The following is a 57,671-nucleotide window of genomic DNA, read 5'->3' on the forward strand; positions in this document are numbered from 1 at the left end:
CGAGTACGCCCAGTACGCGGGTCAGGCTCCGCCTTGCGATGCACCGCATCCGACGCCGCGGCCTGATCCGCGAAGATCCGAACGACACGACCTAGGCCGTGTCCGCCTGAGGGAGCCGGGGCGGCACCGGCGGGCGGACCGGGGCAGGGGCGGCGGCACGTAGACTGGTGGGCTGTTGTCCCACCGCCGGGCCGCGCCCCGCGGCGGGGCGGCCGTCCCACCGCACTCTCACCCCTTCAGGAGCCGAGCCCGCCATGCACCGTGAATCCAAGGCGTCGCTGGTCGGCGAGGAGTACGAGGTCGAGGTCGGTCCGGTGGCCCACGGCGGCCACTGCATCGCCCGTACCGAGGAGGGCCAGGTCCTCTTCGTCCGGCACGCCCTGCCCGGTGAGCGGGTGGTCGTCCGGGTCACCGAGGGCGAGACCGGCGCGCGCTTCCTGCGCGCCGACGCGGTGCGGGTGCTGGACGCCTCCAAGGACCGCGTCGAAGCGCCCTGCCCGTTCTCCGGACCGGGCCGCTGCGGCGGCTGTGACTGGCAGCACGCGGCCCCCGGCGCCCAGCGCCGGCTCAAGGCCGAGGTGATCACCGAGCAGCTGCGCCGGCTGGCCGGGCTCACCCCCGAGGAGGCGGGCTGGGACGGCACCGTCGAGCCCGCGCCGGGCGACAAGGTGTCCCGCGGCGAGGTCCCGGCCTGGCGCACCCGCGTGCAGTACGCCGTGGACGAGCAGGGGCGGCCCGGGCTGCGCCGCCACCGCTCGCATGAGGTGGAGCCGGTCGACCACTGTCTGATCGCCGCCCCCGGCGTCACCGAACTCGGCGTCGAGAAGCGCGAATGGCCGCAGATCGAGACGGTGGAGGCGATCGCCGCCACCGGCTCCTCCGACCGTCAGGTGGTGCTCACCCCGCGGCCCGGCGGCAGGCTGCCGATCGTCGAACTGGACCGTCCGGTCTCGGTGTTGCGGGCCGCCGAGTCCCGCGGCCGGGACCGGGTCCGGCTGGTGCACCGCGTCCACGGCCGTCCCTTCGTCCGCGAGCGGGCCGCGGGCCGCACCTGGCGGGTCGGTGAGGGCGGCTTCTGGCAGGTCCATCCCAAGGCGGCCGATCTGCTGGTCGAGGCCGTGATGCAGGGCCTGATGCCGCGCAAGGGACATACCGCGCTCGATCTGTACTGCGGAGTCGGGCTGTTCGCGGGCGCGCTGGCCGAGCGGGTGGGGGAGAGCGGTGCGGTGCTCGGCATCGAGTCCTCCAAGCGCGCGGTCGAGGACGCCCGCCACAACCTCCAGGACTTCGACCGCGTCCGGATCGAGCACGGCAAGGTCGAGCAGGTGCTGCCCCGCACCGGTATCACCGAGGCCGACCTGATCGTCCTCGACCCGCCCCGCTCGGGCGCGGGCAAGGAGACCGTGACCCGGCTCGCGGGCATGGGCGCGCGCCGCATCGCCTACGTCGCCTGCGATCCGGCGGCCCTCGCCCGCGATCTGACGTACTTCGCCGAGTCGGGCTATGTGCCGCGCCGGATGCGGGCGTTCGACATCTTCCCGGTCACCCACCATGTGGAGTGCGTGATGATCCTTGAGCCGCGCCGCGAGGACGGCTGACCCCCGCCTCCCGCCGCGGGGGATGTACGACCGCCGTGATCGCCGTCGGCCGAAGGATGTAGCGCGCTTTCCCTCCTGCGCAGGAGCTCGCGCCAGGAACCGCCGGTGAGGATGGGGGGCCTGGACGCGGCAGCTCGTACGGAGCGGCGCGCCAGGCGATCACGGGGGTGAACAGATGGCGGAATCCCGTCGGGGTAGGCCCGGCGTCTCACGGGCCGGGGCGCTGGGCCGGGCGCTGACCGGTGGGCTGATCATGGCGACGGCGCTGGGCGTCGGTAACGGGCTGGGCCCGGCGATCGCCGACGCCGTGGGGGCCTCGGGGTACGGGGCGCGGCTGGTACCGGCGGCGCTCGTCACGGCCCTCGCCCTTCCGCTGGTGGCCCTGGTGCACGGGGGGCGGTCGTGGCGGCGGCTCGGGTTCGGCGGGCCAGGGGCGAGCGCGGGCGCCTTCCTGGCCGGGGTGGGGATGACCGCCGCGGCGGCGGCACTCGTCCTGGGCGCGGCGACCGCCGGGGGCCTGCTGCGCTGGTCGGATCCGGATCCCGGCACGCTCGCCGGGTTCCTCGTCTCGAACGCGGTGGTCGCCATTCTGCTGGAGGCCCTGCCGGAGGAGACGACGCTGCGCGGCTACACCTGGACCTCACTGCGCGGGCGGTTCGGCGGTACGGTCACCGCGCTGGCCACCACGGCGGTGTTCCTGCTGGTCCCGGGGGCGTCGACGGTGGTAGCCGCCGCGGCCGCGCGGCTGGCCGGGCGGGACCCGGAGCCGATGGGTGTCGCGCCGGACGGACAGAACCCGGTCGACTACCTGATCCTGATCGTGGTGTTCGGGCTGACCCTGGTCGCGGCCAGGACGGCCCTGGCGCGGGCCCCGCTGTGGACCTCCATCGGCGTCCATCTGACCTTTCTGACCGTCAACCGGATCGCCCTGGAGGGCGGAAAGCGCCACGCGGGCTGGTACGTCGAGCACGGCAAGGGGGCCGCGGGCCTGCTGGTGCCGGTGTATCTGCTGGTCGTCGCGGTCGGGTTCGCGCTGTGGGGACGGGGCGTACGGCGACGGCGCCGTCGGGAGGGACCGGCGCACACGGCCTCGGCGCGCGGCTCGTGGGAGGTCGGAGCGGTGCGCTGAGGGCCGGGGTGTCAGCCGGAGCCGGACGGCTCCGGCTGCGCCCAGTCGGCGCGGACGTGGTGCAGATGTGCCCGGAGCAGCGACTCCAGGCGGGTCGTGTCCCGCGCGGCGACGGCGGCGAGGATGGCGCGGTGCTCCCCGGCCGCGCCGCCGAGGGATCCGCGCGCGGCGAGCGCCTCCAAGCCGTAGAGCCGGGTCCGGTCGCGCAGCGCGGCGACCGTGTCGACAAGGCGACCATTGCCGCCGAGCGCCAGCAGTTCGAGGTGGAACTGCCGGTCGGCGTCGAGGAGCCGGGGGACGTCCCGCGCCCCGGCGGCGGCCTCGATGTCCTCCGCGATCGACTCCAGGCGGCGCAGATCCTCCGGTCCGGCCCGGGCGGCGGCCTTCAGGGTGCCGGGGATCTCCAGGAACAGCCGCATCTCGTGGATCTCGTCGAGGTCGTGCTCGCTCATCGGGACGACGCGGTAGCCGCGATTGCGGACCGGCTCCAGCAGCCCCTGGTTGACCAGCGTCAGCATGGCCTCGCGCACCGGGCTGCTGGAAACACCGAGCCGGGTGGCCAGGGCGGCCGCCGAACAGATGTCGCCGGGGCGGATCTCACCGGAGACGAGCGCTTGGCGGACCATCGCGAGGATCTGGTCGCGCAGGCTGGTGCGGCGCAGCGGTGCGGATTCCGGCTCGGTCACCTTGCTGCCGCTCCTCTCCTACCCGCTGATCTGCCGTTATTCCATGGGCCCTTGACGTCGGGGCGAGGGCGGTTGCATCGTACCCGGCACTGGTAGCCGGTAACCGGTTACCAGTGAGTAGCCGGATATCCGACCCGTCAGCCGTCTCACGCCCCAAGGACGCCATGCTGCACTTCACCGCGGAGAACACCATCCGTGCGCTGCCGTTCGACGCGCTGGTCCCCGCGCTGCGGGACGGCTTCGCCCGTGGCGCCCGCACCCCGCCCCGGCACCACCACACCCTGGACGAGGCGAGCGACGCCACGCTGCTCCTCATGCCGTCGTGGACCCAAGGGACCTGGCCCGAGGGCGACTTCGTGGGCGTCAAACTGGTCAATGTCTTCCCCGGCAACGCCGACCGGGGACGTCCGGCGCTCTCCTCGGCGTACCTCCTCGCCAGCGCCGCCACCGGTGAGCACCTCGCGCTGATCGACGGCAACGAGCTGACCCGGCGCCGTACGGTGGCCACGTCCGCGCTCGCCGCCTCGTACCTCGCCCGCCCGGACAGCGCGACCCTCCTGGTCATCGGCGCGGGTCATATCGCCGGCCTCGTGGCGGCCGCGTACCGCAGTGTGCTCGACATCCGGACCGTGCTCATCCACGACCGCACCCCCGCGCACGCCGAGCGCCTGGCCGGGAGTCTGCGCGCGGAAGGGATGGACGCGCGGGTGGCGCCGGACCGGGCCGAGGCGGTGGCCTCGGCCGATGTCATCAGCTGCGCGACCCTGGCCACCGAACCGCTGGTGCGCGGCGAGTGGCTGCGGCCCGGCACCCACCTCGATCTGATCGGCAGCTTCCGGCCCACCATGCGGGAGGCGGACGACACCTGTGTACGGCGCGGCTCCGTCTACGTCGACACCCCGGTCGCGCTGGCGGAATCCGGCGATCTGACCCAGCCGATCGCCTCCGGTGCGCTCGACCCGGACGATGTGGTGGGCACGCTGCCGCGGCTGTGCCTCGAGGAGGTGCCCGGCCGCCGCGACCGCGAGGAGATCACCGTGTTCAAGACCGTCGGCAGCGGGCTCGCCGATCTCGCGGCGGCGGCCCTCGTCTACCGCGGCCACGGTGGGGCGACGAGCGGATGAGTCGCCGCTACACCTCGTGCAGGGCGGTCCGCGCCGCGTCGACGAACTCCGTGAGGGCCTCCCAGAACGGCCGGTAGGCGCGGTCGAAGTCGTCCGCCGCCTCCGCGTCGCCTGCGCGCATCGCGCGCAGCGCCCGGTGGAACGGACCGGTCGCCTTCTGTAGCGCGTTCGCCGCGGTGGCCGCCGCGGCCGGGCCCTCCAGGTCCACCACGCGCACGCAGCGGCGCAGTTTGCCGTACTGGTCGCGCTCGCGCTCGGCCAGTTCGTCCAGGACCTCCGGGCGGCGCCGGGCCTCACCGGTACGGTCGGCCGCGGACACCTCCCAGTACAACTCGCAGATGGCATGGGCCTGCTCGATGAGGTCGAGATAGGCCGTGCGCCGGGTGTCGCGCAGCCGCTCCGCCCGCTGGGCGAGCACCGCGGTGTCCGCCTGTATCCGGGCCGCGCGGGTGTTGCCGCGGCTGGTGACCCAGCTGGCCACGACGGCGGTGCCACCGGTGAGGGCGGCGATCCAGAAGGTGTTGTCAGCCACGGCCGTCCCGCGCCGTGCCGCCGGTGAGCAGGGCGTCGAACCCGCCGTCGCGCGCGAGCCGTTCGAGACCGTCGAGGGCGGCGCGGGCCCGCTCGGCCGCGGCCGGGTCGCGCTCGGCGAGCCCGCTCTCCAGGAACTCGTCCTCGTCCAGCCGCAGGACGGACGTCCGGTCCGCAGAGACCCACAAATCCAGGTCGAGGTCGGTGACGACCAGGGCCTCCGCCTCGACGACGATGGGCCGGGTGATGTCGCAGTACCAGCCCTTGAGCGCGCCGGAGACCGAGCGGACCTCCTTGACCGCGTACCAGCGGTCGCGCCAGTAGTGCTCGGTGAAGACGTCGCCGTGCTCGAAGCGGACGAACCCGAAGTCACGGACGGCCGCACCGGCCCAGGGGGCCCGCACGGTCACCCGGGCGCCGTCGTCGGCGACCACGGTCGCGGGGTAACGGACGTCCGGGCGAGGGTGTTTGACGAGCCTGACCGTGATCTCGCCACCCGCTGCCAGGACGCCGCCCGTCGGCGAGGTGCCGCCGCCCGTCGCGAAGGTGCCGGGCGCCGGGTGGGCGCCGGGCGCCGTCGTCGGGTCCGTGCCGCTCATGGTGTGCTCGCTCTCCCCGTGTTCATGCCGGACGCCGTGTGACGCGTGGCCGGTGCCGTCGCCGAGCCTTTCGTACGGGCGGTCACACCGGCCACTCCATTTTTCCTGGTCATCTGTCGCCTCGGAGTCATCTTCGGCAACCGCCCTTATCCCCCGATGGTAGGAAGATACGGAAGGCGTAACGGTTCGCCGGTATATTCCAGGGATATGTTCCCGGCATGAGCGCATCGGGGCTGCTGCCCAGGACCGAACTGCGGCCCATCGTCTCCGAGTTGAGGCTGTCGGCCTTCAAGAGGCACCGCCGTGTCTCCTTCTCGCTGGGCCCGCTGACCCTGATCTCCGGCCCCAGCGGCAGCGGCAAGTCCGGGGTGCTGGAGGCGTACGCGGCGCTCGCGCGGCTCGCGGGCGGCGCGCGGCTCGCGGAGGTGTTCCGCGATCCGGCGGCGTACATCCCGCGCTGGGCGCGGCCGGACCGGCAGGGCCGGCGCGGCTTCCGGATCGGCTGCACGGTGGACGGCCCGGTCGGGCCGGTGCGGCTGGACGTCGCCGTACAGGCCGAGCCCGAGCTGCGGATCGTGGGGGAGCGGCTGACCGGTGCGGGGGAGACCCTGCTGGAGACGGCGCTGCGCGACCCGGAGCGGCGCTGCGTCCAGGCGGCCTGGCACACCGCCGGGGCGGTCGCGGTCACCCGCGCTCCGCTGCCCGACGACCGGCTGGCCACCTCGCTGCTGCCGCTGCGGGTGGCGGGCACCACGGAGGGGCAACGGCTGGCGCTGTCCGCCGCCGAGCAGGTGGTCATCGCCCTGCGTTCGGTCTTCCCCTGCGATCCGCGGCCGGAGCGGATGCGGGTACCGGCGCCGCCGCGCGACGGCCGGTTACGCGGCGGCTGCGAGAACCTGGCCGCGGTGCTGCGGCGGACCAGCCGGGAGTGCGGCAGCCGCCATGCGGCGCTGGTCGCGGCGGTCCGGGCGGGGTGCGCGGGGCCGGTCGAGGGCCTGGTGACGGAGGGGTGCGCGGACGGGGTGGTGCGCGCCCTGCTGGAGCAGGGGCCGCTGGGCCCCATGCCGGTGGAGCGGCTGGGGGACGGCGAGTTGCGGTATATCGCGCTCGCGCTGGTGCTGTTGACCGGGCCGGGGGTGCTGGCGGTGGACCCGGCGGCCGATGTGCTGCCGGCACGGCAGGCGCTGACGGTGCTGGCCGACGGGTTCGACCGGTGTCTGGACCGGCGGCAGGCCAGGGAGCTGCTGGGGGTGGCGGCCCGGATGTGCGCACGGGGACACATCCGGCTGGTGGGCACGGTGGGGGCCGTGGGGGATATGACGGGGGCGCTGGGGGGCGCCCCCGTCACGGTGGTAAACCTGGGGCGTGAGCGAGTCTCCTGAGAGCCAGTCCTTCGACGACCAGTCGCCCGAGAGCGGGTCCCCCACGAGCGGGTGCCCCACGGGCGAGTCCTCCACGGGCGAGTCCCGGCGGCGCGGGCGTCGGTCCGACGGCCTCGATGTGGCGGGGTTGCAGCACAGGCTGGCCGCCTTCGCGGCGGCGCGCGACTGGCAGCAGTACCACACCCCCAAGAACCTGGCGGCCGCGCTGAGCGTTGAGGCGTCCGAGCTGGTGGAGATCTTCCAGTGGCTGACGCCGGAGCAGTCGGTGCGGGTGATGGAGGACGCGGGACAGGCGGCCCGGGTCGAGGACGAGGTCGCCGATGTGCTGGCCTATCTGCTCCAGTTCTGCGAGGTGTTGGGGGTCGACGCGCTCGCGGCGCTCTCCGCGAAGATCGATCGCAATGAGGGACGGTTCCCGGCGACGGCCCCGGCGGGCCCCGCCCATCACTCTCAGTAGTTGCGAGGTTATCCACAACGCAACTGTTGTCAACAGATTCCTGAATTCCCCTAGCTTTTCGGCCTGTTAGTCATCACTCTGGGTAGTGGAGGAGTGACGGGTGCGGGAAATCCGTTGAGAGGGGATCGGGGCATGGACGCGATGCGGCTGATCGGTGTCACGCGGCACGCCCTGGCCAAGGCCGGGAGCGTGCACGACATCGTGGCCGAAGCCTGGCAGGTCCAGGCACTGGCAGAGGCGGTCGGCGGATATTTCGTGGTGAGCGGCCCGGCGGCGGCGCGGGCCGAGGCGCGAGGGCTGTGCGAGGCGGGTGGCAGGGCGCGGGGTGCCCTGTTCCACCCCGCGTTGCACCACCCCGCGCTGCACAGCGGCGGTTTACGGGCCGCGCAGCTGTCGGAGGTGCGGGACCCCAAGGCGGTGCTGCTCGCGCTGGGGGATCTGCTGGCGGAGGCGGGGTTCGCCCTGGTCGGGGTGGCCTCCAGCACCGAGGAGGAGGCGCTGTACTGGCAGTGCGTGGAGGCGATCGACGCGGCGGACGAGGCCAGGGACCGGGTGCACGGGATGCTCAGGCACCTCACGGTGCGGGAATGGAGTGGAGAGTGGGGCGGCGCCGCATGACGAGGCAGGATGGAGTGCATGGATCTCCGTATCTTCACCGAACCCCAGCAGGGGGCGAGCTACGACACCCTGCTGACCGTCGCCAAGGCCACCGAGGCCCTGGGCTTCGACGCCTTCTTTCGCTCGGATCACTATCTCCATATGGGCGATGTCGACGGGCTGCCGGGCCCGACCGACGCGTGGATCACCCTGGCCGGGCTGGCCCGCGAGACCCGGCGGATCCGGCTGGGCACCCTGATGACCGCCGCCACCTTCCGGCTGCCGGGTGTGCTGGCCGTCCAGGTGGCGCAGGTCGACCAGATGTCCGGCGGCCGGGTCGAGCTGGGGCTGGGCGCGGGCTGGTTCGAGGAGGAGCACCGGGCCTACGGGATCCCGTTCCCGAAGGAGAAGTTCGCCCGGCTGGAGGAGCAGCTGGAGATCGTCACCGGTCTGTGGCAGACACCGGTCGGTGAGACCTTCGCCTATGACGGGGCCCACTACCGGCTGGCCGACTCGCCCGCGCTGCCCAAGCCCGCCCAGAGCAGGCTGCCGGTGCTGATCGGCGGTCATGGGGCGACCCGCACTCCTCGGCTGGCCGCGCGGTTCGCGGATGAGTTCAATATGCCCTTCGCCTCGGTCGCGGACAGTGTGCGGCAGTTCGGGCGGGTGCGGGAGGCGGCCGAGGCCGCCGGCCGTAAGGGGGACGACCTGGTGTACTCCAATGCGCTGGTGGCCTGTGTCGGCAAGGACGGTGCCGAAGTCGCGCGGCGGGCCGCGGCGATCGGCCGGGAGGCCGAGGAGTTGAGGGAGAACGGTCTGGCGGGCTCCCCGGCCGAGGTCGTCGACAAGATCGGCCGCTATGCGGAGGCCGGAGCGTCCCGGATCTACCTCCAGATTCTGGACCTTGACGACCTCGACCACCTGGAGCTGATCTCCTCCCAGGTCCAGGCCCAGCTGGGCTGACCGTCCAGTTGCCGGAGCGATCAGGAGCACCTGTGATGTCCGCCCGTTCGACGTCCTTCGCCGCCGCGCTGGAAGGGCCGCCGCTTGTCCTCGACGGCGGGCTGTCCAACCAGTTGGAGGCGCAGGGCTGCGATCTCTCCGACGACCTCTGGTCGGCCCGGCTGCTCGCCGACGACCCGGGGCAGATCGAGGCCGCGCATAGGGCGTATACGCGGGCGGGCGCACAGGTGTTGATCACCAGCAGCTATCAGGCGACCTATGAGGGACTCGCCCGCCGGGGGGTGGGCCGGGACGAGGCGGCGGAGCTGCTGCGGCGCAGTGTGCGGCTGGCCCGGACCGTCGCCGAGGAAGGGGGCGGGACGGCCGGTGCGGGCGGTGCGGGCGGTGCGGGATCAGCTCCGGCCGGGGCCCGGGGGTCCGGTCCGGTGTGGGTGGCGGCCTCTGTCGGTCCCTACGGCGCGATGCTCGCGGACGGCAGTGAGTACCGCGGGCGCTATGGGCTGGGCGTGGCGGAGCTGGAGCGGTTCCATCGGCCGCGGATCGAGGCGCTGGGCGGGGCGGCACCGGATGTGCTGGCGCTGGAGACCGTGCCGGACAGCGATGAGGCGGTGGCGCTGCTGCGCGCGGCCGAGGGGTGCGGGGTGCCGGTCTGGCTCTCGTACTCCATCGCGGGGGAGGCCACCCGGGCCGGGCAGCCCCTGGCCGAGGCGTTCGCCCTGGCCGCCCGGAACGACCAGGTGATCGCCGTCGGCGTCAACTGCTGTGCGCCGGAGGACGCCGACCGGGCCGTGGAGATCGCGGCCGACACCACCGGAAAGCCGGTGGTGGTCTATCCGAACAGTGGAGAGGAGTGGGATGCCGAAGGACATGGCTGGCGGGGGCGGCCGACATTCGACGCGGACCGGGTGCGGGCATGGCGGGACGCCGGGGCGCGGCTCATCGGCGGCTGCTGCCGGGTCGGGCCGGACCGGATCGCCGAGTTGAGCGGCGTGCTGAGAAAGCATTAGGAACCGGACCGCCGCGTGACGATACTCGGACGGGTGTTCTTGACGATGACCACCACCGGTACCGATGAGCGCCCCGCGACCGACCTCGGGTTTCTGCTGCACAAGCACCCCGACAAGGCGCAGCGGTTCTCCACCTCCCATGGCACCGCCCATGTCCTCTACCCCGAGGCGACCGTCCAGCGCTGCACCGCGGCGCTGATGCTGGAGGTGGATCCCGTGGCCCTTGTGCGGCGGGGCCGTGGCAAGGGCCGGGGCGGCGCGCCCGACTCCGCGCTGGCGCAGTATGTCAACGACCGGCCCTACGCGGCGTCTTCGCTGCTGGCGGTGGCGCTGAGCAGTGTCTTCTCCAGTGCGCTGCGGGGGCAGTGCAAGGCGCGGCCCGAACTGCCCGAGCGGCCGCTGCCGTTGCGGATCGAGGTGCCCGCGCTGCCCGCCCGCGGTGGAGCCGCGCTGGTCGAGCGGCTCTTCGCCCCGCTGGGGTGGACGGTGACGGCCGAATCAGTGGCGCTGGACGAGGAGTTCCCGGAGTGGGGCGAGTCCCGGTACGTCCGGTTGGTGCTGGAGGGGGAACAGCGGCTGGCCGACGCACTGCGCCATCTGTATGTGCTGCTGCCGGTGCTGGATGACGCCAAGCACTACTGGGTCGCCCCGGACGAGGTGGACAAGCTGCTGCGGTCAGGTGAGGGCTGGCTGGAGAACCACCCCGAGCAGCGGCTGATCACCAGCCGCTATCTGGCCCGCCGCTGGTCGCTGACGCGCAGCGCGCTGGAGCGGCTGGAGCTGGCCCGGCTCGCCGAGGCGGACGACACCGAGGTGGAGGAGTTCGACAACGCGGTCGCCGAGATCGCGGCCGAGTCCACGGAAGACGGGTCCACGGAAGAGGACGACGGGACGCGGACGCCCGAGGGAGGGGTGGGCGATCAGGAGACGGCGGATACCGGGAAGCCGGTGCCGCTGGCCGTACTGCGGCGCGAGGCGATCCTCGGCGCCCTGCACGAGGCCGGGTCCGCCCGGGTGCTCGATCTCGGCTGCGGCCAGGGCCAGTTGCTGGGCGCGCTGCTGAAGGACGCGCGGTTCACCGAGATCGTCGGTGTCGATGTCTCGATGCGCGCGCTCCATGAGACGGCGCGGCGGCTGCGGCTGGACCGGATGTCCGAGCGGCAGTCCGCCCGGCTGAAGCTGATACAGGGGTCGCTCGCCTACACCGACGGCAGGCTGCGCGGCTATGACGCGGCGGTGCTCTGCGAGGTGATCGAGCATGTGGATCCGCCACGGCTGCCCGCCCTGGAGTACGCCGTGTTCGGTGCCGCGCGGCCCCGGGCCGTCGTGATGACCACACCCAACGTCGAGTACAACGTGCGCTGGGAGACCCTGCCCGCCGGGAAGGCGCGCCACCCCGACCACCGCTTCGAATGGACCCGGGAGGAGTTCCGCGGCTGGGCCCGGGAGGTCGCCGAGCGGCATGGCTACACCGTGGAGTTCCGGCCCGTCGGCCCCGACGACCCCGAGGTCGGCCCGCCCACCCAGCTCGCCCTGTTCCACCTCGGAGACGCCGACACCCGCACCGGCGACGACACCAGCACCAGCACCAGCACCGAGACCAGCAGCACGAACGCGAAGGAGGCGGCCGCATGACCGACGCCGATGTCACCACCGTCAAGCGCAGCCTCGGCGTGCCCGACCTGTCCCTCGTGGTCCTCGTCGGCACCACCGGCTCCGGTAAGTCCACTTTCGCCCGGCGGCACTTCCTGCCCACCCAGATCGTCTCCTCCGACGTCTGTCGCGGGCTGGTCGCCGACGATGAGAACGACCAGAGCGCCACCCCCGACGCCTTCGACCTCCTCCACTACATCGCGGGCAAGCGGCTGGCGGCCGGGCGGCTCACCGTCGTGGACGCCACCAACGTCCAGCCCGAGGCCCGGCGCAGCCTGATCAAGCTCGCGCGCGAGTACGACGTCCTCCCCGTCGCCATCGTCCTCGACATCCCCGAGGGCGAATGCGCCCGGCGGAACGCGGCGCGGCCCGACCGCGCCGATATGCCCACCCATGTCATACCGCGGCAACGGCGTGAGCTGCGCCGCTCCCTGAAGTCCCTGGAGCGCGAGGGCTTCCGCAAGGTGCACATCCTGCGTGGCCCCGCGGAGGTCGAGGCCGCGGAGATCACCACCGAGCGCCGCTACAACGACCTGCGCCATCTCACCGGTCCGTTCGACATCGTCGGTGACATCCACGGCTGCCGCTCCGAGCTGGAGACCCTGCTCGGCAGGCTGGGCTACACCCTGCACCGCGACGAGCGCGGCCGCCCGGTCGACGCCACCCACCCCGAGGGCCGTACCGCGGTCTTCGTCGGCGACCTGGTCGACCGCGGGCCCGACAGTCCGGGCGTACTGCGCCTGGTGATGGGGATGGTGGCCTCCGGCGCGGCGCTGTGCGTGCCCGGCAACCATGAGAACAAGCTCGGGCGCTGTCTCAAGGGCCGCAAGGTCCAGCTCACCCACGGTCTCGCCGAGACCGTGGAGCAGCTGGAGCGGGAGCACGCCGAGGACCCGGAGTTCGGCGACCGCGTCCGGGTCTTCATCGAGGCGCTGGTCAGCCACTACGTACTGGATGGCGGGGCGCTGGTGGTGTGCCACGCCGGGCTGCCCGAGAAGTACCACGGCCGTACCTCGGGCCGGGTCCGCTCGCACGCGCTGTACGGGGACACCACCGGTGAGACCGATGAGTTCGGTCTGCCCGTGCGCTATCCATGGGCCCAGGACTACCGGGGCCGCGCCGCCGTGGTCTATGGCCACACCCCCACCCCGGTGGCTTCCTGGCTCAACAACACCATCTGTCTGGACACCGGCTGTGTCTTCGGCGGCCGGATGACCGCGCTGCGCTGGCCCGAGCGGGAGTTGGTGGACGTCCCGGCCGAACGGGTCTGGTACGAGCCGGTGAAGCCACTGACCAACGAGGCCCCGGGCGGTGCCGAGGGCCGTCCGCTGGACCTGGGCGACGTCCAGGGCCGCCGGGTGGTGGAGACCCGTCATATGGGCCGGATCGCGGTCAAGGAGGAGAACGCGGCGGCGGCGCTGGAAGTCATGAGCCGCTTCGCGGCCGACCCGCGGCTGCTCGGCTATCTCCCGCCCACCATGGCCCCGTGCGCCACCTCCACCGAGGACGGCTATCTGGAGCACCCGGCCGAGGCGTTCGCCGCCTACCGCGCCGACGGGGTGCGCGAGGTGATCTGCGAGGAGAAGCACATGGGCTCCCGCGCGGTGGCCCTGGTCTGCCGTGACGAGGAGGTCGCGCGGAAGCGCTTCGACGCACCGGACGGGGTGTCCGGCATGGTGTACACCCGCACCGGGCGGCCGTTCTTCGACGATCCGGCGCTGACCGGGAAGATTCTGCGACGGCTGAGCCAGACCCTCGACACCGCCGGTCTGTGGCAGGAGCTGGACACCGACTGGCTGATGCTGGACGCCGAGCTGATGCCGTGGTCGCTGAAGGCCGAAGGGCTGCTGCGCAACCAGTACGCGGCGGTCGGCGCCGCCTCGCGCGCCGTCCTCCCCGGTGTGCTCACCGCCCTGGAGGGCGCGGCGGCGCGCGGCGTCGAGGTGTCCGGGCTGCTCGAGAAGCACCGGGGGCGGGCCGAGGACGCGGCGGCGTTCACCGAGGCGTACCGGCGCTACTGCTGGCCGGTCGACGGGCTGGAGGGTGTCCGGATGGCACCGTTCCAGATCCTCGCCGCACAGGGCCGCAGCCTCGCCGCGCTCCCGCACGACCGGCAACTCGAGCTGATCGACCGGATGGTCGAGGCCGACGAGCCGGGCGCCGCCGCCAAGGAGAGGGGGAGCGGGCTGCTCGCCCCCACCCGCCGTCTGGTCGTCGACACCGAGGACGACGCGTCGGTGGCCAAGGGCGTCGCCTGGTGGCTGGAGCTCACGGCGGCGGGCGGTGAGGGCATGGTCGTCAAGCCGCTCCAGGGCTTTGTGCGCAAGGGCGACGGCCGCCTGGTCCAGCCGGGCGTCAAATGCCGTGGCCGTGAGTACCTGCGCATCATCTACGGCCCGGAGTACACCCGTCCGGAGAACCTGGACCGGCTGCGGGTGCGCCACCTCGGCCATAAGCGGTCCCTCGCGCTGCGGGAGTACGCGCTCGGGCTGGAGGCGCTGGACCGGCTGGCCGACGGCGAGCCGCTGTGGCGGGTCCACGAGGCGGTCTTCGCGGTGCTCGCGCTGGAGTCCGAGCCGGTGGACCCCCGCCTCTAGGCCCTGTCGGCCGGCTGAGGCCGACCGGTCGCCGGAGCCCGTCCCGCCACGGGCCCCGGCGACCGACGGGCTCCGGCTACCCCGTTGACGTCCTCGGGCGGTGGCGGGGCGCATGGGTGCGGGACCATTGACGTGACCGTGCCAGCTGCCTAGCGTGCTGCTCAATCCCATCGTCTCCGACCCATCGGTTCTCCGCGAGCGTGCCGGCCAACGAGCAGAGCGGGGAGGGCGGATGAGTCTCTTCGAGGACGGACGGCCGTTCCTCCACGCGCTTCCCGCCGACGACCGGCGTGCGCTGCTCGCCCTCGGCGGCCCCCGGGTCTACGACCCGGGCCAGGTCGTGTTGCGCGAACACGACCGTACGACCTTCGTCGTCGCCATCACTTCCGGCTGGGCCACCGTCTCGATGGAGACCGAGCGCGGTGTCCGGCTGATCCTGGCGCTGCGCGGTGCGGGCGAAGTCGTCGGCGACCAGGCCGCGGTGGACCATGGTTCACGCAGCGCCACCGTCACCGCGCTCGGCCGGATGGCGGCGGTCGTGGTCTCCGGCGACCGGTTCCGCGCCTATCTCGCCGCCCGACCGGTCGCCACCGTACTGATCATGCGTCAGTTCAGCTCCCGGCTGCGCAGCTCCGACGGGGAGCGGCGCGCGCTCGCCTCCGAGAAGGTGCTCCAGCGGCTCGCCGCACGGCTGGTCGAACTCGCCGAGCGCACCGGCCATTCCGGCCCCGGGGGCACCATCACCGTCGATCTTCCGCTGCCCCAGCACGATATCGCCGCCGCCGTGGGCTCGACCCGCGAGGCGGTCGCCAAGGCGCTGCGTCTGCTGCGCGACCAGCATGTCCTGCGCACCGCCTCGCGCCGTTTCGTGGTGATGGACCTCGGGCTGCTGCGGCTGCTGGCCGAGGGGCGCGCGACGGGCGAACAGATCCCGGCGCGCCCCCGCGACTGAGCGCGGGCGCGTACGCCCCGCCCCGTTTCCGCGACTGTGTAAACGGCTACAGCCCCCGGACCGCTCCCCGGGCACGCTGGACAGGCACAGGGAGCGGACCGTGTGCGACGGGGGTGCACACGGCCCGGCGCCCGGCACCGGAGAGGGGCGGCGGGACGGGCAGGGGGAGAGAAAGCCCCCGCCGCCCGCTTCGGGCCCGGCGGTCCGACGGCCCAGCGCTTGGCGGCCCTCCGGCACCGCGGCGGTCGAGTGCCCCGGCGCGCCGGACCCTCCCCACCTCCACTCGACAACAGCGAACGAGCCCGCCCCGGCCACTACGGGGGCGGGCGGCGTGAAGGACGGCGGGCGATGAACGGAACCGAGCACATCGACGTCACGGCGGACAGCGGGATACGGCGGCTGGACATCCCGAAGGGCGGCCCGCTCGAGGGTGCCGGAGAGGCAGGCGGCGCCCGCACCGCGCGCGAGGCCCGCGCCCATCTGCACCTCACCGACTGTCCGGCGCCGCTCTCCGTAGAGCCCGTAGAGCCCCTAGAGCCCGTAGAGCCCCTAGAGCCCCTAGAGCCCCTAGAGTCCGTAGACCCCACAGAGCCCGCCGAGCTCGACGGTGAACCGTTCCCCACCCCCTCCGAAGGGCCCGTCCCCCACGAGGAGTTGGAGCGCGTGCGGCGGCTCCACCGGCCCGCCCCCGGCCACCGCGCGCTGCGGGAGCGGCTGTGGCGCACCCGTCTGCTCGTGCTCTGCGGCGAACCCGGCACCGGTCGTGCGTGGACCGCGCTCGCTCTCCTCGCCGAATGCGCCCAGCGCACCGGAGGCGGCGTCGTACGCGTCGGCCCGGGGCCGTTCCTCGGCCCCTCCGCCGGGCAGCCGGAGTTCCACCGCGGCCATGGCTGCCTCCTCGAACTGCCCCCAGTCGCCACCGACATCGGCACCCCACCGGATGGCCCGCCGCACCCGCCGCTGGACACCCGGCTGGACCGGCTGCGCGACCGCCTCGTCGAGCACGGGGCGTATGCCGTGGTCCTCGTCCCCGGCGGACCGGTGGCCGAGCGGCTGCTGAACGCCCGCCGTCACGCGCTGCCCCACGAGCCGCCCGCCGCCACCGATGTCCTCGACGGCCACCTCACCGACCTGCTCGCGGACGGCCCCGCCGAACTGCTGGAGCAGGCCCGGGCCACCGCCGCCCGGCCCGAAGTGGCCGAGGCGCTCGGCCTGGACGAGCTGCTCCCCGGTGAGGCGGCCCGGCTCGCGCACCATCTCGCCGGCCACGCGCGGGGCCGGATCTCCGACGCACGGCTGCTGGAGCACTGCCGGTCGTTCGCCCCGCGCCAGGCCCGCGCGTGGTTCACGGCCCCCGGCCGTCCGGACACCCTGCCCGCGGCCCTGCCCGACCTGCGCGCCGCAGCCCTGCGGATCGCCCTCGCCGTCTTCAACGGCTCCGCGCACAGCCTCACCTCGGACGCCGCCGAGCTGCTGACCTGGGAACTGGCCGTCACCCTCGACCCCCACCACGCGCCGGGCCGCCCGCTGTTCACCGCCCGCCCCGGGGCCGCTCCGGCCGCTGCCCGCGCGGTGTGCGGGGACGGCGTGGAGGACCTGGGCGAGGCGTCCGTACCGGTGCGCGCCGTGTGGTTCCGGGGGCGGCGGCTGGCGTCCGCGGTGTTGTACGAGGTGTGGGACGGCCACCACAACCTCCGTGGCCCGATGTGCCGTTGGCTGCGCGCGCTGTGCGACGACCCGCGGCCGCAGGTGTGGGTGCGGGCCGCGGTCGCCGCGGGGGTGCTGTGCGCCCGCGACTACCTCTACGGTCTGGTCGAGCTGCCGCTGCCGCTGGTGCGCACCGACAGCCCGGTGCAGCGGATGGCGGCCGCCACCGCGCTCGCCGAGGCGTCCCGCGCCCCGGAGGTGCGTCCCGCCGTGGACGGTCTGCTGCGCGCCTGGGCGCGCGGCGATGACGCACGCGAGCGTGAGACGGCGGCGCTCGCCCATGGCTACGGGCTGGCGGCGGGCTCGGTTCCGGCCTCCCTGGCGGAGCTGGGCCGGATCGCCTGCGCCGACGGTTCCGTCACCACCTCGTACGGAGCGCTGCGGCTGCTGGCCGGGACCGAGCCGGAGGTGGTGCTGGACGGGCTCGTCCACTGGCTGCGCGACACCCGGCGGCCCCGCCGCGACCTGGCGTTGCTGACGGCGCTGCGCGCGGTCACCACCCGCACCTCGCATCTGTGGGGGCTGACGGAGGTGCCGGAGTTGGAGCCGTACGCCGCCTGGCCGTTGGCCACGGCGCTGCTGGCCGCCCGGCCGGGCTGCGCGCCCCAGCTGTCCGAACTGCTGCGGGCCGCGCTGACCTGGGCCCGGTCGGCCGGTGCCGCCGAGGACGCGCTCGTCGGCTGGATCCGGCGCGCGGCCCGTGACGAACGGCAGCTGGCGGTGTTGTGCGGCTTTCTGCCCCGGCTGGCACAGGACGGTGACGAGCCGCTCGACGTCCGGGCGGCCACACGGATACGGGAGGTGCTGGAAGCGCTGTGAGGAGAGGAACGGGGATGGTGAAGGAGATGGAACGCACGACCGGTGCGGAGGAGGAGAAGACCGGCCACGGCGGTGGCGCCTGGGAGACCGCGCCCCGCGACACCCCCGCCCGCCGGTTCTCGGTGACCGGCGCGCGGCGGCTGCGCGAGACGCTGCGCCGCGGCGGGGACGACCTCGCCGCCGCGTTGCGCGAGGCCGACGACGGGGTGCTGCTGAGCGCGCTCGACGAGGGGCTGCCCGCCGAGCGGGCCACCCGGATCGCCGTCGAGCTGGTGCGCCGGGCCCCGGAGCGCGGACCGGAGCTGGCGGCCGCGGTGTGCGAGAAGGTGCTGGTGGCCCATCTCTATCTCGACGCCCCGGCCGGTGCGGTGACCACCGGCGGCGGGGCCGCCGGGGATCCGGACACCCGGCTGCGGGTGCGTACCGCGCTGATGCTCTACGAGGGTCTGGTGCGTCCCTGCGCGGACCGCGGGGCCGTGCCCGAACTGATGGCCTGTGTCCTGCCCGGGCTGTGGAGCGCGGGCGGCGGCGCGGGCCGCGAGGTGGTGTGCCGGGTGATCGGCACCCGGCACACCACCGGCTTCGGCGAGAAGGGCTGGAAGGCGCTGTTCGGCGGGGTGGCCGAGGAGCGCCGGGAGCTGGCGGAGGCGGCGCACCGGGCCGACCGGCGGGAGGCGCGGCGGCGCCGCTGGAGGCCGCGGCGCGGGGCCGACGACGGCGGCCGGATCGATCTGCAACCCGGTCAGCTGTGGGTCTCGGCGCTGCTGGGCTTCATCGCGGTGGGGCTGGTGCTGATCGTGGTGCTCGCCGCGGGCTGAACCCGGCCGCCTCCGGCCCGTCCCGGCCCCGCCGCCGGTCCCGCCCCAGGTCCCCGCCCGGGTCCCGCCGCCGGTCCGCGGCGGACGTCCGCCGTCCCCGGTCGGCCGGGGCCGGTGACGGCAGGTACCGGACATGATCGGAGATACGTGTGTCGTGGGACGTTCACCGTGGGCCCACAGCGGCGAAGATGGGTGCATGGGATTCCACGTGGACTCCGAGGCCGGGCGGCTGCGCCGTGTCATCCTGCACCGCCCCGACCTGGAGCTGAAGCGGCTCACACCGTCCAACAAGGACGCTCTGCTCTTCGACGACGTCCTCTGGGTGCGGCGGGCGCGTCAGGAGCACGACGGCTTCGCGGACGTGCTGCGCGACCGCGGTGTCGAGGTCCATCTCTTCGGCGATCTGCTGACCGAGAGCCTTGAGGTTCCCCAGGCGCGGTCGCTGGTGCTGGACCGGGTCTTCGACGAGAAGGAGTACGGTCCGCTCGTCACCGACCATCTGCGCGCCGCCTTCGACGAGCTGACCGCCCCCGAGCTGACCGAGGCGCTGATCGGCGGCATGACCAAGCGGGAGTACCTGGCACGGTATCCGGAGCCGGTATCGGTCCGGTTCCACGCGATGGACGCCGACGACTTCCTCGTCAATCCGCTGCCCAACCACCTCTTCACCCGGGACGCCTCCGCGTGGGTCTACGACGGGGTCTCGATCAACGCGATGCGCTGGCCCGCCCGCTGGCACGAGACGGTGCACTACGAGGCCGTCTACCGCCACCACCCGCTCTTCGCCGACGAGGACTTCCACATCTGGTCGGAGGGGCAGGCGGCCTACCCCTCGACCATCGAGGGTGGCGATGTGCTGGTGATCGGCAAGGGCGCGGTGCTGATCGGGATGAGTGAGCGCACCACACCGCAGGCGGTGGAGATGATCGCGCACCGGCTCTTCGCGACCGGTTCGGCCCGCACCATCGTGGCCCTGGACATGCCCAAGGGCCGTGCCTTCATGCATCTGGACACCGTGATGACGATGGTCGACGGGGACACCTTCACCCAGTACGCGGGGCTCGGGATGCTCCGCTCCTACACCATCGAACCGGGCGCGGGCAGCCATGAGCTCAAGGTGACCGACCATCCGCCGGAGCATATGCACCGCGCGATAGCGGCCGCGCTCGGGCTGGATGCCATCCGGGTGCTCACCGCCACCCAGGACGTCCACGCCGCGGAGCGCGAGCAGTGGGACGACGGCTGCAACGTCCTCGCGGTCGAGCCGGGCGTCGTGGTCGCCTACGAGCGGAACGCGACGACCAACACCTTCCTGCGCAAGCGCGGGATCGAGGTCATCGACATCCCCGGCAGCGAGCTGGGCCGGGGCCGGGGCGGGCCGCGGTGTATGAGCTGTCCCGTCCAGCGGGACCCCGTGGAAGGCTAGGCGGCGGACCGGTGACGGATCGACGAAGGACCCCCTTCCGTATATATGCAGTCCTTCGTATATGCTTCCATGGTTCCTGGCAGTGGCACCGCCGCCGCAGCCGTGTTCCACCGTGACCGAGGAGCCCACCCCATGGCGATTGACCTCACCGGGCGCCATTTTCTCAAGGAGCTGGACTTCACCGCCGACGAGTTCCGCCGGCTGGTCGGCCTGGCCGCCGAGCTGAAGGCGGCCAAGCGCGCGGGCGCGGAGGTGCGGCGGCTCCAGGGCAAGAACATCGCCCTGGTCTTCGAGAAGACCTCGACCCGCACCCGCTGCGCCTTCGAGGTCGCGGCGGCCGACCAGGGCGCCACGACGACCTATCTGGATCCGGTCGGCTCACAGATCGGGCACAAGGAGTCGGTCAAGGACACGGCGCGGGTGCTGGGCCGGATGTTCGACGCCATCGAGTACCGCGGTCACGGGCAGGGTGTCGTCGAGGAGCTGGCCGCCCACGCCGGGGTGCCGGTCTACAACGGCCTCACCGACGAGTGGCACCCCACCCAGATGCTCGCCGATGTGCTCACCATGACCGAGCACAGCGCCAAGCCGCTCGGCGGGATCGCCTTCGCCTACCTCGGCGACGCCCGCTACAACATGGGCAACTCCTACCTCGTCACGGGCGCCCTGCTGGGCATGGACGTACGGATCGTGGCGCCCCGGCTGCTCTGGCCGGACAACACCATCGTGGAGCTGGCCCGTCAGCTGGCCGCCGCCTCCGGGGCCCGGGTCGAGCTCACCGAGGACGTCGAGGAGGGTGTGCGCGGGGCGGACTTCGTCGCCACCGATGTGTGGGTGTCGATGGGGGAGCCCAAGGAGGTGTGGGACGAGCGGATAGCGCTGCTGGGCCCGTACGCGGTGACGATGGACGTGCTGCGCGCGACCGGCAATGACGCGGTGAAGTTCCTGCACTGTCTCCCGGCCTTCCACGACCTGGGCACCGATGTGGGCCGGGAGATCCACGAGCGGCACGGGCTGACCTCGCTGGAGGTCACCGAGGAGGTCTTCGAGTCCGAGCACTCCGTCGTCTTCGACGAGGCGGAGAACCGGATGCACACCATCAAGGCGGTGCTGGTCGCCACGCTCGGCACGCCCTGACACCCCCGGCCCGGACGGTCGGCGGGGCGGTCAGTGGCTCCGGGGCGGGAGGGTGAACCAGACGGCCTTGCCGAAGTCGGTCGGCCGGTAGCCCGCGTCCGCGCTCAGGGTGCGGATCAGCAGCAGTCCGCGGCCGCGCTCGGCCAGGCTCGGTGAGCCGTCGGGGTGGTCGGAGAGCTCGGCGCCGCCGGGTCTCCTGGGGCCCTCGGGGCGGCCCGGGCCGTCGAACCCGCCGGGCGGGGTCGGGTCCTGGTCGTGCACCTCGACCTGCCAGCCGCCGGTCGGTACCAGCTCCACCACCAGCTCTATCGGCTCGTCGCCGTCGGTGTGCTGTACGGCGTTGGCGACCAGCTCGGCCGTCAGCAGCTCCGCCGTGTCCCCGTCCACCGGGGCACCGATGTCCGCCAGGGTGTTACGGATCAGCGCACGGGCCAGCGGTACGGCGGCCGTCGTGTGCGGCAGTGCGAACCGCCACGTGGCGGCACGGAGGGGTTCGGGCAACGTCCTGGTCCAGTCGTCAGCGGAGCCTTTCGGCCGGGTACGGCAGTCCCCCCGGGTGGGTCCGGGGGGAGAACTACCGCAGCCCTTGACGGTATGAAGCGGACGATAGTGCCGGAAGGGACCGTGGACCACTCTTGCCGGGACTTATGACCTGACGGATCTCGTCCGCCCGGTGTTGGCTTATCGCGTACTCGTGACGACAGTCATGATGCGGTGATAGCTTCAACTGGCAGGCAGCAGCTGTCAGGCCGAAGGAGGCCAGGGTCCATGAGTCCGTTCACCGGCTCCGCGTCCCGCACCGAGAAGTGGCGCCATCTGCGCCTCACGCTCGATGACGGCGTGGCGAACGTCACGCTCGCCCGCCCCGAGAAACTCAACGCGCTCACCTTCGGCGCGTACGCCGATCTCCGCGACCTCCTCACCGAGCTGGCGCGCGAGGGCTCCGTACGGGCCCTGGTGCTCGGCGGCGAGGGCCGCGGCTTCTGCTCCGGCGGCGATGTCGACGACATCATCGGCGCCACCCTCGCCATGGACACCCGGCAGATCCTGGACTTCAACCGGATGACCGGACAGGTGGTGCGCGCCCTGCGGGAGTGCCCCTTCCCCGTGGTCGCCGCGGTGCACGGGGCCGCGGCGGGGGCCGGGGCCGTCCTCGCGCTCGCCGCCGACTTCCGGGTCGCCGACCCCACCGCGCGCTTCTCCTTCCTCTTCACCAAGGTCGGACTCTCCGGTGGCGACATGGGCGCCGCGTATCTGCTGCCGCGCGTCGTCGGGCTCGGCCACGCCACCCGGCTGCTGATGCTCGGCGAACCGGTGCGCGCCGCCGAGGCCGAGCGCATCGGGCTGATCAGCGTGATGACGGACGAGGGGGAGGCGCAGTCGCGTGCCGAGGCGCTGGCCCGGCGGCTCGCCGACGGGCCCTCGCTCGCCCTCGCCCAGACCAAGGCGCTGCTCACCGCCGAGCTGGACATGCCGCTCGCCGCGTCGATCGAGATGGACGCGGCGACCCAGGCGCTGCTGATGAACGGCGCGGACTACGCCGAGTTCCATTCCGCGTTCACCGCCCGCCGCGAGCCCCGGTGGCAGGGCCGGTGACGGCCGGACGGCCGGCCCGGATCGCCATCGTCGGCGGCGGGCCCGCCGGTCTGTACGCGGCGGTGCTGCTGGCCCGGCTGGACCCCCGCCGCGAGATCACCGTCTGGGAGCGCAACGCGCCGGACCGGACCTTCGGCTTCGGCGTGGTCCTCTCCGACGAGACCCTCGGCGGGATCGAGCACGCCGATCCGACCGTCCACACCGCGCTGCGCCGGGAGTTCGTCCGCTGGGACGACATCGACATCGTCCACCGCGGCCGGATGCTCACCTCCGGCGGCCACGGCTTCGCCGCCCTCGGCAGACGAAGGCTGCTGGAGATCCTCCACCAGCGCTGCCGCGACCTCGGCGTACGGCTCCACTTCCGGACCGCGGCGCCGTCCGCCGCGTCCCTCGCCCGTACCCACGACCTGGTGATCGCCGCGGACGGGGTGCACAGCGCCACCCGTCAGGCCCACGCCGACGCCTTCGGCCCGCGGCTCACCACCCACCGCTGCCGCTATATCTGGCTCGCCGCCGACTTCGCCCTCGACGCCTTCCGGTTCGAGACCGCCGAGACCGAGCACGGCGTCCTGCAACTCCACGGCTATCCCTACTCGCCCGATTCCAGCACCGTCATCGTCGAGGCCCGGGAGGAGGTGTGGCGCCGGGCCGGGCTGGACCACCGCACCGAGCAGGAGTCCACGGACTTCTGCGCCAAGCTCTTCGCCGACGCCCTCGGCGGACGCCCGCTGCGCGGCAACGGCTCGCAGTGGACCGCGTTCCGCACCGTGGTCAACGAGCGCTGGTCGTACGGCAATACGGTGCTGCTCGGCGACGCCGCCCACACCGCGCACTTCTCCATCGGCTCGGGCACCAAACTGGCCGTCGAGGACGCCCTCGCGCTCGCCGCCTGCCTCCAGGAGCACCCCGCGCTGCCCGACGCGCTCGCCGCGTACGAGGCCGAGCGGCGCCCCGTCGTGGAGTCCACCCAGCGGGCGGCCCACGCCAGTCTGGAGTGGTTCGAGAATCTGGCGCTCTATCTCGACCAGCCGCCACGGCAGTTCGCGTTCAACCTGCTCACCCGCAGCCGCCGGGTCACCCATGACAATCTGCGGCTGCGCGACACCGGTTTCGTCTCCGCGGTCGAGCGGGAGGCGGAGGTGCCCGAGGGCACACCTCCCATGTTCACCCCCTTCCGGCTGCGCGGACTCACCCTGCGCAACCGCGTGGTGGTGTCCCCGATGGACATGTACTCCGCGCAGGACGGCACGCCCGGCGACTTCCACCTCGTCCACCTCGGCGGGCGCGCCCTGGGCGGCGCGGGGCTGGTCATGACCGAGATGGTGTGCGTGAGCCCCGAGGGCCGGATCACCCCCGGCTGCGCCGGGCTCTACGAGGACGCTCATGAGACGGCCTGGCGCCGGGTGGTGGACTTCGCGCATACGCAGTCCCCGGGCGTTGCCGTCGGCGTCCAGCTCGGCCACAGCGGCCGCAAGGGCTCCACCCGGCTGATGTGGGACGGTATCGACGATCCGCTGCCGGACGGCAACTGGCCGCTGGTGGCCGCCTCACCGCTGCCGTACCGCCCCGGGATCAGCCAGATACCGACGGCCCTGGACACCGCGGGACTCGCCGCCGTCCGCGATCAGTTCGTACACGCCGCCGAACGGGCCGCCCGCGCCGGATTCGACCTTCTCGAACTCCACTGCGCCCATGGCTATCTGCTCTCCGGCTTCCTCTCCCCGCTGACCAACCGGCGTACCGACGGCTACGGCGGCTCCCTCCGGGCCCGGCTGCGCTATCCGCTGGAGGTCTTCGACGCCGTCCGCGCCGTATGGCCCCGCGAATCCCCCATGACGGTGCGGATATCCGCCACGGACTGGGCCGACGGCGGCACCACCGCCGAGGACGCGGTGACCATCGCGGCGGCCTTCGCCGCCCATGGCGCCGACGCCGTCGATGTCTCCACCGGCCAGGTCGTCGCCCATGAGCGCCCCGACTTCGGCCGCTCCTACCAGACCCCGTTCGCCGACCGTATCCGCAACGAGCTCGGTGTCCCCGTCATCGCCGTCGGCGCCATCTCCTCCTGGGACGACGTCAACTCCCTGATCCTGGCGGGCCGCGCCGATCTGTGCGCCCTGGCCCGCCCCCATCTCTACGACCCCCACTGGACTCTGCACGCGGCGGCCGAGCAGGAGTACACCGGGCCCGGGGCGCCCTGGCCGCTGCCGTACCGGGCGGGCAGCCGGAAGCCGCCGACCGGGCGGACGGACGGGCCCAAGCCCCGGCTGGCGCTGGAGCATCCGGTGGCGGGCCCCGCCTAGGCCGTACCGGTCAGCGCCGCCCGCGCGTACCGGGCGCCGGTGTCCCGCAGCAGCTCGTCCAGGCGCGCGAAGACCTCGGCGGCGCGCACCCCGGGCCAGTCCTCGGGCAGCAGCGCGGCGGGCAGTCCGGGGTCGGCGTAGGGCAGCAGCCGCCAGGAGTCCAGGGCCAGCAGATGGTCGTGGTAGGCCGACTCGGCGTCCTCGGGCGACGGGCCGCGCTCGCTCCAGCGGTGCAGCACCGGTTCATGGTCGGTGAGGAACGCGCGGTGCAGGGCGGCCAGTTCATCCAGATCCCACCAGCGGCGCACCGCCTCCGAAGTGGGGGTGAAACCGGCGTGGGCACCGCGGAAGAGGTCCACGTACGGCGAGAGGCCGAGCCGCTGGAGGGTATGCCGGGTCTCGTCGTAGAGCCGGTCCGGGGCGATCCAGACGCCCGGCGCGGCGGCGCCGAAGCCCAGCCGGGAGAGCCGGGAACGCAGCAGATGCCGCTTGTGGCGCTCCTGTTCGGGCACCGAGAAGACGGCGAGCAACCAGTCGCCCTCGGTGGTGTCCGCCTCGGGGCCGCCGTAGATGCGCCGGTCGCCGTCGTGCAGCAGCTGCCGGGCATCGGCGGAAAGCGAGTATCCGGCGGCCCCGGCGGCCGTGCGGTCGGCGACCAGAAGGCCGCGCCGCTTGAGCCGGGAGACCGCCGAGCGCACCGACGGCGGATCCACGCCCACCGCGCCCATCAGCCGGATCAGCGCGGCGATCGGCACCGGCCCGGCGGGGCGGTCGGCGCTGCCGCGCCCGTAGGCGCCGTAGTAGCTGACGATCAGGGAGCGCGGGGTGTGCTGGCCGGTCACGCGCTTACTGTAGAGCGCCCTCGCGCAGCCGGTAGCGCTGGAGCTTGCCGGTGGCCGTGCGCGGGAGGGCGGTCAGGAAGACGAAGACGCGCGGGCACTTGTACGGCGTGAGCTCCGCGGTGGTGAACTCCTTCAGCGCGGTGACGGTCTCCTCGGTGCCGGGCACCCCCGGCCGCAGTACGACATGGGCGACGACCACCATGCCCCGGGTGGCGTCCGGCCGCCCGGTGACCGCGGCCTCCACCACATCGGGGTGGCGCAGCAGGGCGTCCTCGACCTCCGGGCCCGCGATGTTGTACCCGGCAGAGATGATCATGTCGTCGGCGCGGGCCACATAGCGGAAGTAGCCATCCGGTTCCCGGACATAGGTGTCCCCGGTGAGGTTCCAGCCGTCGCGGACGTACTCCCGCTGCCGGTCGTCCGCCAGATAGCGGCAGCCGGTCGGTCCGCGCACCGCGAGCAGCCCCGGTTCACCGTCCGGCACCGGGCGCAGCGCGCTGTCCACCACCCGCGCCTCGAAACCCGGCACCGGAACGCCGGTGGTGCCGGGGCGGATCGCGTCGTCGGCGGCGGAGATGAAGATATGCAGCAGTTCGGTGGCGCCGATGCCGTTGATGATCCGCAGACCGGTGGTCCGGTGCCAGTCGTCCCAGGTGGCCGCGGGCAGGTTCTCCCCGGCGGAGACACAGCGGCGCAGCGAGGAGATGTCGAACGCGTCCGGGGTGCCGTCGATCTTGCCCAGCATCGCGCGGTAGGCGGTGGGCGCGGTGAACAGCACCGAGACCCGGTGGCGCCCTATGTCGGTCAGCAGCCGCTCGGGCCCGCCCCAGTCGGCGAGCAGTGCCGACGCCCCGGCGCGCAGCGGGAAGACGACAAGACCGCCGAGGCCGAAGGTGAACCCCAGCGGTGGGCTGCCCGCGAAGACATCGTCGGGGGTGGGCCGCAGCACCTGGGCCGAGAAGGTGTCCGCGATGGCCAGCACATCGCGGTGGAAGTGCATACAGCCCTTGGGGCGTCCGGTCGTTCCGGAGGTGAAGGCGATCAGCGCGACATCGTCGGCGGAGGTGGCCACCGCCTCGTACCCCGCGGGTGCCCCGGCGGCCAGCTGGATCAGATCGTCGGGGCCGTCACCGCCGAAGCGGGTGGTGCGCAGGTCGGGGACGCCGGCCCGCTCCAGCTCCTCGGCGCAGCGGACATCGCACAGGGCGTGCCGTATCCGGGCTATCTCACAGATGGTCGCCAGCTCGCGGGAGCGCTGGGCGGCCAGTACGGTCACCGCGACCGCGCCCGCCTTCATCACCGCCAGCCAGCAGGCGGCCAGCCAGGGGGTGGTGGGGCCGCGCAGCAGCACCCGGTTTCCGGGGACCACACCGAGGGTGGTGGTGAGGGTGTGAGCGACGCGGTCGACATGGCCGCGCAGTTCGCCGTAGGTCCATACCTCGCCGCGGCCGCCGCGCAGGGCGGGCCGGTCGGGGCCGTACCGCTCCAGGGTCCGGTCCAGCAGCTCCGTCCCGCAGTTGAGCCGGTCGGGGGTGCGCGGCCCGGGCGGATCGAGCAGCAGCTCGGGCCACTGGTCCGGGGGCGGGAGATGGTCGCGGGCGAAGGTGTCGGTGTGACCCGACGGTCTGAGCTCCATCGTGGAGGCCCCCTCTGCCTGCCGGGATCCGCCTGACCGGATTGTCTGCCGCATGGCTGCCTGAAGTCGCTGAGTCAGCGTAACGTGATGGTGACGACAGTCAATATGCCGCGATAAGAGTTGTGGTGAGGGAGGGTGCATCGTGTCGTCTTTCGCACTGGACCCGGAGCGGCGCCACTGGTGCGCACGGCTGCGCACACTGGCCCGCGACCGGCTGCGTCCCCTCGCGGAGGGCGGGACGCCCGGCCGCCTGAACCGTCCGCTGACCGCCGCGCTCGGTGAATACGGGCTGCTGCGGCGGCTGTTCCCGGCCGGAGCGCCGGTCCGGGCGCTCGATCTGTGCCTGCTGCGCGAATCGCTCGCCATGGAGTGCACGGAGGCCGAGACCGCGCTCGCCCTCCAGGGGCTCGGCGCCTATCCGATCGTGCTGTCCGGGACCGAGAAGCAGCACGCCCGCTGGATGCCCGGGGTGCGGGAGGGGCAGGTGGTGGCCGCCTTCGCGCTGAGCGAGCCGCAGGCCGGTTCCGACGCCGCGGCGCTGACGCTACGGGCCGAGCGGGACGGCCCCGGCGGCTGGCGGCTGACCGGGGAGAAGTGCTGGATCTCCAACGCCCCCGAAGCCGACTTCACCGTGGTGTTCGCCCGCACCACCGAGGACGCGGGCGCCCGCGGGGTCACCGCCTTCCTGGTGCCCGCCGACCGCCCAGGACTCGGCGGTGAGCCGCTGGAGATGCTCAGCCCGCACCCCATCGGCCGTCTGGTCTTCGACGGTGTCCCGGTCACGACGGAGGATGTGCTCGGCGAACCCGACGCGGGCTTCGGCGTCGCCATGCGCACCCTCAACCTGATGCGGCCGAGCGTGGGCGCGTTCGCGGTCGGCATGGCCCAGGCGGCGCTGGACGCGGCGGTGGCGCACGCCGAGCGCCGCACCGCCTTCGGCGGGCCGCTGAAGGACCTCCAGTCCGTCGCCCACCAGCTCGCCGAGATGGCCACCCGTACCGAGGCCGCCCGGCTGCTGGTCTACGCGGCGGCGAGCGCCTACGACGACGAGGCGCCCGATATCGCCCGCCGCGCGGCCATGGCCAAGCTGCTGGCGACCGAGACCGCCCAGTTCGTCGTGGACACCGCCGTGCAGATCCATGGCGCGTGTGCCCTGCAACGCGGCCATCTGCTCGAACACCTCTACCGGGAGGTCCGCGCCCCACGTATCTACGAGGGCGCCACCGAGGTCCAGCGCACCATCATCGCGAAGGAGTTGTACCGGTGACGGAACCGACCGGGGCCGTATCGCGCCTCAACCCCGCCGAATTGGCCCCGCCCACCGGCTTCAGCCACGCCGTCACGGCGCTGGGCGGACGGCTGGTGTTCCTGGCCGGGCAGACCGCGCTGGACGGTGCCGGGAAGATCGTCGGTGACGCCCTGCCCGCCCAGTTCCGGCAGGGGCTGACCAATCTGCTCACCGCGCTGGCGGCGGCGGGCGGCGCCCCCGCCGACCTCGCCCGGCTGACCGTGTACGCCACCGATGTCGCGGACTACCGCGCCCATGCCCCCGAACTCGGCCGGATCTGGCGGGAGATGGCGGGCCGTGACTATCCGGCGATGGCGGTCGTCGGCATCGTCCGCCTCTGGGACGAGGAGGCGCTGGTGGAGCTGGACGGAATCGCCGTCCTGCCCTAGCCCCGGCTCCGGCTTGCTTTGTTATTCCGTAATAACGTAATCTCCGGGTCATGGCTTCCGACTCGCTACAGCGGCGGATCGACGCGCTCGAGGAGCGGGTGGCGCGGCTCGAGTCCGCGCCGGACGCCCCCCGGGACACGCGGTCCACGTCCTGGGAGGACACGTTCTGGGCGCTCGAAGGGCTGCGCCGTCGGCTCACCGGCCGTGGCGAGGTGCTGTTCACGGGTTCGCTCGAGCTGCCCACCGGTGAGCGCTACGAGTGGCAGCAGGGCGCCCTCACGGACGGACTGCTCGCCGCCGACTGGGCCGAGCACGCCGCGTCGTACGCCGCGCTGGGACATCCGGTGCGGCTCACCCTGCTGCGCGCGGTGCTGCGGGGCACCCGGTCCGCGGCCGAGCTCCAGGAGGTGGCCGGGCTGAACACCACGGGTCAGCTCTACCACCACCTGAAGCAGCTCACGGCCACCGGCTGGCTCCAGGCCGAGGGCCGTGGTCACTACCACGTGCCCGCGGGCCGGGTGGTGCCGCTGCTGGTGCTGGTGTCGGCCGTGGTGCCGTCAGGAAGCCACCAGGAAACGGAATGACGGGGGAGTACCTGATGAATCGAAGGACCTTTCTGATGACCGCGACCGCCACCGCCACCGGTGCGTCGATCGCGGGCGCGTCGGTCGCGGGCGCGGCCCCGCTGCCCGGCACCGCCAAGGCGGCCGCCGGACCGGCCGCGCGGGTGCGGCGCGCCCTGGACGAGGCACTGGACTCGGGCGCCCCGGGCGCGGTGTGCGGGATCATCCAGCACGGCCGCGGCTATGTCGCGGGCGCGGGCAGGCTCCGGGCCCGGGGCGGACACGCGGTGGAGCCGGACGGCAGGACGGTGTTCCAGCTCGGCTCGATCGGCAAGACGCTCACCGCCACCGCGCTCGCCCGCGCCGTCCACGCGGGCACCACCCGCCTCGACACGCCGCTGACCCTGCCCGCCCGGTTCCCCGTCCCCCACAAGGGCGGCCGCCGGATCACCCTGGCCGATCTGGCCACCCACAGCTCCGGTCTGCCCTCGCTGCCGCCGAACCTCTTCACCGGCGCCGATCCCTACGACCCCTACGCCCACTACACCCTCGACGACTTGGCCCACGGGCTGGCCAAGACCGAGCTCGCGACCGTACCGGGGAAGACCTACGCCTACTCCAACCTCGGCTTCGGACTGCTCGGCCAGGCGCTGGCCTTCGACGACGTGGACGCGATGCTGCGGCGCCGGGTGACCGGACCGCTGCGGCTGCGGGACACCAGGACGACCCTGACGGCCGATATGGCGGCCCGCAAGGCCGTCGGCCACCTCGAGGGGAAGCCCGTACCGGACTGGCGCGACCCGGTGCTCAGCGGCGCGGGCACCTCCATGTACAGCACCGCCGACGACATGCTGCGCTACCTCGGCGCCCAACTCCACCCGGAGCGCTCACCGTTCGGCGACGCCATCGAGCTGACCCAGCGCCCGCGCTTCACCGCCGGCGAGGGCCTCCGCCTGGGCCTCGGCTGGCATCTCTCCCCCCTGCCCGGCGGCCGCACCATGACCTGGCACAACGGCGGCACCGGCGGCTTCAGCAGCTGTGCGGCGTTCAGCCGGGCCAGCGGTACGGCGGTGGTGATGATGGTGAACACCGCCAGTGAGGAGACCGAGGAGGCGGCCCGCCCGGTCGACGCCCTCACCACGAAGCTGCTGCGCGAACTCGACGCGGCCTGACCCCCGAACACCCCCGGCCGGCCGCCCGCACACGGGGGCGGGCGGCCAGCCGGGGGACACCTCCGGGCTCCGGTCAGATATCGCGGAAGGTCTCGATCTGGGCGCCGATGGAGTTCAGCCGCTCCGCGAGGTCCTCGTAACCGCGGTTGATGACATAGACGTTGCGCAGCACCGAGGTGCCGGGCGCGGCCATCATCGCCAGCAGTACCACCACCGCGGGGCGCAGTGCGGGCGGGCACATCATCTCGGCGGCGCGCCAGCGGGTGGGGCCCTCGACCAGGACCCGGTGCGGGTCGAGCAGTTTGACGTGGGCGCCCAGCCGGTTGAGCTCTGTCAGATAGATGGCGCGGTTGTCGTAGACCCAGTCGTGGATCAGCGTCGAGCCCTGGGCGGCGGCCGCGATGGCGGCGAAGAAGGGCACGTTGTCGATGTTGACGCCCGGGAACGGCATCGGGTGGATCTTGTCGATGGGGGCCTGGAGTTTGGACGGGCGGACCGTCAGATCGACCAGCCGGGTGCGGCCGTTGTCCGCCGGGTACTCGGCGGAGCGCTCGTGGTCCAGGCCCATCTCCTCCAGGATGGCCAGCTCGATCTCCAGGAACTCCACCGGCACCCGGCGGATGGTGAGCTCGGACTCCGTCACCACGGCGGCGGCCAGCAGGCTCATCGCCTCCACCGGGTCCTCGGAGGGGGCGTAGTCCACGTCCCGGTCGATATCGCTGACCCCGTGCACGGTGAGGGTGGTGGTGCCCACGCCCTCGACCTTGACCCCCAACTCCTCCAGGAAGAAGCACAGGTCCTGGACCATGTAGTTGGAGGAGGCGTTGCGGATCACGGTGACGCCGTTGTGCCGGGCGGCGGCCAGCAGCGCGTTCTCGGTGACGGTGTCGCCGCGTTCGGTCAGCACGATGGCGCGGCCGGGGGAGACCGAACGGTCGACCTGTGCGTGGTACATCCCGTCGGTGGCGGTCACTTCGAGGCCGAACGGGCGCAGTGCGGTCATATGGGGCTGCACGGTGCGGGTGCCGAGGTCGCAGCCGCCCGCGTAGGGGATCCGGAAGCGGTCCAGCCGGTGCAGCAGCGGGCCGAGGAACATGATGACGCTGCGTGTCCGGCGGGCGGCCTCGGTGTCCATGGTGGCGAGGTCGAGCTCGGCGGGCGGCACAATCTCCAAGTCGGCCCCGTCGTTGATCCAGCGGGTGCGGACGCCGATGCTGCCGAGCACTTCGAGGATGCGGTAGACCTCCTCGATCCGGGCGACCCTGCGCAGCGTCGTACGGCCGGAGTTGAGGAGCGAGGCGCACAACAGCGCCACACAGGCGTTCTTGCTCGTCTTGACGTCGATGGCGCCGGAGAGTTGGCGACCGCCCACCACTCGCAGATGCATCGGACCGGCGTAGCCCAGAGAGACGATCTCGCTGTCCAGGGCCTCCCCGATCCTGGCGATCATCTCAAGACTGATGTTCTGATTCCCCCGCTCGATACGGTTGACCGCGCTCTGGCTGGTGCCGAGCGCCTCGGCAAGCTGTGACTGGGTCCAGCCTCGGTGCTGTCGGGCGTCACGGATGAGCTTGCCGATACGTGAGAGATAGTCGTCAGTCATACCTTCGAGGCTATCTCAGATATGAGATGCGCATGCGACTGGCGAGGTGGGTGAGCCATTGTCTGTCCAGCCGAAAGTTGTTCTACTAATATGCGAACAAGGAGGGTCGCCATGAGCCGTTCCGCGGGCCGCGCGATTGTCGTCGTCGCGCCGTTTCTGCTGGCCTGGGGCGGTGTGCCGGGCATGTTCGCCGTGCCGGCCGACCGGCTGCCCTCTCCGCTCGCCACCCCCTTCGGCGCCTCCGGGCACGCCGACGGATTCACCGGTCCGGGTGCCTTCCTCTCAGTGGTGTCCGCCCTCCTCCTCGTCCCCGGAGCGGTCGCCGGAGGGCTCGCCTTCCGCTCCCGCACACCGCTCGGGGCGCAGCGGGCGCGGGTCGCCGTCGCTCCGGGCGGGCGGGGCTGACATGCTCTTCCGCGTCGACCCCGGATCCTCCGTCCCGCTCGGCGACCAGATCGCCGCCTCGGTGCGCGGCGCCATCGCCGACGGCGCCGTACGCCCCGGCGAGCGGCTGCCCGCCGCCCGCGCGCTCGCCAACTCCCTCGGCGTCAATATGCATACGGTCCTGCGCGGCTATCGGCGGCTCCGCGAAGAGCGCCTGATCGAACTGCGCCGCGGGCGTGGCGCGGTGGTCACCGCGGACCAGTCACCCGGCCGGGCCCGGCTCCTGGCGGGCATCCAGGCCCTGGTGACCGAGGCGCGTGCGCTGGGCCTCTCCGACGCCGAAGTCCTCTCCCTGGTCAGCGCCCGCCTCACGAACAGCTGACCCCCGTGCGCCGCCCTCGCGCGGCCGGTCGTTCGCGTGGTGCGTCCGTCGTTCCGGCGTGGCCATGTGCCGTTCCACGGCGGGTGGCTGCCGGTGCGCTGCCGCCGCGTGCCCGCGCATGTACGCCGCCGCGCGCCGGTCCCGCGCAGTGCCTGGCGCGGCCGCCGTGCCCCGGCGGATACCGCCGCGCGCCCGCGTGCCGCGGATGCCGTCGCCCGGCCCGCGTGGCGGCGGGCGGCGGGTGGTCATGCGTACCGCTTGCCGTCTCCCGTTACCAGGGCGGCCAGGGAGCGGGCCGGGCCGTCCACGGCTGGGCCGTGGAGGAGTTCGGTCCGGTGGGTCAGACGGGGGGCGATCAGGGGGACCGTGACGATGCCGGGTACGCCCTCGGCGGCGGTGTGCGGGACCAGGGCCAGGCCGTGGCCCGCGGCGACCAGCGTCAACAGGCCCCGCACGTCGGTGCCCTGGTACGTCGGCCCGGCGCGGAAGCCGCCGGTGCGGCCCAGGGCGCGCAGCCGGACCAGCGGCATCGCGGTGTCCGGGGCGTCCAGCCAGCGGCTGTCGGCGAGGTCGGCCAGCCGGAGTCCGAGCCGTCGGGCCAGCGGATGGCCGAGCGGCAGCGGTACGACGAGGGGGCTCTCGGCGACCGCGACCGCGGTGAGCCCTCCGGCGGCGGGTGGCGGCAGCGGATCGGACGGGGCGGCCGGGCCGTCCACCAGGCCCAGGTCCAGCACCCCGCGCGCCACCGCGGCCGGGACCTCCTGGCGGCCCAGGATCCGCACGGTGGTCCGCACACCGGGGTGGATCTCGCGCAGTCGCTCCAGCGCCGCCGCAATCCGCGGGGCGAGGGCCAGCGGTGAGGTGCCGAGCGTCAGCCGGGTCGCCCCGGACCCGCCCAGCCGCTCGACCTCGGCGCGGGCCGCGTCCAGCCGCAGCAGCAGCGGACCGGCGTGCTCCAGCAGCCGGGCCCCCGCCGTGGTGAGCGTCACCGGCTGCCGGGTCAGCAGCGGGGCGCGCAGATCCGCCTCCAGCGTCGCGATGTGCCGGGACACCGCCGACGGGGTGGACCCCAGTTCGTGGGCGGCCTCGGAGAAGGACCCGCAGCGGGCCACGGAGACGAACGTACGGAGCAGGTGCGGATCCATGGGGAGCAGTATCGCGGCGGCCACGGGCGGCCGGGTGCGGAACTCGAAGCCGTCCGGCGCGAGTTCGGGCGGCCCGGTCCGGCACCCGCGCGTCACCACGCGTCACCGGACGTCACAAGCGGAACCGTCCGCTCACCACGGCGACCAGGGTGGTCCCGGTCCGGCCAGTTCCGACCGGCACCGGACGCCATCGGACGTCGCCGACGTCACAGGCGTCGCTCCGGGGCTGCTCCGACACATGCGTACGCCGCCGCGACCTGCGGCGGATCCATCCGGCGACCACCCGTTCCGGTGAACGCGCCACACCGGATGACACCGCATGACACCCCCCGGCGGAAGGCCAGAGCTGACCGCGCGGGGGCGATGTACTAGAGTTATCTCGACATCGAGATATCTGCTGGAGGTGCACCGCCTTCCGCCGTGCCGGGTAAGGGTTACCTAACTAAGCCCTACCTTAGCGGATGAGTGCGGGCAGGCAACGGCAGCATTGCGGTGGTACGCGCGAATTCATGCATGAAGGAGACTGTCGTGTCGGCGAACAGCTTCGACGCCCGCAGCACCTTGCAGGTGGGCGACGAGTCGTACGAGATCTTCAGGCTGGACAAGGTGGAGGGTTCCGCCCGCCTGCCGTACAGCCTGAAGGTGCTGCTGGAGAACCTGCTCCGCACCGAGGACGGCGCGAACATCACCGCCGACCACATCCGCGCGCTGGGCGGCTGGGACTCCCAGGCCCAGCCCAGCCGGGAGATCCAGTTCACGCCTGCCCGCGTGATCATGCAGGACTTCACCGGTGTGCCCTGTGTCGTGGACCTGGCCACCATGCGTGAGGCCGTCAAGGAGCTCGGCGGCGACCCGGCGAAGATCAACCCGCTGGCCCCGGCCGAGCTGGTCATCGACCACTCCGTCATCGCCGACCGCTTCGGCACCCCGGAGGCCTTCAGCCAGAACGTGGAGCTGGAGTACGGGCGCAACAAGGAGCGCTACCAGTTCCTGCGCTGGGGCCAGACCGCCTTCGACGAGTTCAAGGTCGTCCCGCCCGGCACCGGCATCGTCCACCAGGTGAACATCGAGCATCTGGCCCGCACCGTCATGGTCCGCGGCGGCCAGGCGTACCCGGACACCCTCGTCGGCACCGACTCCCACACCACCATGGTCAACGGCCTCGGGGTGCTGGGCTGGGGCGTCGGCGGTATCGAGGCCGAGGCCGCGATGCTGGGCCAGCCGGTCTCGATGCTCATCCCGCGCGTCGTCGGCTTCAAGCTCACCGGCCAGCTGCCGACCGGCACCACCGCCACCGACCTGGTGCTCACCATCACCGAGATGCTGCGCAAGCACGGTGTGGTCGGCAAGTTCGTGGAGTTCTACGGCGAGGGCGTCTCCGCCGTCCCGCTCGCCAACCGCGCCACCATCGGCAACATGTCGCCGGAGTTCGGCTCCACCGCCGCGATGTTCCCGATCGACGGCGAGACGATCAACTACCTGAAGCTCACCGGCCGCAGCGCCCAGCAGCTCGCGCTCGTCGAGGCGTACGCCAAGGAGCAGGGTCTGTGGCTGGACCCGGCCGCCGAGCCGGACTTCTCCGAGAAGCTGGAGCTCGACCTGTCGACGGTCGTCCCGTCGATCGCCGGCCCCAAGCGCCCGCAGGACCGCATCGTGCTGGCCGAGGCCGCCGAGAAGTTCGCCCAGGACGTCCGCGCCTACGCCTCCGCCGCCGACCTGGACGAGGCGGGCGTCGAGTCCTTCCCGGCCTCCGACGCCCCGGCCGTCACCAACGGCGTGCCGACCAAGCCGACCCCGGTGATCGCCCCCGACGGCAGCCAGTACGAGATCGACCACGGCGCCGTCACCGTCGCCGCGATCACCTCGTGCACCAACACCTCCAACCCGTACGTCATGGTCGCCGCCGCGCTGGTGGCCAAGAAGGCGGTGGAGAAGGGCCTGACCCGCAAGCCGTGGGTCAAGACCACCCTGGCCCCCGGGTCCAAGGTCGTCATGGACTACTACGACCGCGCCGGGCTCACCCCGTACCTCGACAAGCTGGGCTTCAACCTCGTCGGCTACGGCTGCACCACCTGCATCGGCAACTCCGGCCCGCTGCCGGAGGAGGTCTCCAAGGCCGTCAACGACGCCGACCTCGCCGTCACCTCGGTGCTCTCCGGCAACCGGAACTTCGAGGGCCGGATCAACCCGGACGTCAAGATGAACTACCTGGCGTCCCCGCCGCTGGTCGTCGCGTACGCCATCGCGGGCTCCATGAAGGTGGACATCACCAAGGACGCCATCGGTGTCGACCAGGACGGCAACCCGGTCCACCTGGCGGACATCTGGCCCTCCGAGAAGGAGGTCGAGGAGGTCGTCGCCTCCGCGATCGGCCAGGAGATGTTCAATACCAGCTACGCCGACGTCTTCGCCGGTGACGCCCAGTGGCAGGCGCTGCCGGTGCCGACCGGCAACACCTTCGAATGGGACCCGCAGTCCACCTACGTCCGCAAGCCCCCGTACTTCGAGGGCCTGACCATGGACCCGGCCCCGGTCGAGGACGTACGCGGCGCCCGGGTGCTGGCCAAGCTGGGCGACTCGGTCACCACCGACCACATCTCCCCGGCCGGTGCGATCAAGGCCGACACCCCGGCCGGCACGTACCTCACCGAGCACGGCGTCGAGCGGCGTGACTTCAACTCCTACGGTTCCCGCCGGGGCAACCACGAGGTCATGATCCGCGGCACCTTCGCCAACATCCGGCTGCGGAACCAGATCGCGCCCGGCACCGAGGGCGGCTTCACCCGCGACTTCACGCGGGAGGGCGAAGAGGGAGGCGCGCCGGTCTCCTTCATCTACGACGCCTCGCAGAACTACCAGGCCGCCGGTATCCCGCTGGTCATCCTGGCGGGCAAGGAGTACGGCTCCGGCTCCTCCCGCGACTGGGCGGCCAAGGGCACCGCGCTGCTCGGCGTCAAGGCCGTCATCGCCGAGTCCTACGAGCGCATCCACCGCTCGAACCTCATCGGCATGGGTGTTCTGCCGCTCCAGTTCCCCGAGGGCGCCTCGGCGCTCTCGCTGGGCCTGACCGGCGAGGAGACCTTCGAGATCACCGGCGTCACCGCGCTCAACGACGGTGGCATCCCGGAGACCGTCAAGGTCAAGGCCGATGGTGTGGAGTTCGACGCCAAGGTGCGCATCGACACCCCCGGCGAGGCGGACTACTACCGCAACGGCGGCATCATGCAGTACGTGCTGCGCTCGCTGATCCGCAAGTAACCACGCGGCTTCCAGCGGCGGTCGGGACGGGCCGCACCCCCACGCGGGGTGCGGCCCGTCCGCGTACCGGCCCCTACCGGGTCACAGGAAGGTCCCCGAGGGGATGTACGGCGCCGGGGGCGGCATCCCGCGCAGACAGACATAGCCGCCGGTGGACAGCTCCAGACCGGCCTCCAGACCCACGTCCACCGCCCACTGCTGCTCGGCGGTCAGCGCCGGGACGCGGGCGTCGGCACCCTCCGGCAGACACAGCAGCGCCGCCGTCAGCAGCCGCTTCGCCAGCCGCCGCGAGGTCGCCGCCACCATCTCGACCTTGCCGTCCTCGCCCACGTAGCAGTAGCCACTGCCCGCCAGGTCGTCCACCACCAGCAACCGCCGCTGGAACAGGAGCAGTTCATGGTCGACACCATGGGCGCCGCCCCGGATCCGGCGGTCCACCGAGTCCAGCAGATCCCGGTGGCGGGCCACCCCCTCGTGCACCGCGCCGTCGGGCGGGGTCAGCCGCGCCTTGGTCTCCGGCCCGACGGTGCCGCGCAGCCGCATCGCCGGATGCAGCGCGAACCCCGCCCGCCGGTAGGTGGCCACCGCGCGCGGATCCTCGGAGCCGCAGATGATCCCGCGCAGGCACCCCCGTCCGTACAGCAGTGCCGCGGCGAGCAACTCCCGGCCGACGCCCTGCCGCTGGGCCGTCGGCAGCACGGCGAACATCGACAGCCCCCAGGTGCCCTCGCGGCGGGTGGACAGCGCGGCCCCCAGGGGCACCCCGTCGTCGTCCACGGCGAGCCAGCAGCCGCCCGGATCGCTGCGGGCGAGATGCCGGTTCCGGTCGTGCACCTCGGCGATGTACTCCGGTGGCCAGCCCTCCGGGCCGAGTGCGGCCGCGTCGCCGAACGCGGCCGAGACCACCTCCCACACCGCCTCGGCGTCCTCGTCGGTGTCGTGCAACTGGCGGAGGATCATCTCTCCATCCTGCCCAATCGGCGGCCGGAACGGCCACGATGACGGGCGGCGGAAGCCCCGTGTCCGCCGGAGCCGGGGCCCACGTCCTCGCGGGCCCCGGCTCCGGCGCGTTCAGCCGAGCAGTTCGACCTCCGCGAGGGTGGCCTTGCCGTCGGCCACCAGGCGGTAGTGGCCGTACGAGCCGGGCGCGCGTATCGAGAAGGCCCGGGTCTGCCGGTCCCAGGCGAAGGACTGGTCCGAGCGCCGGTCGAGATCCTTCCAGTGCGCGCCGTCGGCCGAGCCCTGGAGCACCCAGCCGGACGGCGCCTCGGCCCGGTCCGACGAGGTCAGGGTGTACTGCGTGGCCCGGCCCCGGTCCTTGACCGGAAGCTCCACCGAGGTGAAGGACGCGTCGGTGCCGGAGGTGTTGTCCAGCAGCGCCGTGCCACCGCTGGGCACCGTCAGATCGCCGCGCGGTGCGGGCACCTTGTCGTCCCGGGTGATGGAGGAGGGAGCCGCGTTCTTCCCCGTGCCCCAGCGCGAAGGCTCCGGACCCATGGTGAACTCCAGCGTGCCGCCCCGGGCGAGGAGCCGGTGCGGGAGCGCGGTGGAGTGCCAGGGCTTGCCGTTCACCCTCAGACCCTGGACGTAGACATTCGCCGCGCTGTTGCGGGGCGCCCTGACCACCAGATCGCGGCCGTTGTCCAGATGGACCGTGGCCTTGGTGAACAGCGGGGAGCCGACCGCGTACTCCGAGCCGCCCATCACCAGCGGATAGAAGCCCAGCGCGCTGAAGACGTACCAGGCGGACTGCTCACCGTTGTCCTCGTCGCCGTGGTAGCCCTGCCCGATCTCGCTGCCGGTGTAGAGCCGGGAGAGCACCTCGCGCACGGTCCGCTGGGTCTTCCAGGGCTGTCCCGCCGCGTCGTACATATAGGCGGCGTGGTGGGCGACCTGGTTGCTGTGGCCGTACATGCCCATGCGGACGTCCCGCGCCTCGGTCATCTCGTGGATGACACCGCCGTAGGACCCGGCGAAGTCGGGTGAGGCGGTCTCCGGGGTGGTGAAGTAGGTGTCCAGCTTCTTCGCGAGCCCGGACCGGCCGCCGTAGAGATTGGCCAGGCCCCGGCTGTCCTGGGGCGCGGTGAAGGCGTAGCCCCAGCCGTTGGTCTCGGTGTAGTCGTAGCCCCACACCCGGGGGTCGTACTTCGCGGAGGGCAGCCGCCACTTCCCGTCGGCGTCCCGGCCCTGGAAGAACCCGGCCCCGGAATCGAAGAGGTGGACATAGCTCCGGGCGCGGTTCAGGAAGTACTCCGACTCCTCCTTGTAGCGCGGCTTCTTGGTCTTGGCGTAGAGCGCCTTGCCCATCTTCGCGAGGCCGAAGTCGTTGACATAGCCCTCCAGCGCCCAGGACAGCCCCTCATGGGTCTCGGTGCTGGTGTAGCCGAGGAAGACCGAGGTGGCCAGGCCCTTGCGGCCGACGCCGGGGGAGGGCGGGACGGTGGTCGCGTTCTTCACCGCCGCCTCGTACGCGGCCTCCCCGTCGAGGCCGACGCCCTTGAGGTAGGCGTCCGCGAAGGCCACGTCCGAGCTGGTGCCGGTCATCAGGTCGGCGTAGCCGGGGGAGGACCAGCGGGATATCCAGCCGCCGTCCTTGTACTGCTGGACGAAGCCGTCGGCGAGCTCCGCCGCCCGGCGTGGGGTGAGCAGGGAGTAGGCGGGCCAGGTGGTGCGGTAGGTGTCCCAGAAGCCGTTGTTGACATAGACCTTGCCGTCGACGATCTTGGCGCCGGTCCGGGTCGGGGTGTTCTCACCGGTGGGCTCGGAGAACGGGCTGGCGTACCGGTACCGCGGCTTCCGGACGGTCCCGGTGTTCTCATGGGCGGAGTTGGGATACAGATACAGCCGGTAGAGGCTGGAGTAGAGGGTGGTCAGCTGGTCGGGGTCGGCCCCCTCGACCTCGATCACCCCCAGTACCCGGTCCCACGCCCGCTGCGCGTCCCGCTCGACCCGGGCGAAGGAGGCCGAGGCCGGGATCTCCCGCTCCAGGTTGGTCTTCGCCTGGTCGACGCCGATGAGCGAGGTGGCCAGCCGCAGGGTGACGGTGCGGTCCTTGCCGGGGGCGAAGCGGAAGTAGCCGGTGACGTCCTTGCCACCGCCGCCGGGCAGTCTGCCGCTCGCGGTCACGGGTGCGTCGAAGACGCCGTAGACGAACATCCGGGTGGCGCCGGTGGACAGTCCGCTCTTCACGTCGGAGTAGCCGCTGACCACCCCGTGCTCGGCGTCGAGCGTCAGCCCGCCGTCCCCGGTGACATTGTCGAAGAGGACGCTCGCCTGGTCGCCGGGGTAGCTGAAGCGCATCATCGCCGCGTGGTCGGTGGGCGCGATCCTCGTCTTCAGCCCGTTCTCGAAGGTCACCCCGTAGGCGTACGGCCGGGCGGTCTCGCGCTCATGGCGGAAGGGAAGCGCGCGGGCGGTCCGGGAGGCGTCGGGCACTCCGGAGGCGGTGGACGGCATCAGCTGGAAGGTCTGCCGGTCGCCCATCCAGGGGCTGGGCTCATGGCTGGTGCCGAACGCCTGGATGGTGGGCAGGTTGTCGGCGTTGTTGGCGCGGGCGTACTGGTAGAGCCAGTCGGTGGAGCCCGCGCTGGTCACCGGCGTCCAGAAGTTGAAGCCGTTCGGCACGGCGGTGGCGGGGAAGGTGTTGCCGCGTGAGAAGGAGCCGCTGGAGTTGGTGCCGCGGGTGGTCACGGCGTAGTCGGACAGATGGGCCGGGGGTTTCCCGGGTTTTTGGGCGGCCAGCGAGATGTCGTCCACCCACCCCTGGAACCGCGCCGGGCCCTTGGGGGAGTCGTAGGCCACCAGGATCCGGTCGACCGTCCGGCCCGCGGCGACCGCGCCGAGCCGCGACTGCTTGTGGTTCCACTGGTTGACGTAGAGGGTCTTGGAGGCCGCCTGGCCCCCGGGGCTCATCCGGGCGCCGTGCTGGTCCACCGCACCGGCCAGTTCGCTGAGGTAGCTGCCGTCGGTGAAGGCGAGGTCGACCGAGACATGGGTGGCCGGATAGCTGAGATCGGTCTCCGGCATCGAGGGGAAGATCCGGTAGGAGAGCACGGTGTTCCGGGTGATGGCCGTGTTCACGTCGAAGACCTTGTTGTACGAGTACGCCCGGCCGTCCGGTTTATGGGTGCCCGCGTAGCGCAGGGCGTGGGTGCCGGTGAAGCCCGCGCGGGCCTTGGCGGTGGGGGACCCGGTGGGGCCGCGGTCCACCTGGCTGCGCATAGCGGAGGGGGCGGGCGGGGCGGTGCCGCCGTCCGCCAACTGCACCTCGGCGAGCTGGATGAGGTCGTCCCCGGCGTTGCGGGTGATCTCCAGCCTGAAGTGCCGGTAGCCGGTGGCGTTGTCGAAGCCGAAGGTGCGGGTCTGCTGGCGGGAGCCGAAGCTCTCGTCCTCGCGGCTGTCCAGCGTGGTCCAGTCGGAGCCGTCGGCGGAACCCTTGAGGGTCCAGTCCTTCGGGTCCCGGCCGGGCGCGTCATTGGCGGAGGTGAGGGCGTAGCGGACGGCCTTGACCGGTTGGCTCAGATCGAATTCCAGCCAGGCGGTCTTCTTGAACACCAGCCATTTGCTGGTGAGCTCACCGTCGACCAGGTTCTCCTTGGTCTCCCCGGAGGACTCGTTCTCCCCGCTGGCCCGGACCTCGGTGACCTTGTCGGTGACATTGCCGGGGATACCGGAGACGTAGCCACCGTCGACACCGGACGCCTTCTTCTTCCCGTCGGGGCCGGTCTCGACCGTATCGCGCCAGACCGGCTGGGGATCGTCCGGTTCGAAGGACGAGGCGAACGTCCGGTCGGCACGGTCCGCGGTGTCCGGGGCGCGGGGTATGGCGGCCGCCGTACCCTGCGCCGTGACCGTCAGCAGAACGGCGGCCAGCAGGGCGGCCGTTCGTCCGGTTCTCCGCCGTCGCGGTGGTCGTCCCTGTCGCATGCTTCGCCTCTCCATGCGTCTGACAACGTTGTCAAGTGTCAAGGTGCGTTGCGCAGAGATAAGTAGGACGGCCGGGGGAGGGCGGTGTCAAGAACGCGGCGGGGATCGGATCCGGCGGGAAGCGGAGCGGCCGGACGGGCCCACGCACCGCGGACCGTACGCCCGTTGGGGGGTACGGCCCGCGGCCATCGGGGTGATTCGGAAGCGCGGTCAGTCGGCCGAGTCGGACTTGGTGCCCAGCGAGAGCCGGCACTTCTTCGCCTTCTTGGCGCTGTCCGCCTCGAGCGCGATGACCTTGATGGTCTTGTCGGAGTCGCCCGACACCGCGGCGTCGGACTTGCTGCCGGTGGTCACCACCTTGCCGGCGTCATCGACGAAGCCGACCAGCAGGGTGTAGTAGGCGGTGGTGGAGCTCGAGTTACTGATCTTGATGTTGGCGTAGGGCTTGCCGTCCGAACCCCAGCCGCAGGTGCCCATCTTGGCGTCCGAGGTGACCAGGGAGGATCCGCCGGTGGGTGGTGGGGTCGTGGGCTCTTCGGTGGGCTCTTCGGTGGGCTCGACGGGGAGCTGGGCCATGCCCTTGCCTATCGCCGCGCCGCCCTTGGTGTCTCCGGCCGGCGAGCCGCCACCGTCGGAGCCGCACCCCGCGGTCAGAGCGAGTGTCGCGGCCACGACAACGCTGGTGGTCAAGGGGAGCTGCTTCCGGGGCACGGGAACCGCCTCTCGAGTGATCATGCGCACGGCGGCATGCCGTACGGGCTGTAGCCCCCTACGGTATGTCGGACAGGTCTCAACTCGGGAAAGACTGTTACCCAATGAAGATTCGATCTTGCCCAGTTGATACCAAGTGGACTATACCTGTCGCCCCAGGGGGAGGGCCGCACTGCCGCCCACTTCGCGCGGGCCCGGCGGGCCTCCGCATTCCCCGGCGCACACCCAGCAATACTCCGCTTCACGCTTCAACTGACCCGCGGTGTCGGGCCCCTCGCCGGAGGCGAGATGTACGGGAAACCGTCACACCGCCTGAGTCCTGACGAAGGCGAGGACTTGAGCATGGGATCCACACCAGATGTCGGCCGTCGTGACCTGGTAAAGCGGTCTGCGGCGCTCGGACTGATCGCCGTGCCGTCCGTCAGCGTGCTGACTGCCTGCGCGAGCGGCGGCGACGACGATTCCAACAAGGTGGACAAGGGCAAGAAGACCGCGAAGAACCCGCTCGCCGTCAACGAGAGCGCCGGGCTCGACGTCGTCATCTTCGACGGCGGTTTCGGACAGCAGTACGCCAAGGACGCCGAGGCGGAATACTCCAAGACGTTCCCGAAGACCGCGGGCAAGGTCAAGCACTCCGCCACCCAGAAGATCCAGACGACCCTCCAGCCGCGTTTCAACGGCGGCACCCCGCCGGACCTCATCGACAACTCCGGCGCCGAGCAGATGGACTTCGGCACCCTGGTCGGCAAGAAGCAGCTGACGGACCTCACCCCGCTGCTGGACGCCCCCTCCGTCGACGACCCGAAGAAGAAGGTGCGCGACACCCTGCGCCCCGGCGTCGTGGAAATGGGCCAGTTCGACGGCAAGCCGGTCTGGGTCCTCTACTACGCCTACACCGTCTACGGCGTCTGGTACTCCAAGACCAATCTGGAAAAGCTCGGGGTGGAGTACCCGGAGACCTGGGACGACATGCTCGCGGTCTGCGCCAAGGCGAAGAAGAAGGGCATCGCGGGCTGGACCTACCCGGGCAAGTATCCGTATTACCTGCCCTTCAGCCTCTACCCCTTCATCGCCAAGATCGGCGGCGCCGACGTCCTGACCGCCATCGACAACCTGGAGCCGAACGCCTGGAAGCACCCGGCCGTCAAGGCCGCCTTCGAGGCGTACTACGAGCTCTACCGGAAGGGCTACATCCTCAAGGGCACCCCCGGCCTGACCCATATCGAGTCGCAGACCGCGTGGAACGAGGGCAAGGCGCTGTTCATCCCGAACGGCTCCTGGGTGGAGAACGAGGCGAAGAAGACCACGCCCAAGGACTTCCAGATGACCGTGGGCGCGCCGTCCAGCCTGGACAGCGGCGACAAGATGCCGTTCGGCACCCTCTGGGCCTCCGGCGGTGAACCCTTCATCGTCCCGAAGACGGCGAAGAACCCCGAGGGCGGCATGGAGCTGCTGCGCATCATGCTGGGCGAGAAGTCCACCAGGAACTTCGTCAAGCAGGTCTCCTCGCTCACCTCGCTCAATGGCGGCACCGACGGGCTCTCGCTGCCGCCGGGGCTGGCGTCCGCGCAGGCGGCCCTGGAGAAGGCCGGGAAGAACGTCGTCAACCCGCGGCTCCAGGACTGGTACGTGGCGCTCCAGAAGCAGGAGATCGGCGTCGGCGTGCTGGGCGAGATGATGGCGGGCCGGATGACCCCGGCCGAGGCGATCAAGAAGATCCAGAAGTTCGCCGACGCGACGGCCAAGGACGACGCCGTCAAGAAGTACAAGCACGTCTGATGACATTCGATGCGTCACCAGCGGTAGTGGCCGCGGGGGAAGACCGAGGTCGGTGAGATGCAGAAGGTCAGGACTCGGACCGGTCCGCAGAGTGTGGGGAAAGTACGGCCCGCGCGCGGACACGATCCCCGGTCGAGAGTGATCCGGTGGTTCCGGAAGTACGGCTTCGTCATCGGATTCCTGGCGCTGCCGGTCTCGTTGTACGCGGTCTTCGTGATCTCGCCGTTCATCCAGGCCATCGGGTATTCCTTCACCGACTGGACCGGCCTGAGCTCCGACTTCAAGATGGTCGGGTTCGACAACTACGACTGGCTGCTCCATGACGACCTCTTCTGGAAAGCGGTCGGACACAATGTCCTGCTGCTTCTGGTCGTACCGCTGGTGACGCTCGGCCTCGGGCTCTTCTTCGCCTTCATGCTCAATGTCGGCGGCCGGGGCCGGAAGAACGCGGCCGTGTCCGGCGTGCGCGGTTCGGGCCTCTACAAGGTCGTCTACTTCTTTCCGCAGGTGCTGTCGATCGCGATCGTCGCCCTGCTCTTCCAGTTCACCTACAACCCGCGCAACGGGGCGCTCAACGCGTTCCTGGGCGGTATCGGGCTGGAGTCCCTCCAGCAGCAGTGGCTGGCCGATCCCCAGCTGGCGCTGTGGTGTCTGATGGTCGTGATGGTCTGGTGCAACGTCGGCTTCTACGTCGTGCTGTTCTCCGCCGGGATGAGCTCCATCCCCCGGGACTTCTACGAGGCGGCGCTGCTGGACGGGGCGAACCGGATCACGACCTTCTTCCGGATCACCCTGCCGCTGCTGTGGGACACGGTCCAGACCGGCTGGATCTATATGGGCATCCTCGCCCTCGACGCCTTCGCCGTGGTCCAGATCATGACCGTGGGGCCGGGCGGACCCGCCGACTCCACCCAGGTGCTGGGCTATTACGTCTACACCAAGACCTTCCGCGACGGGCAGGCGGGCCGCGCCACCTCGATCGGGGTGGCGATGCTGATCGTCACCATGATCTTCGCGGTCGTCGTGTCCAAGCTGGGCCGGCGCGAACGGCTGGAGTACTGATGCCCGGGCCGTCCACCGCAGACCACGACCGCCGTCCGACCGCCGATCCGGGGGTATCGCAGTGACCTCACCCGCCCAGCCCTCGGAACTCCGCGGCGCCACCAAGGACGACGCGGCGCCCCGTGAGCCCGCCGGGGACCAGCTCCCGCCGCGCTACACCCCCGAGGGCCGCCTCGGCAGCCAGGGCAAGATCCTCAATGTCTTCTCCCACGGGATGCTGGTGCTCTGGGCGCTCCTGGTCACCATGCCGCTGCTGTGGGCGGTGATGAGCTCCCTGAAGACCGACAAGGAGATCTTCACCTCGCCCTGGGGGCTGCCCGCCAGCCTGCACTTCGACAACTGGACGCGCGCCTGGAGCAAGTCCAATATCGGCGACTTCTTCCTCAACACCGTGGTGGTGGTGGGGTGCTCGCTGGTCGGCACCATGCTGCTGGGCGCGATGGCGGCGTATGTACTGGCCCGTTTCGAGTTCCCGGGCAGGCGCGTCGTCTACTTCATGTTCGTGGGCGGGATGAGCTTCCCGATCATCCTGGCGCTGGTGCCGCTGTTCTTCGTGATGAAGAACCTGGCCCTGCTGAACACCTTCCACGGACTGATCCTGGTCTACATCGCCTATTCGCTGCCGTTCACCGTCTTCTTCCTCACCTCGTTCTTCAAGACCCTGCCGAGCTCGGTGGCGGAGGCGGCCCTGATCGACGGGGCCTCCCAGACCCGCACCTTCTTCCAGGTCATGCTGCCGATGGCGAAGCCGGGCCTGATCAGCGTGGGGATCTTCAACTTCCTGGGGCAGTGGAACCAGTACATGCTGCCGACGGTGCTGAACACCGACGAGGACAAGCGGGTGCTCACCCAGGGTCTGGTGCAGCTCGCCGCGAGTCAGCAGTACAAGGGCGACTGGTCGGCGCTGTTCGCCGGGCTGGTGCTGGCGATGCTGCCGGTGCTCGGTGTCTACGTCATCTTCCAGCGCCAGGTCCAGGCCGGTCTGACGGCGGGCGCGATCAAGTAGACGCGCCCTTTACGGACGCGGCTCCTTTCATGGGTTGACGGGGCGCCCCCGCCGTTCGGCGGAGGCGCCCCGTACCCTTGCGGCAAAGTGGTGCATCCGGCACGGAACGTCGCACATCAGTGTGCTGATCGCACGATGGCGCGACGCCGCGCGCACCGTCGTGACCGGGAGCCGTCCGGAACGTGTCAAGGACTTGACGTGGGACAACCGAGGCGGCTCATCTTAGAGTTCACATGTTGGAGACACCGTCGGGCCTCACTGCTGCGGCCCGGCCGGCGGAGCGGCCGTCGTGCCGCCCGTGAAGGCGGGAGTGGATGGGCGTGGAGACTCCGGGATCGCAGTCGTCGCTGCACCGGGCCAACCTCGAGCGGGTGGTGCGGGCGGTGCGCATGGCGGGCTCGCTCACCCAGGCGGAGATCGCCCGGAGCACGGGGCTGTCCGCCGCCACCGTCTCCAACATCGTCCGTGAGCTCAAGGACGGCGGGACCGTCGAGGTCACGCCCACCTCGGCGGGTGGCCGCCGGGCCCGCAGCGTCTCCCTGAGCGGGGACGCGGGCATCGTCGTCGGCGTGGACTTCGGCCATACCCATCTGCGCGTGGCCGTCGGCAACCTCGCCCATCAGGTGCTGGCCGAGGAGTCCGAGCCGCTGGATGTGGACGCGTCCTCCTCGCAGGGGCTGGACCGGGCCGAGCAGCTGGTCAGCAGGCTGATCGCGGCCACCGGACTGCGCCAGGACAAGGTCGTCGGCGTCGGCCTCGGGGTGCCCGCGCCCATCGATGTCGAGACCGGCACACTGGGCTCCACGGCGATCCTGCCGGGCTGGGCGGGCACCAATCCGCGCGATGACCTCGCCCAGCGGCTGGGGGTGCCGGTGCACGTCGACAACGACGCCAACCTGGGCGCTCTCGGCGAGCTGGTCTGGGGCTCCGGGCGCGGGGTCGCCGACCTCGCGTACATCAAGGTCGCCGACGGTGTCGGCGCCGGTCTGGTGATCAGCGGACAGATCTACCGCGGCCCGGGCGGTACGGCGGGCGAGATCGGGCACATCACCCTGGACGAGTCGGGTCCGGTCTGCCGCTGCGGCAATCGCGGCTGTCTGGAGACCTTCACCGCGGCCCGCTACGTACTGCCGCTGCTCTACTCGAGCCACGGTATGGATCTGACCGTTGAACGCATGGTGCAGCTGGCCCGCGAGGGCGACCCCGGCTGCCGCCGGGTGATCGCGGACGTCGGGCGCCATATCGGCAGCGGAGTGGCGAATCTGTGCAATCTGATCAACCCGAGCCGTATGGTCCTCGGCGGCCAGCTCGCCGAGGCCGGTGAGCTCGTGCTCGCCCCGATCCGCGAGTCCGTGGCCCGCTACGCCATCCCCAGCGCCGCACGGCAGCTCTCGGTGATGCCCGGGGCGCTCGGCGGCCGGGCCGAAGTACTGGGCGCGCTGGCGCTGGTGCTGAGCGAGATGGGCGATTCGACCCTGCTGGACGGGGCTGCTGGGGCTGCTGGGACTGCCGGACCTGGTGGGGCGCCCGGTCCGACCGGTGGGGTTCCGGCCGGAGCGCCTGCCCTGAGCTGACCCGCTTTGTCCGGTCACGCTGCGTCTATGGGGCCTCGTCCGACTGCGTTCACTCAGATAACGAATGGCACCGTTGCCATCTCGTTAAGGATTTACTTCTTGACGCCATGCGGGCGGCCGAGTTGACTTCCAGCCACCTCGGCCGCGCGGACGCGGCCTCGTCAGGGAGGTCACCCCCAATATGAACGCAACGATGCGTCGCGTCGCCATCGCCAGCGCTGTCGTGTCCATGGCGGTCTCGCTCGCCGCCTGCGGTTCGGCCAAGGAAGCCGGCGACGACAAGTCGGATCAGAAGAAGAAGACCGGTCCCCTCACCATCGGCCTGCTCCTGCCCGAGGACCAGACCGCGAGATACGAGAACTTCGACCGTCCTCTGATCACCAAGAAGATCAAGGCACTCTGCGCCGAGTGCAAGGTCCTCTACGTCAACGCCAAGTCCGACACCGCGCTCCAGCAGCAGCAGGTCGACTCGATGATCACCAAGAAGGTCGACGCGATCATCCTGGACGCGGTGGACTCCGAGGCCATAGCCAGCTCGGTCAAGAAGGCCGACGAGGCCGACATCCCGGTCGTCGCCTACGACCGGCTCGCCCAGGGCCCGGTCTCCGGGTACACCTCCTTCGACAACGAGAAGGTCGGCAAGGTCCAGGGCGAGGCGCTGCTCAAGGCGCTGGGCGACAAGGCCAAGGACGGCAAGGTCGTCATGCTCAACGGCTGGGAGGCCGACCCCAACGCCGCCCTGTTCAAGAAGGGCGCGCTCTCCGTCCTCAAGGGCAAGGTCGACATCGGCAAGCAGTACGACGTCGACCGCTGGCTCGCGGACAAGGCCAACGAGGCCATGAACGGCGCCATTTCCTCGCTGGGCAAGAACAACATCGCCGGCGTCTACTCGGCCAACGACACCATGGCCGGCGGCGCGATCACCGCGCTCAAGAGCGGCGGTGTGGACCCGCTGCCCCCGGTCACCGGACAGGACGCCGAACTCGCCGGTGTGCAGCGCATCCTGGACGGCACCCAGTACATGAGCGTCTACAAGCCGTACGAGCCGGAGGCCACCGCCGCCGCCGAGATGGCCATCGCGCTCGGCCGCGGTGACAAGCCCAACGAGTCCAACACGGTGGACAGCCCGACCACCAAGGGGATCCCGGCGACGCTGATCACCCCGGTCTCGCTGACCAAGGACAACATCAAGGACACCGTCATCAAGGACGGTCTCTACAAGGTCGACAAGATCTGCACGGCCAAGTACAAGGCCGCCTGCGACGAGGCCGGTCTCCTCAAGTAGTAGCGCCCGGTGGGCCGCCCGCGATCCCGCGGGCGGCCTCCGACGGCCCCCCTGACACCCCCCAGCCGAGGGGAGAGAGCGCTCTCCCCTCCGTCATGCAGCAGGGCTCATCCTGCCCGGAACGGAGATGGCCATCGTGCCGAACGAACCCGTGTTGGCGTTGCGCGGGATCTCCAAGCGATTCGGCGCTGTCCAAGCGCTGAGCGACATCCACCTGGAGGTCCATGCCGGTGAAGTTGTCGCCCTGGTGGGCGACAACGGCGCGGGCAAGTCCACCCTCGTCAAGTCCATCGCCGGCGTCGGCCCCGCCGACGAGGGCGTCCTCGCCTGGCAGGGCCGGGCGGTCCAGATCAACCGGCCGCATGACGCCCAGGAGCTGGGCATCGCGACCGTTTACCAGGACCTCGCCCTCTGCGACAACATCGACGTGGTCGGCAACCTCTTCCTCGGCCGGGAGATCCTGCGCGGCGGGGTGCTGGACGAGGTCGAGATGGAGCGCCGGGCCCGTGAGCTGCTCCAGACCCTGTCGATCCGGATCCCCAGTGTCCGGATCCCGATCGCCTCGCTCTCCGGCGGTCAGCGGCAGACCGTCGCCATCGCCCGCTCGATGCTGGGCGAGCCCAAGCTGGTGATCCTGGACGAGCCGACCGCCGCCCTGGGCGTCGAGCAGACCGCCCAGGTGCTGGACCTGGTCGAGCGGCTGCGCGAGCGCGGTCTGGCCGTGATCCTGATCAGCCACAACATGGCCGACGTCAAGGCGGTCGCGGACCGGGTGGCCGTGCTGCGCCTGGGCCGCAACAACGGCACCTTCGACGTCCGTTCCACCTCTCAGGAAGAGATCATTTCCGCCATCACCGGCGCCACGGACAACGCCGTGACCCGCCGCAAGGCGCGCAGCGGGGAGGTCGCGAAGTGAGCACCAACGTCCGCAAGAACAACGGCGGCAGTCACGCGAAGCGCGGTCCGGCCGACGCCAATCCGGTCGCCAAGGACGCGGTCACCGCCGTGGACCCGCGGCTGCTGGTGCGTCAGGAGGGCTTCCGGGGCTATCTGACCGAGTTCAGCCGCAAGATGCGCAGTGGTGATCTGGGCGCCGTCCCGGTCATCGTCGGCATCGCCATCATCTGGGCGGTCTTCCAGTGGCAGGACAGCGCCTTCCTCTCGCCCAAGAACCTCTCCGATCTGTCCATCCTGATCGGTGGCACCGGCATGATCTCGGTCGGGATCGTGTTCGTCCTGCTGCTGGGTGAGATCGATCTCTCCGTCGGCTCGATCAGCGGTCTGGCCGCGGCCACCCTCACGGTGCTCAATGTGAACCACGGGGTGCCCGAGGGGATAGCCGTGGTCGCCGCCCTGGGCGCCGGTGCCATCCTCGGCGCGCTCCATGGATTCTTCTTCGCCAAGATCGGCGTCCCGGCGTTCGTGGTCACCCTGGCCGGTCTGCTGGCCTGGAACGGACTGATGCTCCAGGTCCTGGGGACCACCGGAACCATCGGCATCGACGACGACAGCTTCATCCGCACCCTCACCGATCACTACTTCACCCAGCTGGTCGCCGCGTACGGGGCGGCGACGGTGGCGGTGGCGGGCTTCTTCCTCGCCCAGTTCGCGGACGCGAGGCGGCGCAAGACGGCCGGTGTCCCGTCCCGGCCGCTGAGCGAGATCCTGCTGCGCACCGTAGTGCTGGCCGCGATCGTCTTCACGGCGGCATGGCGGCTGAACGAGTACAAGGGTCTGCCGCTCGGCCTGGTGATCTTCGTGCTGGTCCTGGTGCTGCTGGACTTCGTGGTCCGCCGCACCGCCTACGGCCGCAAGGTGATGGCGCTCGGCGGCAGCGTCGAGGCGGCGCGCCGCGCGGGCATCAATGTCGTGGCGGTGCGGATGTCGGTCTTCGCCCTCTCCGGGTTCATGGCCGCCTTCGGCGGTCTCATGATCGCCTCCCGGGTCGGCTCCGCCAGCCAGCAGGCCGGTACCGGCAACCTGCTGATGGAGGCCATCGCGGCCGCGGTCATCGGTGGCACCAGCCTCTTCGGCGGCCGGGGCTCGGTGTGGTCGGCGATGCTGGGCATGCTGGTCATCGGCTCGATCTCGTCCGGGATGAACCTCCTGGGCGTGGCCAACTCGGTGCAGTACATGATCACCGGTGGAGTGCTGCTGGCCGCCGTCGTGATCGACTCGGTGTCGCGCAGAACACAACGCTCCGCCGGCCGCGGCTGATCCGCCGCACCGGAGGACCATGAGCCCGGTACCGCCCCGCGGGGCGGTACCGGGCTCGTCCGTTCGCGTGACCGACATCGCATGGGCCGGGGTCTTCGGCACTGGGCGGAACACTAGACTCGGGCGGACCGGCAAGGCTCGATGGAGACGCTCGAAGCAAGGAGGCACGGGTGCTGCTGACCCGCATCAGGGGACCGCGCGATCTGGACCGGCTCGCTCCGGAGGAGCTGAACCAGCTGGCCGCGGAGATCCGCACCTTCCTCGTCGACGCCGTCTCCAAGACCGGTGGCCACCTCGGCCCCAACCTCGGTGTGGTCGAGCTGACGATCGCCCTGCACCGGGTCTTCGAATCGCCCCGGGACAAGGTGCTGCTGGACACCGGCCACCAGTCCTACGTCCATAAGCTGCTCACCGGCCGCCAGGACTTCTCCCGGCTCAAGAACAAGGGCGGGCTGTCCGGTTACCCCTCGCGCGAGGAGTCCGAGCACGACGTCATCGAGAACAGCCACGCCTCGACCGTCCTCGGCTGGGCCGAGGGCCTGGCCAAGGCCAACGAGCTGCTCGGCAAGCAGGACCATGTGGTCGCCGTGATCGGCGACGGGGCGCTCACCGGCGGAATGGCCTGGGAGGCGCTCAACAACATCGCCGCCGCCAAGAACCGCCCGCTGGTCATCGTCGTCAACGACAACGAGCGCTCCTACGGCCCGACCATCGGCGGGCTGGCCAACCACCTCGCCACGCTGCGCACCACCGACGGCTATGAGCGCTTCCTCGCCCGCGGCAAGGACCTGCTGGAGCGCACCCCGGTGGTCGGCCGGCCGCTCTACGAGACCCTGCACGGCGCCAAGAAGGGGCTGAAGGACTTCATCACCCCGCAGGGCATGTTCGAGGACCTGGGCCTGAAGTACGTCGGCCCGATCGACGGCCATGACATCGAGGCGCTGGAGTCCGCGCTCCAGCGGGCCAAGCGGTTCGGCGGCCCGGTCATCGTGCACTGCCTCACCGAGAAGGGCCGCGGCTACCAGCCCGCCCTCCAGGACGAGGCGGACCGCTTCCACGCCGTCGGCAAGATCCACCCGGACACCGGGCTGCCGATCTCCGCCTCCGGCGCCGACTGGACCTCGGTCTTCGGTGAGGAGATGGTCAAGCTCGGCGAGGAGCGCGAGGACATCGTCGCGATCACCGCGGCGATGCTGCACCCGGTGGGCCTGACCGAGTTCGCCAAGCGGTTCCCGGACCGCGTGTACGACGTCGGCATCGCCGAGCAGCATGCGGCGGTCTCGGCGGCGGGGCTGGCGACCGGCGGGGTGCACCCGGTCTTCGCCGTCTACGCCACCTTCCTCAACCGCGCCTTCGACCAGGTGCTGATGGATGTGGCGCTGCACAAGTGCGGTGTCACCTTCGTCCTCGACCGGGCCGGGATCACCGGTACCGACGGGGCCTCGCACAACGGCATGTGGGACATGTCGATCCTCCAGGTGGTCCCCGGGCTGCGGATCGCCGCCCCACGCGACGCCGACCAGGTCCGCGCCCAGCTGCGCGAGGCTGTCCAGGTCGATGACGCGCCGACCGTGGTGCGCTACTCCAAGGGCGCGGTGGGCCCGGCGGTGGCCGCCGTGGGCCGGATCGGCGGGATGGACGTGCTGCGCGAGCCCGCGCGGGCCGACCGCGAGCGGCCCGATGTGCTGCTGGTCTCGGTCGGCGCGCTCGCCCCGATGTGTCTGGAGGTCGCCGACCTTCTCGACAAACAGGGCATTTCCACTACGGTCGTGGACCCGCGCTGGGTCAAGCCGGTCGACGAGGAGCTGCCCGCGCTCGGCGAGCGCCACCGCGTCGTCGTCACCGTCGAGGACAACAGCCGGGTCGGCGGTGTGGGTTCCGCCGTCGCCCAGGCGCTGCGCGACTCCGGCGTCGATATGCCGGTGCGCGACTTCGGCATCCCGCCGCGCTTCCTGGACCACGCCTCCCGCAAGGAGGTCATGGCCGAGATCGGGCTGACCGCACCGGATATCGCCCGCCAGGTCACCGGTCTGGTCTCGCGGATCGGCAACCGCGACGAGAGCGACTCCGCCGAGTCCGCCGGAGCGACCGGATCGGACCGGGACGCGACGGTGTCCCGGTCGGCCTCCGCCGCCGAGCCGGTGCGCGACTAGGCCCTGGCCGCCGGCGCCACCGCGGCCGCTCACCGTCCGCCACGCCTCATCGGGCCGGTCGGAGCCTCGTGCTCCGACCGGCCCAGCGCGTATCCCACGGGCCCGCCCCATCGGGTGAATCGGCGGGGGCCGGAGTGTGCCCCCGCCCCGCTCCACGCCGGTTGGCTGAACCATGGGCGCGCACGGGGCACGGGCTGGCGTGGAGGTGGCACCGGTGAGCGAGCAGAGACCCGACGGCGGCTCCGCGGGACGCGGTGCCAAAGTCAAGGCCCGGCCGGACTATCTGCGGACCAAGTCCGTCGAGCGGTCCATCCAGGACACCGAGGAGCCCGAGCACGCGCTGACCCGGTCCCTGTCCGCCCTGGACCTCACCGTCTTCGGTGTCGGCGTCATCATCGGGACCGGCATCTTCGTCCTGACCGGAGCCGTCGCCAAGGAGCAGGCGGGCCCGGCGACCGCCCTCGCCTTCGTCGTCGCGGGCATCGTCTGCGCCCTCGCGGCCCTGTGCTACGCCGAGTTCGCCTCCACCGTGCCGGTGGCCGGGTCCGCGTACACCTTCTCGTACGCCTCGCTCGGCGAGCTGCCCGCCTGGATCATCGGCTGGGACCTGGTGCTGGAGTTCGCGCTCGGCACCGCCGTGGTCGCGGTCGGCTGGTCCGGCTATGTGCGTTCGCTCCTGGACAACGCCGGATGGCACCTCCCGCTCGCCCTCTCCGGCCCCGAGGCGGCCCACGGCTTCGCCTTCGACCTGCTCGCCTTCCTGCTGGTGCTCGTGCTCACCGCGATCCTGGTCATCGGCATGAAGCTGTCCGCGCGGGTCACCTCCGCGGTGGTGGCGGTGAAGCTCACCGTGGTGCTGCTGGTCATCATCGCGGGCGCGTTCTTCATCAAGCCCGGGAACTACGACCCGTTCGTCCCCGAGGCCCAGGGCACGGTCGCGGGCTCCGGGCTCAGCGCGCCGCTGATCCAGCTGATGTTCGGCTACGAGCCGACCACCTACGGCGTGCAGGGCATCTTCGCCGCCGCCGCGGTGGTCTTCTTCGCCTTCATCGGCTTCGACATCGTGGCCACCGCCGCCGAGGAGACCCGCAATCCACAGCGCGACATGCCGCGCGGCATCCTCGGCTCGCTCCTCATCTGCACCGTGCTGTACGTCGCGGTGTCCATCGTGGTCACCGGGATGCAGAAGTACACCGAGCTGTCCGTCGACGCCCCGCTCGCCGACGCCTTCAAATCGACCGGCCATCCCTTCTACGCGGGTCTCATCAGCTTCGGCGCGGCCGTCGGCCTCACCACGGTGTGCATGATCCTGCTGCTCGGCCAGAGCCGGGTGTTCTTCGCGATGAGCCGTGACGGGCTGCTGCCGAGGGTCTTCTCCAAGGTGCATCCGCGGTTCGCCACGCCCTACCGGTCCACCATCCTGCTGGGCGTGGTCATCGCGATCGTCGCCGGGTTCACCAGCATCTCCGAACTGGCCGCGCTGGTGAACATCGGCACCCTCTTCGCCTTCGTGGTGGTCGCCCTCGGCGTGGTCATCCTGCGCCGCACCCGCCCCGATCTGCCCCGCGCCTTCCGCACCCCGTGGGTGCCGGTGCTGCCGCTGGTGTCGGTGGCCGCTTCCCTGTGGCTGATGCTCAATCTGCCCGCGGAGACCTGGGTGCGGTTCGGGGCGTGGATGGTCATCGGCTTCGTCGTGTACTTCCTCTACGGACGCCGCCACAGCCGGATGAACCTCCCGGCCCGCCGCTGACCCGTCAGCCGGCTCAGTCCGCTCAGCCCTCGGGGCGGACCGCCCGCGGGCCGACGACATCCGCGCCCAGCTCCCGCACCCGGGCGCGCAGGCCCCGGTCGGCGGTCGCCACCAGACACGGACGGCCCGGCTCCCGCTCCGCGACGATCTCCACGATCCGGTCGTCGCCACTGCCCGGCGCGGACTCCACCCGGACCCCGTCCACCGACTCCACCCCGCGGGCCGCGCCCTCGACCACCAGCACGAGGTCCAGCGGCGTACGGGTGGCCCACCCGGGGACACCCTCGCCCTCGGGAAGGCCGCCGAGCGTCAGGGCTGCCAGCCGGTCGCGCAGCCGCTCGGCCGCGCCACGGCGGTCGCGCCACCAGCCGTCGGGCACCGAACCGACCACGTTCGCCGCGTCCACGACCACCAGACCGGGGGCCGGGACGGGACCGGCGTCAGAACCGTTCATAGACCAGGCAAAATACTATGGACGGGGTGGGAACACGGCGTTCGGAGCCGGGGAAGGTTGGCGGCGGGCCATGGCGTTGCGGTTGCTCCGCGGCAAGGACGGCAGGCTCACGGCCTACGCACAGGTGGCGGGAGGTGTCGCCCGCTGGACCGAGGACCGTCCGGGAGGGCCGTCGTGGACGGGCCCCTGGCCGATAGCGGCCCCGGACATCGGCGCGGTGACGGTCGCTCAGGGTGCCGACGGCTATGCGCATCTGGTGGGGCTGCGGCGCAGACCCGGCCCGGAGGGCGAGCCACCACGGGTCGATGTGGTCCATGCCACCCAGTTCCAGACCGGCCGTCCGCTGACCGGGTGGCACACCCTCGGCACCCCGCACCCCAAGGACCGGGGCAAGGCGGCGCGCACCGGCGCCCCCGCCGTCGCCGTGGCCTCCTCGGGCGCGGTCCATGTCTTCGTCCGTAACGCCGGGCACGGGGTGAGCTGCCGCCGCCAGGACGCCAAGGGCGCCTGGGGCGGCTGGACCGATCTGAAGGGCAAGGACGTGCTCGACGGGCTGTCGGCCGCCGCGACCGCCGACGGACGGGTCGAACTCCTCGCTCCGGCCGGTGGGGGAGCCGCCCTGCGCTGGTACCAGCCGGAGCCCGGCGGCGCCCTGCGCCGCGGGGACGACATACCGGCGCGGGTCCAGGCGTGGTCCGCCTCCGCCGTGGAGAGCAGCCGGGACACGGTCACCCACTACTGGCGGGACGCGGACGGCGGCGGGCTGCATGCCTGGCGCCCGGACACCGAAGCCACCGCGCCCCTGGGCGGGGAGGCGGGCTCGGGGCCGGTCGCCGTACTCCGCGCGCCGGTGGACGGCCACGACTGCACCGTGCTGGTCCACCGCGACACCGGGAGCGGACGGCTGTCCGTCGCCGCCCATCCGACGGAGGACGAGGCGGCGGGTGTGTGGTGGACGCCGTCGGGCGAACAGGGCGCCCACGACCCGGCGCTGGCCCTCGACGGCCTCGG

Annotated in this window: 46 protein-coding genes (1 of these 46 running past the window's edge); 34 read left to right on the plus strand and 12 right to left on the minus strand. The window is 71.8% G+C overall.

The annotated features are described in order from the left end of the window. The first annotated feature begins 254 nt into the window (after nt 1–254). Both AB0C66_RS23540 and AB0C66_RS23545 read left to right on the plus strand, forming a co-directional pair. Nucleotides 255–1,598 (plus strand): TRAM domain-containing protein, encoded by a 1,344-nt coding sequence (locus tag AB0C66_RS23540; protein ID WP_362441886.1) that lies wholly within the window; start codon nt 255–257, stop codon nt 1,596–1,598. Nucleotides 1,599–1,773: 175 nt separating this feature from the next. Then, nucleotides 1,774–2,727, plus strand: coding sequence for a CPBP family glutamic-type intramembrane protease (locus AB0C66_RS23545; RefSeq protein ID WP_362441889.1), 954 nt, complete (start codon nt 1,774–1,776; stop codon nt 2,725–2,727). Between the two features lie 11 nt (nt 2,728–2,738). Here the strand turns inward: AB0C66_RS23545 and AB0C66_RS23550 are convergent, their stop codons facing one another. Then, the gene (locus tag AB0C66_RS23550) at nt 2,739–3,413 is read right to left on the minus strand and encodes a GntR family transcriptional regulator (protein WP_362441892.1); all 675 of its coding nucleotides are present in this window, start codon (nt 3,411–3,413) and stop codon (nt 2,739–2,741) included. Between the two features lie 164 nt (nt 3,414–3,577). Here AB0C66_RS23550 and AB0C66_RS23555 point away from each other — a divergent pair, with 164 nt between their 5' ends. Continuing rightward, complete coding sequence (locus AB0C66_RS23555) at nt 3,578–4,537, plus strand: ornithine cyclodeaminase family protein (RefSeq protein ID WP_362441895.1); 960 nt, start codon at nt 3,578–3,580, stop codon at nt 4,535–4,537. Nucleotides 4,538–4,544: 7 nt separating this feature from the next. On the opposite strand, the gene AB0C66_RS23560 is transcribed toward AB0C66_RS23555, so the two are convergent. Then, nucleotides 4,545–5,069 (minus strand): hypothetical protein, encoded by a 525-nt coding sequence (locus AB0C66_RS23560; protein ID WP_362441897.1) that lies wholly within the window; start codon nt 5,067–5,069, stop codon nt 4,545–4,547. Beyond that, entirely contained in the window at nt 5,062–5,556 is a 495-nt protein-coding gene (locus AB0C66_RS23565; RefSeq protein WP_362442612.1) for a DUF402 domain-containing protein, read from the minus strand. Before AB0C66_RS23565 ends, AB0C66_RS23560 begins: the two co-directional genes overlap by 8 nt. A 329-nt stretch (nt 5,557–5,885) precedes the next feature. On the opposite strand from AB0C66_RS23565, the gene AB0C66_RS23570 reads away from it, so the two are divergent. The 12 genes from AB0C66_RS23570 (at nt 5,886) to argF (ending at nt 21,182) form a co-directional block, all read left to right on the plus strand. Beyond that, on the plus strand, nt 5,886–7,049 hold the full coding sequence (locus tag AB0C66_RS23570; protein ID WP_362441900.1) for an ATP-binding protein: 1,164 nt from the start codon (nt 5,886–5,888) through the stop codon (nt 7,047–7,049). A gap of 118 nt (nt 7,050–7,167) precedes the next feature. Then, nucleotides 7,168–7,506 carry a nucleotide pyrophosphohydrolase gene (locus AB0C66_RS23575; protein ID WP_362442615.1) on the plus strand — a complete coding sequence of 113 codons (339 nt, stop codon included), beginning with the start codon at nt 7,168–7,170 and terminating at the stop codon, nt 7,504–7,506. A gap of 132 nt (nt 7,507–7,638) precedes the next feature. Beyond that, complete coding sequence (locus AB0C66_RS23580) at nt 7,639–8,124, plus strand: DUF6099 family protein (protein WP_362441903.1); 486 nt, start codon at nt 7,639–7,641, stop codon at nt 8,122–8,124. 18 nt (nt 8,125–8,142) lie between these two features. Then, nucleotides 8,143–9,066, plus strand: a complete 924-nt coding sequence (locus AB0C66_RS23585; protein WP_362441906.1) for an LLM class F420-dependent oxidoreductase — start codon at nt 8,143–8,145, stop codon at nt 9,064–9,066. Between the two features lie 35 nt (nt 9,067–9,101). Beyond that, nucleotides 9,102–10,073 (plus strand): homocysteine S-methyltransferase, encoded by a 972-nt coding sequence (gene mmuM / locus AB0C66_RS23590; RefSeq protein WP_362441909.1) that lies wholly within the window; start codon nt 9,102–9,104, stop codon nt 10,071–10,073. A gap of 33 nt (nt 10,074–10,106) precedes the next feature. Then, the gene (locus tag AB0C66_RS23595; RefSeq protein WP_362441912.1) at nt 10,107–11,708 is read left to right on the plus strand and encodes a 3' terminal RNA ribose 2'-O-methyltransferase Hen1; all 1,602 of its coding nucleotides are present in this window, start codon (nt 10,107–10,109) and stop codon (nt 11,706–11,708) included. Beyond that, nucleotides 11,705–14,323 (plus strand): polynucleotide kinase-phosphatase, encoded by a 2,619-nt coding sequence (locus AB0C66_RS23600; protein ID WP_362441915.1) that lies wholly within the window; start codon nt 11,705–11,707, stop codon nt 14,321–14,323. Before AB0C66_RS23595 ends, AB0C66_RS23600 begins: the two co-directional genes overlap by 4 nt. 232 nt (nt 14,324–14,555) lie before the next feature. Continuing rightward, nucleotides 14,556–15,275: a Crp/Fnr family transcriptional regulator gene (locus AB0C66_RS23605; RefSeq protein WP_362441918.1), complete on the plus strand. Its 720-nt coding sequence runs from the start codon at nt 14,556–14,558 to the stop codon at nt 15,273–15,275. A 663-nt stretch (nt 15,276–15,938) separates the two neighbouring features. Beyond that, nucleotides 15,939–17,801, plus strand: a complete 1,863-nt coding sequence (locus AB0C66_RS23610; protein ID WP_362441921.1) for a hypothetical protein — start codon at nt 15,939–15,941, stop codon at nt 17,799–17,801. A 26-nt stretch (nt 17,802–17,827) separates the two neighbouring features. Beyond that, nucleotides 17,828–18,619, plus strand: coding sequence for a hypothetical protein (locus AB0C66_RS23615; RefSeq protein WP_362441924.1), 792 nt, complete (start codon nt 17,828–17,830; stop codon nt 18,617–18,619). Between the two features lie 196 nt (nt 18,620–18,815). Further along, nucleotides 18,816–20,045, plus strand: coding sequence for an arginine deiminase (locus AB0C66_RS23620; protein WP_362441926.1), 1,230 nt, complete (start codon nt 18,816–18,818; stop codon nt 20,043–20,045). A 132-nt stretch (nt 20,046–20,177) separates the two neighbouring features. Next, complete coding sequence (gene argF / locus AB0C66_RS23625) at nt 20,178–21,182, plus strand: ornithine carbamoyltransferase (protein ID WP_362441929.1); 1,005 nt, start codon at nt 20,178–20,180, stop codon at nt 21,180–21,182. A 30-nt stretch (nt 21,183–21,212) separates the two neighbouring features. On the opposite strand, the gene AB0C66_RS23630 is transcribed toward argF, so the two are convergent. Continuing rightward, nucleotides 21,213–21,683: an ATP-binding protein gene (locus tag AB0C66_RS23630; protein ID WP_362441932.1), complete on the minus strand. Its 471-nt coding sequence runs from the start codon at nt 21,681–21,683 to the stop codon at nt 21,213–21,215. Nucleotides 21,684–21,950: 267 nt separating this feature from the next. Between AB0C66_RS23630 and AB0C66_RS23635 the strand changes: the two genes are divergently transcribed. Both AB0C66_RS23635 and AB0C66_RS23640 read left to right on the plus strand, forming a co-directional pair. Then, nucleotides 21,951–22,778: an enoyl-CoA hydratase family protein gene (locus AB0C66_RS23635; RefSeq protein ID WP_362441935.1), complete on the plus strand. Its 828-nt coding sequence runs from the start codon at nt 21,951–21,953 to the stop codon at nt 22,776–22,778. Continuing rightward, nucleotides 22,775–25,081 (plus strand): bifunctional salicylyl-CoA 5-hydroxylase/oxidoreductase, encoded by a 2,307-nt coding sequence (locus AB0C66_RS23640; protein ID WP_362441938.1) that lies wholly within the window; start codon nt 22,775–22,777, stop codon nt 25,079–25,081. The genes AB0C66_RS23635 and AB0C66_RS23640 overlap by 4 nt, the downstream gene beginning before the upstream one ends. Here the strand turns inward: AB0C66_RS23640 and AB0C66_RS23645 are convergent. Next, nucleotides 25,078–25,923 carry a PaaX family transcriptional regulator C-terminal domain-containing protein gene (locus AB0C66_RS23645; RefSeq protein WP_362441941.1) on the minus strand — a complete coding sequence of 282 codons (846 nt, stop codon included), beginning with the start codon at nt 25,921–25,923 and terminating at the stop codon, nt 25,078–25,080. The genes AB0C66_RS23640 and AB0C66_RS23645 overlap by 4 nt on opposite strands. Nucleotides 25,924–25,927: 4 nt before the next feature. Continuing rightward, nucleotides 25,928–27,559, minus strand: a complete 1,632-nt coding sequence (locus tag AB0C66_RS23650; protein WP_362441944.1) for an AMP-binding protein — start codon at nt 27,557–27,559, stop codon at nt 25,928–25,930. A gap of 142 nt (nt 27,560–27,701) precedes the next feature. On the opposite strand from AB0C66_RS23650, the gene AB0C66_RS23655 reads away from it, so the two are divergent. From AB0C66_RS23655 to AB0C66_RS23670, 4 genes are read left to right on the plus strand one after another with little or no spacing between them, the layout of a single operon-like run. Further along, nucleotides 27,702–28,826, plus strand: coding sequence for an acyl-CoA dehydrogenase family protein (locus AB0C66_RS23655; RefSeq protein WP_362441947.1), 1,125 nt, complete (start codon nt 27,702–27,704; stop codon nt 28,824–28,826). Beyond that, a complete protein-coding gene (locus AB0C66_RS23660) occupies nt 28,823–29,236 on the plus strand; it encodes a RidA family protein (protein WP_362441950.1) in 414 nt (137 codons plus the stop codon). The genes AB0C66_RS23655 and AB0C66_RS23660 overlap by 4 nt, the downstream gene beginning before the upstream one ends. A gap of 50 nt (nt 29,237–29,286) precedes the next feature. Next, the gene (locus AB0C66_RS23665; RefSeq protein WP_362441953.1) at nt 29,287–29,820 is read left to right on the plus strand and encodes a helix-turn-helix domain-containing protein; all 534 of its coding nucleotides are present in this window, start codon (nt 29,287–29,289) and stop codon (nt 29,818–29,820) included. 35 nt (nt 29,821–29,855) lie between these two features. Continuing rightward, entirely contained in the window at nt 29,856–30,971 is a 1,116-nt protein-coding gene (locus tag AB0C66_RS23670; protein WP_362441956.1) for a serine hydrolase domain-containing protein, read from the plus strand. Nucleotides 30,972–31,044: 73 nt separating this feature from the next. Here the strand turns inward: AB0C66_RS23670 and AB0C66_RS23675 are convergent, their stop codons facing one another. Further along, nucleotides 31,045–32,574, minus strand: a complete 1,530-nt coding sequence (locus tag AB0C66_RS23675; RefSeq protein WP_362441959.1) for a UDP-N-acetylglucosamine 1-carboxyvinyltransferase — start codon at nt 32,572–32,574, stop codon at nt 31,045–31,047. A gap of 111 nt (nt 32,575–32,685) precedes the next feature. Here AB0C66_RS23675 and AB0C66_RS23680 point away from each other — a divergent pair, with 111 nt between their 5' ends. After that, a complete protein-coding gene (locus tag AB0C66_RS23680; RefSeq protein ID WP_362441962.1) occupies nt 32,686–32,979 on the plus strand; it encodes a hypothetical protein in 294 nt (97 codons plus the stop codon). Between the two features lies 1 nt (nt 32,980). After that, on the plus strand, nt 32,981–33,340 hold the full coding sequence (locus AB0C66_RS23685; RefSeq protein WP_362441965.1) for a GntR family transcriptional regulator: 360 nt from the start codon (nt 32,981–32,983) through the stop codon (nt 33,338–33,340). Between the two features lie 245 nt (nt 33,341–33,585). Here the strand turns inward: AB0C66_RS23685 and AB0C66_RS23690 are convergent, their stop codons facing one another. After that, a complete protein-coding gene (locus AB0C66_RS23690) occupies nt 33,586–34,485 on the minus strand; it encodes a LysR family transcriptional regulator (protein ID WP_362441968.1) in 900 nt (299 codons plus the stop codon). Between the two features lie 528 nt (nt 34,486–35,013). Here AB0C66_RS23690 and acnA point away from each other — a divergent pair. Further along, complete coding sequence (gene acnA / locus AB0C66_RS23695; protein ID WP_362441971.1) at nt 35,014–37,743, plus strand: aconitate hydratase AcnA; 2,730 nt, start codon at nt 35,014–35,016, stop codon at nt 37,741–37,743. Between the two features lie 81 nt (nt 37,744–37,824). Here acnA and AB0C66_RS23700 read toward each other — a convergent pair whose 3' ends face one another. The 3 genes from AB0C66_RS23700 to AB0C66_RS23710 all read right to left on the minus strand — a co-directional run bounded on the left by AB0C66_RS23700 (nt 37,825) and on the right by AB0C66_RS23710 (nt 43,359). Then, on the minus strand, nt 37,825–38,703 hold the full coding sequence (locus AB0C66_RS23700) for a GNAT family N-acetyltransferase (protein WP_362441974.1): 879 nt from the start codon (nt 38,701–38,703) through the stop codon (nt 37,825–37,827). A gap of 111 nt (nt 38,704–38,814) precedes the next feature. Then, nucleotides 38,815–42,669, minus strand: coding sequence for a GH92 family glycosyl hydrolase (locus tag AB0C66_RS23705; protein WP_362441977.1), 3,855 nt, complete (start codon nt 42,667–42,669; stop codon nt 38,815–38,817). Nucleotides 42,670–42,879: 210 nt separating this feature from the next. Next, entirely contained in the window at nt 42,880–43,359 is a 480-nt protein-coding gene (locus tag AB0C66_RS23710) for a hypothetical protein (protein WP_362441979.1), read from the minus strand. 363 nt (nt 43,360–43,722) lie between these two features. Here AB0C66_RS23710 and ngcE point away from each other — a divergent pair, with 363 nt between their 5' ends. From ngcE to AB0C66_RS23755, 9 genes are all read left to right on the plus strand, one after another. Further along, nucleotides 43,723–45,159 carry an N-acetylglucosamine/diacetylchitobiose ABC transporter substrate-binding protein gene (gene ngcE / locus AB0C66_RS23715; protein ID WP_362441982.1) on the plus strand — a complete coding sequence of 479 codons (1,437 nt, stop codon included), beginning with the start codon at nt 43,723–43,725 and terminating at the stop codon, nt 45,157–45,159. 138 nt (nt 45,160–45,297) lie between these two features. Beyond that, complete coding sequence (locus tag AB0C66_RS23720; RefSeq protein ID WP_362441984.1) at nt 45,298–46,221, plus strand: sugar ABC transporter permease; 924 nt, start codon at nt 45,298–45,300, stop codon at nt 46,219–46,221. A 61-nt stretch (nt 46,222–46,282) separates the two neighbouring features. Continuing rightward, on the plus strand, nt 46,283–47,227 hold the full coding sequence (locus AB0C66_RS23725) for a carbohydrate ABC transporter permease (protein WP_362441987.1): 945 nt from the start codon (nt 46,283–46,285) through the stop codon (nt 47,225–47,227). Between the two features lie 320 nt (nt 47,228–47,547). Further along, nucleotides 47,548–48,801 (plus strand): ROK family transcriptional regulator, encoded by a 1,254-nt coding sequence (locus AB0C66_RS23730; RefSeq protein ID WP_362441990.1) that lies wholly within the window; start codon nt 47,548–47,550, stop codon nt 48,799–48,801. A gap of 181 nt (nt 48,802–48,982) precedes the next feature. Further along, nucleotides 48,983–50,086, plus strand: coding sequence for a substrate-binding domain-containing protein (locus AB0C66_RS23735; protein WP_362441993.1), 1,104 nt, complete (start codon nt 48,983–48,985; stop codon nt 50,084–50,086). A 127-nt stretch (nt 50,087–50,213) separates the two neighbouring features. Beyond that, nucleotides 50,214–51,002, plus strand: a complete 789-nt coding sequence (locus AB0C66_RS23740) for an ATP-binding cassette domain-containing protein (RefSeq protein ID WP_362441996.1) — start codon at nt 50,214–50,216, stop codon at nt 51,000–51,002. Next, nucleotides 50,999–52,303 (plus strand): sugar ABC transporter permease, encoded by a 1,305-nt coding sequence (locus tag AB0C66_RS23745; RefSeq protein WP_362441999.1) that lies wholly within the window; start codon nt 50,999–51,001, stop codon nt 52,301–52,303. Before AB0C66_RS23740 ends, AB0C66_RS23745 begins: the two co-directional genes overlap by 4 nt. 170 nt (nt 52,304–52,473) lie before the next feature. Beyond that, a complete protein-coding gene (gene dxs, locus AB0C66_RS23750) occupies nt 52,474–54,456 on the plus strand; it encodes a 1-deoxy-D-xylulose-5-phosphate synthase (protein WP_362442002.1) in 1,983 nt (660 codons plus the stop codon). Between the two features lie 283 nt (nt 54,457–54,739). Then, nucleotides 54,740–56,206, plus strand: a complete 1,467-nt coding sequence (locus AB0C66_RS23755; protein WP_362442618.1) for an amino acid permease — start codon at nt 54,740–54,742, stop codon at nt 56,204–56,206. A 22-nt stretch (nt 56,207–56,228) separates the two neighbouring features. Here the strand turns inward: AB0C66_RS23755 and AB0C66_RS23760 are convergent, their stop codons facing one another. Further along, the gene (locus AB0C66_RS23760; protein ID WP_362442005.1) at nt 56,229–56,660 is read right to left on the minus strand and encodes an NTP pyrophosphohydrolase; all 432 of its coding nucleotides are present in this window, start codon (nt 56,658–56,660) and stop codon (nt 56,229–56,231) included. A 70-nt stretch (nt 56,661–56,730) separates the two neighbouring features. Between AB0C66_RS23760 and AB0C66_RS23765 the strand changes: the two genes are divergently transcribed. Continuing rightward, on the plus strand, nt 56,731–57,671 hold the 5' portion of the coding sequence (locus AB0C66_RS23765; protein WP_362442008.1) for a hypothetical protein. The gene runs 112 nt beyond the window's last position; the window shows 941 of its 1,053 coding nt (coding positions 1–941); its start codon is at nt 56,731–56,733; its stop codon lies beyond the right edge, outside the window.

Origin of the sequence: Streptomyces sp. NPDC048636, assembly GCF_040650655.1 — a bacterium.
Lineage (GTDB): Bacteria > Actinomycetota > Actinomycetes > Streptomycetales > Streptomycetaceae > Streptomyces.

Bases quoted from the DNA above. Each gene is read 5' to 3' on its own strand.
- AB0C66_RS23540 (WP_362441886.1), top strand. From the start codon at position 255: ATGCACCGTGAATCCAAGGCGTCGCTGGTCGGCGAGGAGTACGAGGTC.
- AB0C66_RS23545 (WP_362441889.1), top strand. From the start codon at position 1,774: ATGGCGGAATCCCGTCGGGGTAGGCCCGGCGTCTCACGGGCCGGGGCG.
- AB0C66_RS23555 (WP_362441895.1), top strand. From the start codon at position 3,578: ATGCTGCACTTCACCGCGGAGAACACCATCCGTGCGCTGCCGTTCGAC.
- AB0C66_RS23570 (WP_362441900.1), top strand. From the start codon at position 5,886: ATGAGCGCATCGGGGCTGCTGCCCAGGACCGAACTGCGGCCCATCGTC.
- AB0C66_RS23580 (WP_362441903.1), top strand. From the start codon at position 7,639: ATGGACGCGATGCGGCTGATCGGTGTCACGCGGCACGCCCTGGCCAAG.
- AB0C66_RS23585 (WP_362441906.1), top strand. From the start codon at position 8,143: ATGGATCTCCGTATCTTCACCGAACCCCAGCAGGGGGCGAGCTACGAC.
- mmuM (WP_362441909.1), top strand. From the start codon at position 9,102: ATGTCCGCCCGTTCGACGTCCTTCGCCGCCGCGCTGGAAGGGCCGCCG.
- AB0C66_RS23600 (WP_362441915.1), top strand. From the start codon at position 11,705: ATGACCGACGCCGATGTCACCACCGTCAAGCGCAGCCTCGGCGTGCCC.
- AB0C66_RS23605 (WP_362441918.1), top strand. From the start codon at position 14,556: ATGAGTCTCTTCGAGGACGGACGGCCGTTCCTCCACGCGCTTCCCGCC.
- AB0C66_RS23615 (WP_362441924.1), top strand. From the start codon at position 17,828: ATGGAACGCACGACCGGTGCGGAGGAGGAGAAGACCGGCCACGGCGGT.
- AB0C66_RS23620 (WP_362441926.1), top strand. From the start codon at position 18,816: ATGGGATTCCACGTGGACTCCGAGGCCGGGCGGCTGCGCCGTGTCATC.
- argF (WP_362441929.1), top strand. From the start codon at position 20,178: ATGGCGATTGACCTCACCGGGCGCCATTTTCTCAAGGAGCTGGACTTC.
- AB0C66_RS23635 (WP_362441935.1), top strand. From the start codon at position 21,951: ATGAGTCCGTTCACCGGCTCCGCGTCCCGCACCGAGAAGTGGCGCCAT.
- AB0C66_RS23650 (WP_362441944.1), bottom strand. From the start codon at position 27,559: ATGGAGCTCAGACCGTCGGGTCACACCGACACCTTCGCCCGCGACCAT.
- AB0C66_RS23665 (WP_362441953.1), top strand. From the start codon at position 29,287: ATGGCTTCCGACTCGCTACAGCGGCGGATCGACGCGCTCGAGGAGCGG.
- AB0C66_RS23670 (WP_362441956.1), top strand. From the start codon at position 29,856: ATGACCGCGACCGCCACCGCCACCGGTGCGTCGATCGCGGGCGCGTCG.
- AB0C66_RS23675 (WP_362441959.1), bottom strand. From the start codon at position 32,574: ATGACTGACGACTATCTCTCACGTATCGGCAAGCTCATCCGTGACGCC.
- AB0C66_RS23680 (WP_362441962.1), top strand. From the start codon at position 32,686: ATGAGCCGTTCCGCGGGCCGCGCGATTGTCGTCGTCGCGCCGTTTCTG.
- AB0C66_RS23685 (WP_362441965.1), top strand. From the start codon at position 32,981: ATGCTCTTCCGCGTCGACCCCGGATCCTCCGTCCCGCTCGGCGACCAG.
- AB0C66_RS23690 (WP_362441968.1), bottom strand. From the start codon at position 34,485: ATGGATCCGCACCTGCTCCGTACGTTCGTCTCCGTGGCCCGCTGCGGG.
- AB0C66_RS23700 (WP_362441974.1), bottom strand. From the start codon at position 38,703: ATGATCCTCCGCCAGTTGCACGACACCGACGAGGACGCCGAGGCGGTG.
- AB0C66_RS23705 (WP_362441977.1), bottom strand. From the start codon at position 42,669: ATGCGACAGGGACGACCACCGCGACGGCGGAGAACCGGACGAACGGCC.
- ngcE (WP_362441982.1), top strand. From the start codon at position 43,723: ATGGGATCCACACCAGATGTCGGCCGTCGTGACCTGGTAAAGCGGTCT.
- AB0C66_RS23735 (WP_362441993.1), top strand. From the start codon at position 48,983: ATGAACGCAACGATGCGTCGCGTCGCCATCGCCAGCGCTGTCGTGTCC.
- AB0C66_RS23740 (WP_362441996.1), top strand. From the start codon at position 50,214: ATGGCCATCGTGCCGAACGAACCCGTGTTGGCGTTGCGCGGGATCTCC.
- AB0C66_RS23760 (WP_362442005.1), bottom strand. From the start codon at position 56,660: ATGAACGGTTCTGACGCCGGTCCCGTCCCGGCCCCCGGTCTGGTGGTC.